We start from the raw sequence: 56654 nt of genomic DNA, 5'->3' as shown, positions 1-56654 counted from the left end.
GGAGGCGGTCTGGTGGCGCTGCCACCGGCGGATCATCGCCGATCATCTGCTGGCGCGCGGTGTCGCCGTGGGCCATCTGATGCCGGACGGCCGGGTGGCGGAGGCGACGCTGACGCCGGGCGCGGAGCCCAGGGACGGCACGGTCGAGTACCCCGTGGCCGGCTGACTACTTCGCCGGCTTCGGCTTGACCTCGTCGGCCGCGGTCACCGGGGCGGTGCGGAAGCGCTCGAGCGCCGCGGCGACCCTCTCGGCGAGGTAGGCGTGACCGGCATCGGAGGGATGCTTGCGCCCGGCGCCGACATCGATCAGCTGCCGGTAGTTCGCCTCGGTGATCCACTCCTCCTGCACGGGGGAGATGTAGCGCCAGCCGCGCGTCGCCGCGAGATCGGCGAGGTCGCGGTCGATGCGCGCCGTCGACGCACCGACCGGCAGCTCGTGCGGCGCAGGTCCGAGGATGACGATGGGCACGTCCGGATACCGGGCGACCACGGCATCCCACACCGCGTTCACCGCGGCGGGGTATGCGGCCGCGTCCGACAGACGGTCGTTGATCGATCCCTGCAGGATGATCAGATCGGGGTCGATCCACGACTCCAGCTCGGCGACCCGGGTGAGGAAGTCCGGCCCATCGAGCCCTGGGCGCTGGTAACCGCTGCCGCGCACCCCGCGCACCACCGTGTCGCCGGGGATGAGCCGGGCGAGACGATACGCGTAGCCGTTCGTCGGGACGGTCGCCGCCGACCCGTAGGTCCACGAGTCGCCGAAGACGAGCACCTCGGGATCGTCGGGGAGCGTCAGAGCCACCGGCGAGACGCCGTTCTCGGCCGCGGCGACCGGAGCGGTCTCCGCGGGCGGCAGCCAGGGACGAGTGATGCCGAGGGTGACGGCGAGCGCGACCGCGAGGGCGCCTCCGAGCGCGAGGGCCGTGCGACGCCGTCGGGTCGGCGAGTGCAGGGTCATGAGAAGAGCGTAAGCGACGGATGCCGGCTACTTGGACGTCCCCTGGGTGACGGAGCCCTGCAGCTGACGCTGGAAGAAGATGTACACCAGCAGTACAGGGGCGATCGTGATGATCACGGCGGCGAACAGCGCGCCGAAGTCCACGGCGTATCCCGCGGCGGACGCGAACGCCGCCATGCCCTGCGAGAGGACGTACTTCGCCTGATCGGTGTTCAGCGCGACGGGCAGCAGGAACTGGTTCCAGAGGCCGAGGAAGTTCAGGATCGCCACCGCGGCGAGTCCGGGCTTCGCCATCGGCAGCATCACCTGGAAGAAGGTGCGCCATTCGCTGGCTCCGTCGACGTACGCCGCCTCCTGGATCTCGTACGGCAGGGACTTGAAGAACGAGAACAGGAAGAAGACCGTGAACGGCAGCGCGAAGGCCACGTAGGTGAGGATCAGCCCCGGCAGCGTGTTCAGCAGGCCCATGCCCTGCAGGATGAAGAACAGCGGCACGATGGCGAGGAACACCGGGAAGGTGAGTCCCGCCAGCATCAGGTAGTAGATCACGCGGCTGCCCGGTACCGAGAAGCGGGCGAGCACGTAGGCGCACATGGCGCCCAGCAGCATCACCAGGATGAGAGCGGCACCCACGACGATGACCGTGTTCAGGAACATCTGCCCGAAGTTGTACTTGCCCCAGGCGGAGGCGTAGTTGTCGAGGTTCCACTGCGCGGGCAGCCCGAACGGGGACGCGAAGATCTCCCTCGTGGACTTGAACGAGCTCAGCAGGGTCCACAGCATGGGCAGGATCACCACGATCGCCCAGATGGTCAGCACGACGTGCGACACCGCGCCGACGACGCGATCCCCCGGGGTCGACCTGGCCTTGCGGTCGACGCCGCCCTCGCGGCGCGCGCGTCGGGGGTCGACGGCGATCAGGGTCCGGGTCTGCTGGCTCATGCTCGGCCTCCGTCGTCCTTGCCGCCGGTGAGACGGTTCACGAGGAACACCGCCGCGGCGAAGATGAGTGTGATCACGGCCAGCACCACGCCCATGGCGCTGGCGAGGCCGAACTGGCCCTTCTCGAAGGCCGTGCGGAACAGGTACTGGCTCATCACGAGGGTGCTGTTGCCCGGCCCGCCGGTCGCGTTCAGCGCCACCATGTAGACGTAGGCGTCCAGCGCCATGATGCCGAGGTAGATGTAGGCGGTCTGCACGTTGTCGCGGATGAGCGGCAGCGTGATCGACACGGTCGTGCGGAACCGGCCCGCGCCGTCGATGCGCGCCGCCTCGTAGATCTCGGCGGGCACGCCCTTGATCGCCGCGATGAACAGCACCATGTAGAAGCCGATCATGCCCCACGCCATGACGAAGATGGAGGCACCCATCGCGGTGCGCTCATCGCCCAGCCAGGCGAAGTCGTTCATGTCGATCCCGGCCGCCCCGAGCAGGCCGTTCAGCAGGCCGCTGGGGGTGTAGATCATGCTCCACAGGATGCCGATGACGATCGCGGGGATGACGTACGGGAAGAACGACACCACCCGGTAGAAGCTGGACGCGCGCAGCCCGCGCACCTGACCGCTGCTCGGGCCGCCGATGGTGATCATGCTCGCGAAGACGAGCGCGATCGTGAGCGTGATCAGCGGCAGCACGATGGCGAGCAGGATGTTGTTGCCCATCGCCTGCATGAAGGTCGCGTCGGCGAAGAGCTTCACGAAGTTCTTCGCCCCGATGAAGTCCATCTCGGGCGTGAAGCCCGTCCAGTTGGTCATCGAGTAGTACACGGCCTGCACGAACGGCGAGATCACGAAGATCAGGAACACCGCGACCGGCAGGCCGAGGAACACCAGCAGGAAGGAGATGTAGTCGAAGGTCAGCGGGCGCCGCCCGAGGCGGGGCGGCTTGCGCCGCCCCGCCCGGGCCGCCGTCACGGCGACGGTGTCCAGCGCCGCGTCGACACCGGGAGCAGTGGTCACTTGATCTCGATCTTCTTGATGGAGTCGTCCTCCCGCACCTTGTCGACCAGGGCCTGCAGCTGCGTGGTGAGCGTGGCGACGTCCATCTTTCCGTCCAGGAACGAGTTCCAGATCGGCAGCTGGTCGCTGTTCATGCCGTACAGGTTCGTCGACTTGATGGTGAACACGTTGCCGTCGGCGGCGGCGATGATCTCGGACTGCGAGACCAGCGCGGTGGAGCCGAAGCCGTCGGCGGGGACGGTGTCCTTGACGACCGTCGGCGCGAGCTTGCTCTTGGCGAAGTCGGTCGCCGCCTCCTTCGACAGCATGGTGCGCAGCAGCTCCTTGCCGCCCTCGGGGTTCTTCGCCTTCGACGGCACGATGAACGGCTCGCCCGCCTCGACGCGCGCCGTGCCCGCGGGCGTGGTCTGGTTTCCGTCCAGAGGCAGCTCCGAGATGCCCTTCATCTTGAAGCCGTCGGCCGTCTGATCCTTCATCTCGTTCTCGATCCACGAGCCGGACGGGTACAGCAGCGCCTCCTGTGCGTTGCTCCACTGCGCCTGCGCCTCGGTGAACTGCGTGCCCGAACCGCCGGGCTTGACGTAGCCGGCCTGGATCAGCTCGTAGAAGATGTTCAGGATGTCCTGCAGCACGGGGTGCGACCACGCGTCCTCGGCGAGGTTCTCCAGCGGCAGGCGCACGTCGTCGCCGGCCTGCACGACGGCCGAGTCGATGACCATCGTCTGGTAATAGGTCGCCGCCTCCTTGCCCCACAGGAACAGGTACTTGCCCTGCTCCTTCGCCTTGGCGCCGAGGTCCTTCAGGTCCTGCCAGCTCGTGGGCACCGACCAGCCGTTCTCCTCGAAGAGGCTCGAGGAGTACCAGATGCCGTAGACCGTGAGCACGTAGTTGAGGGCGACGAACTTGCCGTCGAACGTGCCCGGATCCTTCACGCCGGAGAACACCGTGTCGGCGATCTTCTCGCCGTCGGTGTTGTTCGCCTCGAGCACATCGTCGAGCTCTTCGAGCTGATCGAGGATGGTGTTCCATCCGATCGAGTTGGCGCCCGAGTTGTCGATCAGGTCCGGAGGGTTGCCGCCGACGAACCGTGGCTGCAGCTCGGTGGCGATCTTCGTCGAGGGCGAGACCTTGACGGTCACGCCGTCCAGGCCCTTGCTCTTCTCCATCAGCTTCGCGGAGTTCTCGACATAGTCGATGCCGTAGCCGCCGTTGAAGATCACCGCATCGACCATCGAGTTGGCTGCCACGCCGAACGGGTTGTCGGCTGTGACTTCACCGGCCGGGCCCTTCTCGCCCCCGCCGCCGCCGGGAGCGGCGCACGAGGCGAGGGTGGCGCCGAACGGCAGCAGCAGCGCTGCGGCTGCCGCACCGCGAAGCAGGTTGCGACGGCTGATGGATGCGTCTTTGATGTCCATCTCATTACCTTCCGTTGTGGATGTGAATCGGTGTTGGGGTCGGGTTCTTCGGCGGGCTCAGGGCCCGGTGGTGTCGGGCCGGTGCGCGCGCGGCGCGCGGCGGTGCGGGGCCACGGCCATGGCGCTGGCGGCCAGACGGGTGGCGGCCACCCCGAAGGTCTGCTGTGCGGCGAGCACGTAGAGCAGGTCGAGCACGAGCAGCTGGGAGTGCTTGACCGACAGGTCGTCGGGGCGCAGGTAGGCGGTGGGCTCCGCCGTGGCGAGCGAGATGTCGGCGAGTGCGGCGAGGGGCGAATCGATGTCATGCGTGATCGCCACGGTGAACGCTCCTGCCGACTGAGCCTGGGAGAGCATCTGCACCGTCTCCTCGGTGCGCCCGGTGCTGGAGATGCCGATCGCGACCGACGACTGATCCTGCAGCACCGCGCTGGTGAGTCCGTCGTGCACGTCCGACCAGCAGTGCGCGTTGACGCCGATGCGGTAGAGCCGCCCCTGGAACTCGCGAGCCATGACCCCGCTGCCGCCGACGCCGTAGATGTCGACGTGACGCGCCGCGGTGATCGCGTCGGCGGCGCGCAGCACCGCGTCGAGGTCGAGGCCCCTCGCCGTGCTCTGCAGGCTCTTGACGTGCAGGTTCAGCAGCGTCTGCAGGATCTTGCCTGGCTCGTCGGAGGCGCTCAGCTCGCGACCCATGTCGGCATGCCAGCTCTCCTCGGCATCGCCGCGGCCGATCTCGGAGGCCACTCCGACCCGGAACTGGGTGTATCCGTCGAAGCCGAGTGCGCGGCAGAAGCGGGTGACGGTGGCAGCGGACGTACCGGCGCGATCGGCGAGTTCGGTGATGGTCAGCTCCACGGGAGCCGCCGGGTGATCGGCGACCACGTCGGCGATCCTGCTCATGGCCGCGGGCATGGTGCGCCGGCGATCTGCGATGCGCCGTGCGATCGTCAGGCCGTTTCCGATGTCGCGGGTCCGTGGCACCATTGCCTCCAGGTTCGTCGGGGGCGGGAGCGCGAGCTCTCGTCCGGGATCCCCGTTGCACTGAAAACTATTCTCATGCGACGAAAACGTCAAACACCGCCACGTCACGAATGAATCACGATGGTCGCCAGCGCGTGTGCGCGCCCGGGTTTCCGGCCGGGGATGCGGCGAGCCGTAGACTTGATCCCCTATGAACCCTGAAGCCCTCTCCGCCGCTGTCCTCGCCGTCCTCGACCCGATCGCGGCCTCGCTGCGATCGGATGAGGGCCTCGGCGTCGACGCCGCGGACATCGTGCTCGAGCGTCCGCGCAATCGCGACCACGGAGACTGGTCGACGAACATCGCGATGCGCGTGGCCAAGCGGCTGGGGTCGAACCCGCGCGAGCTGGCGCAGCGGATCGCCGACGGCCTGACGAGGACCGACGGCATCCAGGCTGTGGAGGTCGCCGGACCCGGCTTCATCAACATCCGCCTCGAGGCGGGCGCAGCAGGCGCCCTCGCGAAGACCATCGTCGAGGCGGGGGACGCGTACGGCACCAACGACTCCCAGGACGGGGTCTCGGTGAACGTCGAGTTCGTCTCCGCCAACCCCGTCGGGCCGCTGCACATCGGTCACACCCGCTGGGCAGCCCTGGGCGACTCGATCGTGCGTCTGCTGCTCGCCAGCGGAGCCGACGCCGTGCGCGAGTACTACATCAACGACGCCGGGGTGCAGATGGAGCGCTTCGCGCTGTCGATCCTCGCGTCGGCCAAGGGCGAGCCGACGCCCGAGGGCGGCTACCCCGGCGAGTACATCGCCGAGCTCGCGAAGCGCGTGCTCGCCGCGCACCCCGGCCTGCTCGAGATGCCCGAGGCCGAGCAGCTCGTGATCGCCCGTGACCAGGCGTACGAGTATCAGCTCGCCGAGATCCGGGCATCCCTCGACGCCTTCAACGTGCCCTTCGACGTCTGGTTCTCCGAGCGCACCCTGCACGCCCAGGGCCCCGAGGGGTCGAGCCTCGTCGATCAGGCGGTCGACCGTCTGCGCGACCAGGGTCATGTCTTCGATGAGGACGGTGCCGTCTGGGTGCGCACCACCGACTTCGGCGACGACAAGGATCGGGTCATCCGCCGCTCGAACGGCGAATACACGTACTTCGCCGCCGACGCCGCCTACTACCTCAACAAGAGCGATCGCGGATTCCAGAACAAGATCTACCTGCTCGGCGCCGATCACCATGGCTACGTGCATCGTCTCAAGGCGATCGCGGGGGCGGCCGGCGAGGATCCGGAGAAGAACATCCAGGTGCTCATCGGCCAGCTCGTGTCGGTGCGCGGTGCCCGCCTGTCCAAGCGCGCGGGCAACATCATCGAGATGGATGACCTGCGGGCATGGATCGGCACCGACGCGCTGCGCTACGCGCTCGAGCGATCGCCGGCCGACTCGCCGCTCGATCTCGATCCCGAGCTGCTGCAGAAGCGCACCAACGACAACCCGGTGTTCTACGTGCAGTACGCGCACGCGCGCACGCACAACGTGGCTCGCAATGCCGCGGACTCCGGCGTGGATCGCTCGGAGTTCGCTCCCGAACTGCTCACCCACGAGACCGAGAGCGCTCTGCTCGGGGCGCTGCAGGAGTTCCCCCGCCTGGTGGCGTTCGCAGCCGAGGTGCGCGAGCCGCACCGCATCGCGCGCTACCTCGAGGAGCTCGCGGGTCTCTACCACCGCTGGTACGACAACTGCCGGGTCATCCCCAAGGGCGACGACCCGATACAGACGGTGCACCGCACCCGGCTGTGGCTGAACGACGCCACCGGTCAGGTGCTGCGCAACGGTCTCGACCTGCTCGGAGTCTCGGCCCCCGAGAGGATGTGACAGCATGACGAACACGACCGCCGTCAGGCGTCGGCCGCGCTGGCCCTGGGTCGTGCTCGTCATCGTGCTCGTGCTGGGGGCTCTCGTCGCCGTCGGCGAGCTCGTGGCGCGGGCGGCGGTGCCGAACACGATCCGCTCGCTCGTGATCTCCCACCTCGACCTGCCGGCTGATCAGCAGCTCGACGTGCAGGTGCCCGGCGTCATCCTGCCCCAGCTGATCTCGGGCACGCTGGACGAGGTGAAGCTCGCTTCGGACGAGGTGACGATCGGCGGCATCACCGGCTCCGCTCGGGTCACCGCGAGCGAGGTGCCCGTTTCGGGCGGTGCGCTGGGGGTCGCGCAGGGCACCGTCTCGGTCGACCAGGACGAGTTCGCATCGCTGCTCGACGCGTCGCAGCTGCCCGTCTCGGGCATCGAGCTGGCGGCGCCGAACGCGACGATCGAGGCCGACCTCGAGCTCTTCGGCAGCCGGATCCCGGTCGGGCTCACGGTCACCCCCGCGGCCGATGACGGCGACCTGCTGCTGACTCCGGTCTCGCTCATGTTCAACGGCGCGGCGGTGGACCTGGACGCCGTCTCGGGTCTGGCCGGAGCGGCGGGAGCCGCGATCACCGAGCCGCAGCGCATCTGCATCGCCGATCGTCTTCCTGCCGGCATCACCCTCACCGGCCTGCGCATCGAGGGCAGCCGGGCCGTGGCTGACATCGCCGCCGACGGCCGGATCACGGTCGACTCCACGCTCCTCGATCCCGGCACCTGCCCCCGCCCCTGACCCTTCGGGTCCCTGACCGTCTTTAGGGCCCTGAGCCTCTTTGGGTCCCTGAGCCTCTTTGGGTCCCTGACCCTCTTTGGGTCCCTGAGCCTGCCGAAGGGCCGCCCGCTTGGGATCCCTGACCCTCTTTGGATCCCTGAGCCTGCCGAAGGGCCGCCCTTTATGGGTCCCTGAGCCTGCCGAAGCGCCGCCCGCTTGGGATCCCTGACCCTCTTTGGGTCCCTGAGCCTGTCGAAGGGCCGCCCGCTTGGGATCCTGACTGGATCCTGCTGAAGGGCCGCCCTTTATGGGTCCCTGAGCCTGCCGAAGGGCGGGCGGCCTCGCCCTGGGGAGCCCAGCTGTTCTGCCGCGCCCACGACTCGCCCAGAGGTGCTGACGCCGCCGGTTATCCACAAGCAATCACAGACGACCCTGCAACAGCGCGAACATGGACTCATGCCTTGGATGTACATCCTCGAGTGCGCTGACGGCGCCTTCTACACCGGCAGCACGAACGGCGATGTCGCCGCGCGTGTCTGGGCGCACAACTTCGATGATGTGCATTCCGCTGCCTTCACTCGAAAGAGACGTCCTGTCAGGCTGGTGTACGCCGAGGACTACCCGACGGTCGACGCGGCGTTCGCTCGGGAGAAGCAGGTGCAGGGCTGGAGTCGACGCAAGAAGCTGGCGCTCATCGAAGGCCGGGTGGACGAGCTTCCTGCGCTGTCGCGGCCTGCGGCAGACGGCGACGCACCTGATCGGTGAGTGGCGGCCCTTCGACAGGCTCTGGGACCCAAGGTGGCGGCCCTTCGGCAGGCTCAGGGACCCAAGATGGTCAGGGTCCGAGGGTATGGCTCAGGGGGGAGAGGCCCTTCGACAGGCTCAGGGACCCAAGAAGTCTGGCCCTTCGGCAGGCTCAAGGGCCCAACGGGCTCAAGGACCCAGACGTGCAGCGGCTCAGTCGGGCGCAGCGGCCTGCTGCGCCGCACGCAGATGCGCGGTGGCGGCGCGCACATCGTCCTCCGCCTGACGCAGCGCGAACTCGGGCAGTGTCTCGGCGCCGAATCGCTCAGCCACCCGATCCCCCTGCTCGCGGTGCGAGATCGTGATCAGGGCACTCGCCAGCAGGATGACCTGCGTCGAGAGATTCAGCCACAGCAGCAGGGCGAGCAGCGACGCGAACGAGGCGAGCAGCGGGTTGGCCTTCGCGCCGCCGACGAACAGTCCCGACAGCTCCTGCAGAACCAGCAGGCCCACCCCGCCCAGTGCTGCGCCGCCCCAGAGCGCCGAGCGCGATGCGCGCACGCCGGACAGCATCCGGTACACCGCGGCGATCAGCACGGTGTCCAGAGCGAACACGATCACCAGCGACAGCACGCGCACCGTCCAGAACACGGCGGGGGCGTCGCTCGCGACGCCGACGATGCCGGCGAACCAGCCGACCACCAGCTCGCCGGCGAAGGTGAGCGCGGCGGCGGCGACAAAGGTGGCTCCGATGATCAGCGCGAGCAGCGCGCTGCGCAGCAGGACGAGGTAGAGGACGACGTCGGCGGTGTCCGTTCCGGCGATCGTGCGCACGGCGTTGCGCATGGAGCCGATCGCTCCGAGCGCGGAGCCGATGAGCCCGATCAGCGAGATCACGCCGGCGACCGACAGCCCGCCCGGGGCGTCGATCATGTCGAGCTCGACGATGCCCTTCTCATCTCCGGTGGCGATGAGCCCCGGCACCGCCGAGTCCACGGCCGAGACGACAGCTCTCCACGCGACGGCATCCTGGGAGAGCCACAGGGCGGCGGCGGAGAACCCCAGCAGCACGGCGGCGAACACGCTGAACAGCGCCCGGTACGTCACGGCGTCGGCGAGCATCGGACCGCGTCTGCCCGTGTACAGCAGCGCGGCCCGGACGACGCGCAGCCGCAGCAGCCGGCGGATCACCGTCGCGGACGTCCGCGCGATCCACCCCTTCTGCGCGGGGGGTGATGCGGGGTCGGGATTCGTCGGCCTCTCCATCCTCCCCACACTATTGAGTGCGTCGGAATGTGAACGGGGGTTGACTCGGCGGTGTCCTAGAATCAGGGTCGACCTCGTCTCCACGGCGAACCCGTCAGAACCGTGACCCGATTGGCGCTGCGTGCATTCCCCCGATTCCTCTCCCGCCCCCGGATGGCTGGTCGTTCCCGACGACGCCAACGACCTGGTCGAGGGGGTGTGGCCGCTCTCCGCGGAACGCGATGACGACGGCGAGCTGCGCATCGCGGGCGTGGGCGTCGGCGAGCTCGTGCGCGACCACGGCACGCCGCTGCAGGTGATCGACGAGACCGAGGTGCGCCGCCGGGCCGCGGCGCTGCGCTCCGCCTTCGATCGTGCCGCAGCCGAGCACGGCACGACCGCGCGCATCTACTACGCGGGCAAGGCGCTGCTGAACACGTCGATCGTGCGCTGGGTGCTCGAGGAGGGCCTGAACGTCGACGTCTGCACCGGCGGCGAGCTCGAGGTCGCGCTGGCCGGGGGAGCGGATGCCGGCCGGCTGGGCTTCCACGGCAACAACAAGTCGGTCGCCGAACTCGAGCGGGCGGTGGATGCCGGTGTCGGCACGATCATCATCGACAGCGTCATCGAGATCGAGCGCCTCGCCGCGATCGTCTCGCGCACCGGGGCGTCGCAGCGCGTCATGCTGCGCGTGAACAGCGGTGTGCACGCGGAGACGCACGATTTCCTCGCGACCGCGCACGAGGATCAGAAGTTCGGCTTCCCGCTCGGCCAGGCTCCCGCGGCCGTCGCGCGGATCCGCGAGGTCGACGGGCTGGTGTTCGCCGGCCTGCACTGCCACATCGGCTCTCAGATCTTCGGCGTCGCCGGCTTCCGGGAGTCCGCCTCGCGCCTGCTCGATCTGCACCAGGAGCTGCTCGCGGGCGGCGACATCCCCCAGCTCAACCTCGGCGGCGGGTTCGGCATCGCCTACACGAGGGTCGACGATCCCACGCCCATCGCCGACCTCGCCGAGGGCATCGTCGCGGCCGTCGCCGAGGGCTGCGCGGCACGCGGCATCCCGGTGCCCGCGCTCTCGTTCGAGCCCGGCAGGGCGATCGTCGGCAACGCCGGCGTGACGCTGTACGAGATCGGGACCACCAAGGACGTCGCCCTGGAGACGACCACGCGGCGCTACGTCAGCGTCGACGGCGGCATGAGCGACAACGCGCGCCCGGCCCTGTACGGCGCCCAGTACTCCGCGCGTCTCGCGTCGCGGATCGGCACGGGTGCGCCGATGCTCGTGCGCGTGGTGGGCAAGCACTGCGAATCGGGCGACATCGTGGTCGACCATGAGTATCTGCCGGGCGATGCAGGACCCGGCGACCTGATCGCCGTCGCCGCGACCGGAGCGTACTGCGCGCCCCTGTCGAGCAACTACAACCACGTGCCCAGGCCGCCCATCGTCGCGGTGGCTGACGGACGATCGCGCGTCATCGTGCGCGGCGAGTCGATCGCCGACCTGCTCGCGCGCGACGCCGGCATCCCGCAGTGAGCCATGGCCGTCCGAGGCCAGACCCGACATCCTGACCCGACCGTGCTGAGGAGCGCAGATGACTGACTACCGACGACTTCGCGTGGCGCTGCTGGGAGCGGGAGCCGTGGGCTCTCAGGTGGCATCGCTGCTGCTGCGCCACGGCGACGAGCTCGCCGACCGCGCGGGGGCCCGGCTGGAGCTCGCGGGCATCGCCGTGCGCGACGTGGACGCCCCGCGCGACGTCGACCTGCCCCGCGAGCTGTTCACCACCGACGCGGAGACGCTGATCACCGGATCCGACATCGTCATCGAGCTGATGGGCGGGATCGAGCCGGCGCGCTCGCACATCCTGCTGGGCCTGGGCTCCGGCGCAGACGTCGTCACCGCCAACAAGGCGCTGCTCGCCACGCACGGCCCGGAGATCTACGAGGCCGCCGAGCGGGTCGGCGCCTCGGTGTACTACGAGGCCGCCGCAGCCGGCGCGATCCCGATCATCCGACCGCTGCGCGACTCGCTCGCCGGCGACCGCGTCGTGCGCATCATGGGCATCGTCAACGGCACGACCAACTACATCCTCGACCGCATGGACAGCGAGGGCGCCGATTTCGACGACGTGCTCGCCGATGCCCAGCGGCTCGGCTACGCCGAAGCGGATCCCACCGCCGATGTGGAGGGATACGACGCCGCGCAGAAGGCGGCGATCCTGGCGTCCCTCGCCTTCCACACCACCGTCCCGCTCGACGCCGTGCATCGCGAGGGCATCACGGGTGTGACCGCCGACATGATCGAGGAGGCCCGTGAGGCCGGATTCGTGATCAAGCTGCTGGCGGTGTGCGAGCGCCTCGTAGACGGCGGACCGGAGTCGATCTCGGTGCGGGTGTACCCGGCGCTCGTGCCGCGCGATCACCCGCTCGGCGCGGTGCACGGCGCGAACAACGCCGTCTTCGTCGAGGCCGAGGCCGCGGGCTCGCTGATGTTCTACGGTGCAGGTGCGGGAGGCGTGCAGACCGCGTCCGCGGTTCTCGGCGATGTCGTGTCGGCGGCCCGTCGCCACATCGCCGGCGGCACCGGGGTCGGCGAATCGACGCGCGCGAACCTGCCGGTCGTCTCGATCGGACATGTGCTGACCCGCTACCAGATCACCCTCGAGGTGTCGGATGAGGCGGGCGTGCTCGCCACCATCGCCGGTCTGCTCAGCGACGGCGGCGTCTCGGTGGCCACGCTCGTGCAGACCGTGATCCCGGCCGCCGACGACAACGACCGCGAGAGCGCCCGGCTGATCATCGGCACGCACCGCGCCACGGACAGCGCGCTCAGCGCGGCCGTCGACCGGCTCGCCGCGAGCGACGTCGTCGAGCGTGTGGTGTCGGTGCTGCGCGTCGAGGGGGAGTGAGCGTGGGGGTCACCCTCGTGCCGGCCGAGCCGGTCACCTCGCAGGCGCCGCACGTCGACGGAGCGACCCGCACCGTCATGGTCACCGTCCCCGCGACCAGCGCCAACCTCGGTCCTGGATTCGACACCCTCGGGCTCGCCCTCAGCGTGTACGACACGCTCACCGCATCGTCCTTCGACGACGACCGCCTCGTGATCGACGTCACCGGGTCGGGCGCGGAGGAGATCCCGACCGATGCGAGCAACCTCGTCGTCCGCTCCATCGCGCACGTGTACGCCGATGTCGGGCGCCGGATGCCCGGGCTGCATCTTCACGCCGAGAACGGCGTGCCGCACGGGCGCGGCCTCGGCTCATCCGGCGCGGCGGTGACCGCGGGGATCCTGATCGCGAAGGGCCTGCTGGCCGGCGACGTCGAGCTCGACGACGAGGCGCTGCTGCGTCTGGCCACGGAGCTCGAGGGCCACCCGGACAACGTCGCCCCCGCCCTGTTCGGCGGCCTGACCATCGCGTGGACGGGCGAGCGCGGCCCCCAGCACAAGAAGCTGCTCGTGCACCGGGGTGTCGCTCCGCTCGTGTTCGTGCCCGGTTTCACGATGTCGACCTCGCTCGCCCGGTCGCTGCAGCCGCCACAGGTCTCGCGTGAGGACGCCGTGTTCAACGTGTCGCGCTCGGCTCTGCTGATCGCGGCTCTCACGCAGAGTCCCGAGCTGCTGCTCGACGCGACCGGCGACCGCCTGCACCAGGACTATCGTGGCCCGGCGATGCCGGAGACGCTGCGTCTGGTCCAGGCGCTGCGCGCGGAGGGCTTCGCGGCTGTCGTCTCGGGCGCCGGACCCAGCGTCCTCGTGCTGGCGGACGGGCCCGGAGCGCGCCAGCGCGCGGTCGAACTCGCCGATGTCGTGACGGACACTCCGTGGCAGGCGCACATGCTCGCGGTCGACGTTCAGGGTGGTACAGTGAGGGAACGAGCGGAGGGCACCACGTAACTTCGTGATTCTCGCCCTTTCGCACTTCTGCGAAGTCCGCACGCGATCCCCAGGAACATCCAGGTACTGGCTGGCAGGCGCTCTGCGTCGGCGCGTGTGATGTCCGCGGCATCTGCTGCGTGCAACATCGGACTGCTCGTCTTCCCACGACATATGAGGGAGTACTCGTGGAGAACCTCTCCGAGACCCAGAACGACACCACGACCACCGAGTCGATGACGGCCGAGAGTCCGGCACCGGTGCGCAAGCGCGCGCCGCGCCGCGCGACGACCGCGTCCGCCGCGGCGGCAGCCGAGGCGAGCACAGCCGCCCCTGCGACCGACGCGGCTCCTGCGGCCGACGCCGCTCCCGCGGCGGAGCAGCCGAAGGCGAAGGCACCGCGCCGCACGCGCGCCAAGAAGGCCGACGCCGAGACGCTCGACCTGCCCGTGGCTGAGACCCCGGCCGAGCCTGCAGTCGCAGCACCGGCCGCGGATGCACCGGCCGCCGACGCGCCGGAAGCGGACGCCGCTTCGGCGCAGGGGAACGACGGCGCCGAGGCGCCCGCGAAGCCTGCCCGCAAGCGCCCCACGCGCGCGAAGAAGAGCGACGCTCCCACCGCGGCGACGCCGGACGAGGGCGCCCCCGAGGCGTCCCAGCCCGCCGACCAGAGCGCTGGCGCAGGCGATGACCAGGCTGCGGATGCCCCGGCTGAGGCCGTCAAGCGCCCCGCGCGCGGACGCCGCGGCGCGAAGGCCGCAGAGCCCGAGACCGCTCCCGCCGACGCGTCCGCCGATTCGGCTCCGAGCGAGCAGACCCCCGCCGCCGATCAGAGCAGCGGTGACGGCGACGGCGACGGCGACGGTTCCAGCCGCAGTCGCAGCCGCAGTCGCAGCCGCAGCAGGGGACGCGGTGACAAGAACGGCGGCGACAAGACCGCCAACGGCCAGAACAACGGCGGTCAGAACGGCGGCGCTCAGAGCAGCGGCGGCCAGAGCGACTCCGACGAGGAGAGCGGCTCTGCTCGCGGACGGCAGCGTGGCAGCAAGCGCCGCGGTGGCGGCAACACCACCGCCGACGAGTTCGACACCGAGATCGGCGAGGACGACGTGCTCATCCCCGTCGCCGGAATCCTCGACGTGCTCGACAACTACGCCTTCGTGCGCACCACCGGCTACCTCGCCGGCTCGAGCGACGTGTACGTCTCGCTCGGCCAGGTGAAGAAGTACAACCTGCGCAAGGGCGATGCGGTCGTCGGCGCGATCAAGCAGCCCCGCGAGGGCGAGCAGCAGGGACGCCAGAAGTACAACGCGCTGGTGAAGGTCGACTCGATCAACGGGCTCTCGCCCGACGACGCCGCGAACCGCGTCGAGTTCGGCAAGCTCACCCCGCTGTACCCGCAGGAGCGCCTGCGCCTGGAGACCGCCCCCGAGAAGCTGACGCAGCGGATCATCGACCTGGTCGCCCCGATCGGCAAGGGCCAGCGCGGTCTGATCGTCGCGCCGCCGAAGGCCGGCAAGACCATCGTGCTGCAGCAGATCGCCAACGCGATCGCGCAGAACAACCCCGAGGTGCACCTCATGGTCGTGCTCGTCGACGAGCGCCCCGAAGAGGTCACCGACATGCAGCGCACCGTCAAGGGCGAGGTCATCGCCTCGACCTTCGACCGGCCGGCGGAAGACCACACCACGGTCGCCGAGCTCGCCATCGAGCGTGCGAAGCGCCTCGTCGAGCTCGGTCGCGACGTGGTCGTGCTGCTCGACTCGATCACCCGCCTCGGTCGTGCCTACAACATCTCCACGCCCGCCTCCGGCCGCGTGCTCACCGGCGGTGTCGACGCCGCGGCGCTGTACCCGCCCAAGCGCTTCTTCGGTGCCGCGCGCAACATCGAGAACGGCGGCTCGCTCACCATCCTCGCGACCGCCCTCGTGGAGACCGGTTCCAAGATGGACGAGGTCATCTTCGAGGAGTTCAAGGGCACCGGCAACAGCGAGCTGCGCCTGTCGCGCCAGCTGGCCGACAAGCGCATCTTCCCGGCCGTCGACGTCAACGCGTCGAGCACGCGTCGTGAGGAGATGCTGCTCTCGGCCGACGAGGTCAAGATCACGTGGAAGCTGCGTCGCGCCCTCGCCGGCCTCGACCCGCAGCAGGCGCTCGAGGTCGTGCTCGGCAAGCTCAAGGAGACCGGCTCCAACGTGGAGTTCCTCTTCCAGATGCAGAAGTCCGTGCCCACGCCGAACGCGAACGGCGGCTCGCACGCCCACGAGAACAGCATCCGCTGATCCACCGCTGAGCGGAGCAGAGGCGTGTTCGAATCGGTCCAGGCCCTCATCGAGGAGCATCGCCGGGTGCAGGAGGAGCTCTCCGACCCGGCGGTGCACGCCGACGCCGCCCGCGCCAAGCGGGTCAATCGGCGCTACGCCGAGCTGAACCGCATCGTCGCCGCGCACGAGGCGTGGACGACGGCATCCGACGACCTCGAGGCGGCTCGCGAGCTGGCCAGGGAGGACGACGCGTTCGCCGCCGAGATCCCCGTGCTCGAGGAGGGGTTCCGCGTCGCGCAGGAGAAGCTGCGGCGCCTGCTCATCCCGCGCGATCCCGACGACGCACGCGATGTGATCATGGAGATCAAGGCGGGGGAGGGCGGCGCCGAATCGGCGCTGTTCGCCGCCGACCTGCTGCGCATGTACGTGCAGTACGCGGCGTCCAAGGGCTGGAAGACCGAGCTCCTCGAGCGCAACGAGTCGGATCTCGGCGGCTACAAGGATGTGCAGGTCGCGATCAAGGGCTCGTCCTCTGACCCGTCGCAGGGCGTCTGGGCGCACCTGAAGTACGAGGGCGGCGTGCACCGCGTGCAGCGCGTGCCCGCCACCGAGTCGCAGGGGCGCATCCACACGTCGACCACCGGCGTGCTCGTCTTCCCCGAGGTCGACGAGCCGGAGGAGATCCAGATCGACGCGAACGATCTGAAGATCGATGTCTACCGCTCGTCGGGACCGGGCGGGCAGTCGGTGAACACCACCGACTCGGCGGTGCGCATCACGCACGTGCCGACGGGGATCGTCGTGTCGATGCAGAACGAGAAGTCGCAGCTGCAGAACCGCGAGGCGGCCATGCGCGTGCTGCGGGCCCGTCTGCTCGCCAAGCAGCAGGAGGAGCTGGATGCCGCGGCATCCGACGCCCGCCGCTCGCAGATCCGCGGCATGGACCGCTCCGAGCGCATCCGCACCTACAACTTCCCCGAGAACCGCATCGCGGATCATCGCACGGGCTATAAGGCGTACAACCTCGACCAGGTGATGGACGGCGCGCTCGAGCCGATCATCGAATCGGCGATCCACGCCGACGAGGAAGCCAGGCTCGCCGCCCTCGGCGGCGAGTGAGCCGCGGACTCAGATCACGTAGTCCGACGCGGTCAGCAGCGCCCGCGAGTCGTCCGATCCCGTGCGCCGCCGAGGCTTCGCCGGTACGCCGACGAGGATGCTGTCGGCAGGCGCATCCTTCGTGACCACGGCGTTCGCGCCGATGACGGACCGCGCGCCGACGCGCACCGGGCCGAGGATCTTCGCCCCTGCGCCCACGGACACGCCGTCCTCGAGGGTGGGGTGTCGCTTGCCGTGATCGCGGGTCCTGCCACCGAGCGTGACGCCGTGGTAGAGCATCACATCGTCGCCGATCTCGGCCGTTTCGCCGATCACGACGCCCGTGCCGTGGTCGATGAAGAAGCGCCGGCCGATCTTCGCACCGGGGTGGATCTCGATGCCCGTGAGGCAGCGTGTGATCTGCGAGCCCATCCTCGCGACGAAACGGAGTCCGCGTCGCCACAGTGCGTGCCACACGCGATGGCCCCACACGGCGTGCAGACCCGGGTAGAGCAGAGCCACCTCGACCCCGCTGCGGGCAGCGGGGTCGCGGTGGCGGGCGGCCGCGATGTCCTCGCGGATCCGGGAGAGCATGCTCACAGGACGGGTCAGTCCTCGCGCAGGTCTTCGAACAGGGCGGTGGAGAGGTAGCGCTCACCGGTGTCGCAGCCGATGACGACGATCTGCTTGCCCTTGCTCTCGGGGCGCGCGGCGATCTTCAGCGCCTGAGCGACGGCGGCCCCGGCGGAGATGCCGACGAGGATGCCCTCCTTGGCGGCGAGCGCGCGGGAGGTCTCGAGCGACTCCTCGAAGCCGGCGGTGATGATCTCGTCGATCACGTCGCGATCGAGGATCGCGGGCACGAAGTTGGGCCCGATGCCCTGGATCTTCGCGGGGCCGGTGCGTCCTTCCGAGAGGAGGGGGGAGTCGGTCGGCTCGACGGCGACGACGTGGACCTCGGGCTTGACCGCCTTCAGCGCCTGGCCGACGCCGGTGATGGTGCCGCCGGTGCCGACACCGGCCACGAAGATGTCGACCTGCCCGTCCGTGTCGCGCAGGATCTCCTGCGCCGTGGTCTCGCGGTGGATCTGGGGGTTGGCGGAGTTCTCGAACTGGCGGGCCCAGACGGCACCCGGCGTGGACTCGATGATCTCCTGCAGCTTCTCGATCGCGCCCTTCATGCCCAGCGTCGGATCGGTCAGCACGAGCTCGGCGCCGAACGCCTTCAGCAGCACGCGGCGCTCCTTCGACATGGACGCGGGCATGGTGAGGATCACCTTGTAGCCGCGCGCGGCGCCGACCATGGCCAGCGCGATGCCGGTGTTGCCGCTGGTCGCCTCGACGATCGTGCCGCCGGGCTTCAGCTCGCCCGACGCCTCTGCGGCGTCGACGATCGCGATGCCGATGCGGTCCTTCACGCTCGAGGCCGGGTTGAACGACTCGAGCTTGACGAGAACGGTGGCGTCGAGGCCCTCCGTCAGGTGGTTCAGCCGCACCAGGGGGGTGTTGCCGAAAGTGCTGGTGATGTCGTTGTGGATGCCGGTCATGGCAGACCTTTCGTGAGCGGAGTTCTCGTGAGCGGAGTCAGCGACATCAGCCTACGTTGCGTACTCCGGGTGATGACGGAATGTGACCGGATGCCCGCACCGCATACGCTGGGAGAATGCCCATCCCGATCTCGGCGCAGCTGCGCGCCATCGCGCAGCGACTCGCCGACGCGGGCGTGCCTGACCCGCTCGTCGACGCTGAGCTGCTCATCGGTCACGTGCTCGGACTCGGCCGCGGTGAGCTGCAGGCCGCGGCTGTGCGCGGGGATCAGATCGCCGAAGCGGAAGCCGAGCGGCTGGCCCTGCTCGTCGACCGACGCGCCGCACGCGAGCCCGTGCAGCATCTGACCGGTCGGGCCGCCTTCCGCCACCTCGAGCTGGCGGTGGGCCCCGGTGTCTTCGTGCCGCGCCCCGAGACCGAGACCGTCGTGCAGTTCGCGATCGATGCGCTCCTGGAGAGCGCGTCCGCGCAGCCGGTGGCCGTCGACCTCGGCACGGGCAGCGGCGCGATCGCCCTGGCGATGGCCACCGAGGTGCCGCACGCGAGAGTGCACGCCGTGGAGCGGTCCGCCGACGCATACGCCTGGGCGCAGCGCAACGCGCGTGGCGTCGGGAACCTGACCCTCGTGCACGGGGATCTGGCGACGGCATTCGACGAGCTGCGCGGCGTCGCCGACGTGGTCATCTCGAACCCGCCGTACGTGCCCGACGATGCGATCCCGCGCGACCCCGAGGTGCGCCTGCACGACCCGGCTCAGGCGCTGTACGGCGGAGCGGACGGACTCGACGTCGTGCGCGTGATCAGCTCACGGGCCCAGGATCTGCTGCACGCGGGTGGACTGCTCGTGCTCGAGCACGGCGAGCTGCAGGGCGCCGCGATCCGCGACATCCTCACATCCGACGGGTGGCGCGCAGCGGCGACGCACCAGGACCTCACGCGTCGCGACCGCGCGACGACGGCGCTGCGGGCCTGAACGCGGTCGCGACGGGCGCGCTCTCGCGCCCGTGGGCACGGAGGCGACCGACGTAGACTAGGAGCGCCATGTCAACTGTCTTCGATTGCCGCGACGACTCCCAGATCCTCGCCGGCATGCGCCACGCCCGCCAGGCGATCGCCCGTGGCGAGCTCGTCGTCCTGCCCACCGACACCGTGTACGGCATCGCGGCCGACGCCTTCTCTCCCGCCGCCGTTCAGCGCCTGCTCGACGCCAAGGGCCGCGGGCGCGACATGCCGCCGCCGGTGCTCGTCGCCGGACAGGACATGCTCGCCGCCCTCGTCGAGACGGTTCCCGCACCGGTACAGCGGCTCGTCGACGCGTTCTGGCCCGGCGGCCTCACGATCGTGCTGCCCGCTCAGCCGTCGCTGACCTGGGACCTGGGCGAGACCAAGGGCACGGTGGCCGTGCGGATGCCCGACCGTCGCATCGCTCTCGAGCTGCTGGCAGAGACGGGGCCCCTCGCCGTGTCCAGCGCGAACCTCAGCGGGCGCGACGCCGCGATCATCGCGTCGGACGCCGAGGCGATGCTCGGCGACAGCGTCGCGGTCTACCTGGAGGAGGGCTACAGCGAGACCGGCGTGCCCTCGACCATCGTCGATGCCACCTCCCTCGTCGCGACTGCCGACGGGGACACCCCGGCGGTGCGCATCCTGCGCGCGGGCGCCGTGACCAGGGAGCAGCTGGCCGAGGTGCTCGGGGATCTCCTCGAGCCGGAGGAGCAGCCGGGCGAGGTCGGGGAGCGCCCCGTCGACGAGAGCCCGGTCGACGAAGAGTGAAGCAGTACCTGTTCACGATCATCCTCACGGCGGCGGTCACCTTCGCGCTGTCGTGGGCGGTGTGGCGGCTGAGCCTGAGGTTCAAGCTGTACCCCGGCATCCGTGAACGCGATGTGCACAAGACCCCGACCCCACGACTCGGCGGCGTCGCCATGTTCATCGGCATCGCCAGCGCGGTCCTCATCTCCGCAGCCAACCCGTTCTTCGAGCGGATGTGGTCACCGCCGAACACCCTGTGGGCCATCCTCGCGGCGGCGCTTCTGATCGCCGTGGTCGGGGTGATCGACGACCTGATCGATCTGGACTGGATGATCAAGCTCGCCGCGCAGTTCCTCGCGGCCGGGATCATCTCGGTCGGGGGAGGTCTGCAGATCCTCTCGCTGCCGGTCGGCGACATGATCCTCGTCTCGAGCTGGGTGAGCATCTCGATCACGATGTTCGCGATCGTCGTGGTGATGAACGCGGTCAACTTCATCGACGGGCTCGACGGTCTCGTCGCGGGCGTCTGCCTCATCGCCAACGGCGTGTTCTTCGTCTACGCCTACATCCTCACCCGCGACTCGGGCGCGACGAGCTACTTCAACCTCGCCACCTTCCTCGCCGCGGTGCTCATCGGCGCGTGCCTCGGCTTCCTGCCGCTGAACTGGAGCCCGGCGAAGCTGTTCATGGGCGACTCCGGCGCCCTCGTGCTGGGGCTGCTGATGGCGACATCGACGATCGCGCTCACCACGCAGGGTGATGTGAACGCGTTCGATCCGGAGCGCTTCGGCCGATCGCAGCTGCTCGGCGCGTTCATCCCGATCGTCCTGCCGCTGGTGATCGTCATGCTCCCGCTCCTCGACTTCGGCCTCGCGGTGTCCCGCCGGATGCGCGCGGGCCGGTCGCCGTTCTCGCCCGACCGCAAGCACCTCCATCACCGGATGCTGGATCTCGGCCACCGCCACCGCGACGCCGTGCTGATCTTCTACGCATGGAGTGCGATCATCTCGCTGACGGTCCTGCTGATGTACATCGCAGGTCGACAGGACTGGCCGGGCGGATACCTCGCCGCGGTCGCGTTCGGCGTGGTCGGCATCGTCGCGTGCCTGATCATCACGCGCACCCCGCTCAGCGTCCGGCGACGAGCCGCGGAACGCCGAGCCGCAGCCGCCGTCTCCCACCCCACCCGACCCGACACCGAGCCCATGGAGCCCCGATGACCCCGAGCCCCGTCTCCAGCACACCCATCCTGCGGCGAACGCTGACGTGGTCGGCCGGTGCCGCACTGGTGCTCGCCATCGCCGCCGCGGGTATCGGCTACGCCGTCGACGGCACGAGCGGGCTGTGGAGCGGCCTGAGCGGGGTTCTGCTCGCATTCGTGTTCCTCGCCATCACGGCGGGCAGCATCCTGTTCGCGAACCGCTGGTTCGGCGATCCGATCTACGTGCAGCTCTTCTTCGCGATCGTGCTGGGCGGCTGGCTGCTCAAGCTGGGTCTGTTCCTCGTGATCATGATCGTCATCAGCGGTCAGGCCTGGATCTCGCCGCTCGTGTTCTTCCTCGCGATCGTCGCCGGTGTCGTCCTCTCGCTCGTGGTCGATGCCGTCGTGCTCGTCCGCATGCGCCTTCCGCACGTGAGCGACATCGATCTTCCGACCGTCAACCCCGAGGACGAGGCCGACGCCGACGGTCGGAATGCGCACGGCGCGACCGAGAACGACGGCTGAATCTGGTAGTGTTTATCCGTGCCCGCCGCTCGTCTCGCGAGCGCTTGCGCTGATGCACACCGTCCCTCGTCGCCCCGGTTCTCGCCGGTGACCCGAAGCTGGAGCCCGCGCTGTTGAATCCCGTTGCGACCCTGACCCTTCGTCCGATCGCCGGTGACGGTGAATTCCACGGCCCCTCGATGGACGAGTTCTTCCCGGAGATCCTGTTCAACGCGTTCGGTGTCGTGCCGATGCATCGCATCCACCTCATCCAGCTGCTCTCCGTGATCGCCGTCGTGCTGTTCATGTGGCTCGGCACCCGTCGCATGACCGTCGTGCCGGGCCGCTTCCAGAGCGTCGTCGAGATGGGGATCGGCTTCGTCCGCAACGGCATCGGCCACGACCTCCTCGGCCGCAAGGACGGCGAGCGGTTCGCTCCGCTGCTCGTGGCGATGTTCTTCATGATCCTGTTCATGAACATCACCGGCATCATCCCGTTCCTGAACATGCCGGGCACCGCGATCATCGCCGTGCCGCTCACGCTGGCCGTGATCAGCTACGTGACCTTCATCTACGCCGGCATGAAGAAGAGCCCGCTCGGGTTCTGGAAGAACTCGCTCTTCCCGGCGGGCGTGCCGTGGCCGGTCTACATCATCGTGACTCCGCTCGAGTTCATCTCGACCTTCATCATCCGCCCGGTGACCCTCACCCTGCGTCTGATGATGAACCTCGTCGTCGGTCACATGATCCTCGTGCTGTGCTTCGCGGCCACGCACTTCTTCTTCTTCACCGCAGGTGGCGGCTGGGCGGCGCTCGGCGTCGGCACCCTGGCCTTCGGCGGCGCCTTCACTCTCTTCGAGATCCTGGTCGTCGTCCTGCAGTCCTACGTCTTCACCGTCCTCACCGCGATCTACATCCAGCTCGCGGTCGCAGAAGAGCACTGAGCGGGTCGGCAACTGCCGTCCCACCCAACGAAAGGAAAAACCCGTGGACGCTACTACGGTTCTCGCTGAAATCAACGGTCACATCGGTGCGGTCGGCTACGGCCTCGCCGCCATCGGACCGGCCATCGGCGTGGGCATCGTCGTCGGCAAGACCATCGAGGGTGTCGCCCGTCAGCCCGAGCTCGCCGGTCGCCTGCAGGTCCTCATGTGGATCGGTATCGCCTTCACCGAGGCGCTCGCGTTCGTCGGCATCGCCGTCGCATTCATCCCCTTCCCGTAATCCGCACCGACTTCTGAAGGAGACAGGATGCTGAACGCTCTTGTCACGAACCTCGCGGCGGAGACCGAGGCGCCTAACCCGCTCATCCCCGCGTGGTACGACATCATCTGGTCGGGCCTGTGGTTCCTCATCATCCTCATCGTGGTGTGGAAGGTCGCCCTTCCTCGCCTGACCGCGATCCTCGACGAGCGCTCAGCCGCCATCGAAGGCAACATCGCCAAAGCCGATGAGGCGCAGAAGCAGGCCGAGGCCGCGCTGGAGGAGTACACCCGCCAGCTCGCCGAGGCACGCGCCGAGGCCGGTGAGATCCGCGAAGCCGCCCGCGAGGACGGCAAGAAGATCGTGACCGAGGCCAAGGAGACCGCTGCCGCCGAGGCCGGTCGCATCACCGCAGCCGCTCACTCGCAGATCGAGGCCGAGCGCCAGGCGGCGTTCGTCTCGCTGCGCAGCGAGGTCGGCACGCTCGCGATCGACCTCGCAGGCAACGTCGTGGGGGAGACCCTCAGCGACGACGCTCGCGCGACGGCCGTCGTGGACCGCTTCCTCGCCGACCTCGAGAAGGCCAAGTAATGGGCAGCGCGACCACTCAGGCACTCGCGGCATCGACGGACGCTCTTGCCGCAGCGTCGGGCCTGAACCTCGACAGTGCAGCCGAGCTCTTCGCTGCGGCTCGCACGATCGGGGAGTCGGCTCAGCTGAGCGGCGCGCTCGCCGATCCTGCAGCTCCCGCTGAGGCGCGCAGCGCGCTCGTCTCGGCTGTCTTCGCCGGTGTCTCGGCTCCGGTGCGCGCGCTGCTCACCACGGTCGCAGCTCAGCGCTGGTCGTCGGAGTCCGATCTCGTCGACGGTGTCGAAGAGCTCGCGATCCGGGCAGCCGCCGCCGCGTCTGCCGGTGACGACGTCGCGACGGAGCTGTTCGGCTTCTCGCGCGTCGTCGCGGCGAACCCCGAGCTCGAGCTCGCGCTCGGCGGTCGGCTCGGCGGCGACGCCGCGAAGCGCGCACTCGTCGAGCGCGTGCTCGGCGGCGCCGTATCACCGGCGACCATGCTGATCGCCTCGTCCCTGGTGCCGCGTCCGCGTGAGCGCCGCGTTCGCCAGGTGCTCAGCCGCGCGGTTCGCATCGTCGCAGCTCAGGCAGGCCGTTCGGTGGCGACGGTGTACACCGCCGCTCCGCTCGCGGCTGCACAGGAAGCGCGTCTGCGTGACGCGCTCGCCCGTCGCTACGGCGGCGAGATCTCCATCAACCAGGTGATCGACGAATCCGTCGTCGGGGGCCTGCGCGTGCAGATCGCCGATGACGTCATCGACGGCAGCATCTCCGCTCGCCTCGCCGACCTTCGCCAGAAGCTCGCGAGCTGAACTACTCGACGCGGGGAACCGCGCACACCCAGACACACAAAGGGAAGACAATGGCAGAACTATCGATCAGCCCCGACGTCATCCGTGACGCGCTGAAGGACTTCGCCGCAGCCTACGAGCCCACCGGCGCCGCGGCGACCGAGGTCGGCACCGTCATCGACGCAGCCGATGGCATCGCGCACGTCGAAGGACTGCCGGGCGTCATGGCCAACGAGCTCGTCACCTTCGGCGACGGCACGAAGGGCCTGGCACTGAACCTCGACGAGAAGGAGATCGGTGTGGTCGTCCTCGGCGACTTCACCGGCATCGAGGCGGGCCAGGAGGTGACCCGCACCGGAGAGGTTCTCTCCGTTCCGGTCGGCGACGGCTACCTGGGTCGTGTCGTCGACCCGCTCGGCAACCCGATCGACGGACTCGGCTCCATCGCGACCGAGGGCTCTCGTGCACTCGAGCTGCAGGCGCCCGGCGTCATGCAGCGCAAGTCCGTGCACGAGCCGATGCAGACCGGCGTCAAGGCGATCGACGCGATGATCCCGGTCGGCCGCGGCCAGCGTCAGCTGATCATCGGCGACCGCCAGACCGGCAAGACCGCTCTCGCGATCGACACGATCATCAACCAGAAGGCCAACTGGGAGTCGGGCGACGTCAACAAGCAGGTGCGCTGCATCTACGTCGCGATCGGTCAGAAGGGCTCGACCATCGCCGGTGTGCGCGGCGCCCTCGAGGAGGCCGGCGCGATGGAGTACACCACCATCGTCGCGGCCCCTGCGTCTGACCCGGCCGGCTTCAAGTACCTCGCCCCCTACACCGGCTCGGCCATCGGCCAGCACTGGATGTACGGCGGCAAGCACGTCCTGATCATCTTCGATGACCTGTCGAAGCAGGCTGAGGCCTACCGCGCCGTGTCGCTCCTGCTGCGCCGCCCGCCGGGGCGCGAGGCGTACCCGGGTGACGTCTTCTACCTGCACTCGCGTCTGCTCGAGCGCTGCGCGAAGCTCTCCGACGAGCTCGGTGCCGGTTCGATGACGGGTCTGCCGATCATCGAGACCAAGGCGAACGACGTCTCGGCGTACATCCCGACCAACGTGATCTCGATCACGGACGGCCAGATCTTCCTGCAGTCCGACCTGTTCAACGCCAACCAGCGTCCCGCGGTCGACGTGGGCATCTCGGTCTCGCGAGTCGGCGGTGACGCCCAGGTGAAGTCGATCAAGAAGGTCTCCGGAACGCTGAAGCTGGAGCTCGCGCAGTACCGCTCCCTCGAGGCGTTCGCGATGTTCGCGTCCGATCTCGATGCGGCGTCGCGTCGTCAGCTCGCCCGTGGTGCGCGCCTGACCGAGCTGCTCAAGCAGCCGCAGTACTCGCCGTACCCCGTCGAGGAGCAGGTCGTCTCGATCTGGGCCGGAACGAACGGCAAGCTCGACTCGATCGAGGTCGAGGATGTGCTCCGCTTCGAGCGCGACCTTCTCGACTACCTGCGTCGCAACACGTCGATCCTCGACACCCTGCGTGACACCAACGTCCTCGATGACGCCACGGTGGCAGAGCTCGACAAGCAGACCGACGCCTTCATCCTGGAGTTCCAGGGCGGCAAGGGCCAGTCGATCAGCAGCCCGGGCAACGAGCAGGTGTCGGCCGAGGACGCCGGTGACGTCAGCCAGGAGAAGATCGTCAAGGGTCGTCGCGCGTAACCGCGTGAGGTACTGATTCATGGGCGCTCAACTCAGGGTCTACAAGCAGAAGATCTCTTCTGCTCAGACGACCAAGAAGATCACGAAGGCGATGGAACTCATCGCGGCTTCGCGCATCCAGAAGGCGATGGCACGCGTCAAGGCGTCCAGCCCCTTCGCGCGGGCCGTGACGAGGGCCGTGTCCGCCGTCGCGACGCACTCCAGCGTCGACCACCCGCTCACCCGCGAGGCTGAGACGATCCGCCGCACGGCGGTCGTCATCTTCTCGAGTGACCGGGGGCTCGCCGGCGCGTTCAACTCCCAGGTGATCCGCGAGGGTCTCGAGCAGGGCGAGCGTCTGCGTGAGCTCGGCCGTGAGCCGGTGTACTACCTGATCGGCCGCAAGGCGGTCGGGTACTTCCAGTTCCGTCGCATCGAGTCCGCCGCGGAATGGATCGGCGACACCGACACGCCGTCGTTCCACACGGCCGAGGAGATCGCGCACACGCTGCAGGAGGCCTTCCTGCGCGGTGGCGCGTCCGAGGGCGTCGACGAGATCGTGCTGGTGTACAACCGCTTCGTCAGCATGATGACGCAGGAGCCCACCGCCCTTCGTCTGCTGCCGCTCGAGATCGAAGAGGCCGAGGACACGGCGACCGCAGCCGTGTACCCGCTCTACGAGTTCGAGCCCGACGCCGAGACGGTGCTGGACGCCATCCTGCCGGTGTACATCCAGAGCCGCGTGTTCAACGCGCTTCTGCAGTCGTCGGCAGCGAAGCAGGCCGCGACGCAGAAGGCGATGAAGTCGGCCAGCGACAACGCCGACAAGCTGATCACCGACTACACCCGCCTGCGCAACAACGCTCGCCAGGCCGAGATCACCCAGCAGATCGCAGAGATCGTCGGCGGCGCCGACGCCCTGTCGTCCAGCTGACACACATCAGGAGAAGAGACGAGAAATGACCACCACCGCCATGGCTGAGCAGCCGGCGACCGCGGTCGTCGGACGCGTCGCACGCGTCAACGGTCCGGTTGTCGACATCGAGTTCCCGCACGACTCGATTCCCGACATCTACAACGCCCTCAAGACCACCATCACGATCGGCGAGGACTCCACCGAGATCACGCTCGAGGTCGCACAGCACCTCGGCGACGACCTCGTCCGCGCGATCGCTCTGAAGCCCACGGACGGCATCGTCCGCGGGCAGGAGGTCCGCGACACCGGTGAGGCCATCTCGGTCCCCGTCGGCGACGTGACCAAGGGCAAGGTCTTCAACGTGATCGGCGAGGTCCTCAACGCCGAGCCCGGCGAGACCATCGAGGTCACCGAGCGCTGGCCGATCCACCGCAAGGCGCCGAACTTCGACCAGCTCGAGTCGAAGACCACCATGTTCGAGACCGGCATCAAGTCGATCGACCTCCTCACCCCCTACGTGCAGGGTGGAAAGATCGGTCTGTTCGGTGGCGCGGGTGTCGGCAAGACCGTGCTCATCCAGGAGATGATCCAGCGCGTGGCGCAGGACCACGGTGGTGTGTCGGTGTTCGCCGGTGTCGGCGAGCGCACCCGTGAGGGCAACGACCTCATCCACGAGATGGAGGAGGCCGGCGTCTTCGACAAGACCGCGCTCGTCTTCGGCCAGATGGACGAGCCGCCGGGGACCCGTCTGCGCGTCGCGCTGTCGGCTCTGACGATGGCGGAGTACTTCCGTGACGTGCAGAAGCAGGACGTGCTGCTCTTCATCGACAACATCTTCCGCTTCACCCAGGCAGGCTCCGAGGTTTCCACGCTGCTGGGCCGCATGCCCTCCGCCGTGGGCTACCAGCCGAACCTCGCCGACGAGATGGGCCTCCTCCAGGAGCGCATCACCTCGACGCGTGGTCACTCGATCACCTCGCTGCAGGCGATCTACGTGCCGGCCGACGACTACACCGACCCGGCTCCCGCGACGACGTTCGCGCACCTGGACGCCACGACCGAGCTCTCGCGAGAGATCGCGTCGAAGGGTCTGTACCCGGCCATCGACCCGCTGACCTCGACGTCGCGCATCATGGACCCGCGCTACCTGGGCGAGGACCACTACCGTGTGGCGACGACGGTCAAGCAGATCCTGCAGAAGAACAAGGAGCTGCAGGAGATCATCGCGATCCTCGGTGTCGACGAGCTCTCCGAAGAGGACAAGATCGTCGTGTCGCGCGCACGTCGCATCCAGCAGTTCCTCTCGCAGAACACCTACATGGCGAAGAAGTTCACCGGTGTCGAGGGATCGACCGTCCCGCTCAAGGAGACCATCGAGTCCTTCGATGCGATCACCCGCGGTGACTTCGACCACGTCGCTGAGCAGGCGTTCTTCAACGTCGGCGGCATCTCCGACGTCGAAGAGGCATGGGCGAAGATCCAGAAGGAGAACGCCTGACCATGGCGCTGCACGTGAGTCTCGTCTCCGCTGACGCGGAGGTCTGGACGGGAGAGGCGTCGCTCGTCGTCGCCAAGACCGTCGAGGGCGAGATCGGCATCATGTCCGGTCACGAGCCGGTGCTGGCCATCCTCGCCCAGGGCGAGGTCCGCATCACTCAGATCGACGGCAGCAAGGTGCTCGCGAACGCGCAGGACGGCTTCCTTTCGATGGAGGGCGACACGCTCACCATCGTGGCCGGCAACGCCGCACTGATCGCCTGACAGCAAGACCACCGGCGTCCGCTCCGGATCGTGCCCTGCACGACCCGGAGCGGACGCTTCGTCTGTGGAGACCATGAAGATCCTCCTGCCCCCGTCCGAGACCAAACGCCAGGGTGGCGTCGGCGGCCCGATGCGCCTCGCCGACCTCGCGCTGCCGGCTCTGACCGCCCAGCGCACCGAGGTCATCGACGCTCTGGTCGCTCTCTGCGCCGACGAGTCCACCGCGCGTCGCGTATTGAAGCTCAGCGAGCGTCAGGCCGGTGACATCGTGCACAACCGGATGCTGCAGACGGCCCCCACGATGGCCGCCGTCGACCGCTACACGGGCGTGCTCTACGACGCTCTCGACGCCGCGTCCCTCGACCCGTCGGCGCGCCGGTGGCTCGGAGCGCACGTGCTGATCCACTCGGCGCCGTTCGGCCCGGTCGGCGCGCTCGACGAGATCCCGGTGTACCGCCTGGCCGCCGGCACCTCGCTGCCCGGCATCCCCCCGCTGCGCCGACACTGGGCCGCGGCGACGTCCGCCGCTCTGGCGGACGCCGACTTCGTGCTCGACCTGCGCAGCGAGTCCTACGTGGCGCTCGGGCCGGTGGCCGGCGTCGTGCCCTCGGCGTACGTGCGCGTGGTCACCGACATAGGCCGCGCCCTGAACCACTTCAACAAGAAGTCCAAGGGCCTGCTCGTGCGCGCCCTCGCCACGACGCGCCCGAGGCCCCGCTCCGTCCGCGCGCTGCTGGGTTGGGCGCAGGAGAACGACATCCCGCTGCGCGAGAGCCCGGATGCCGGGGTTCTGGAGCTCGTGGTCGACGGCTGAGGCCTGAGACGGCGCCGTGTCTCATTGCCCGTGATCGCGCCGCTTCGCTAGCATGGCCGGAGCACGAGATCCGCACGGGGAAGCGACACCGCTTCCTCTCGACGAGAGAAGTGGTTCACTCATGGGATATGGCGACTACGGCGACTACGGCGCCATCGCTGCGATCGTCGGCCTGCTGACGGTGCTGCTGCTGATCGTCGGGCCGATCATGTACGTCATCTCGTCGATCTTCATGATGAAGATCTTCGACAAGGCCGGTGTCGTCGGCAAATGGCGCGCCTGGGTACCGGTCTACCGGGAGATGATCTTCTTCAAGCTCGGCGACATGAGCCCGTGGCTCGTGCTGTACGCGCTGGGCGCGACGATCCTGCTGTCGTGGACCGGTATCGGCGGCATCTTCGGTCTGGTCTTCACCGCGCTGTTCGCGATGGCCGGCTGGCGCGTCGGGCTCAAGCTGCAGAAGGAGGCGGCCTGGGTCATCCTCTTCGTGCTGCTCAACATCGTCTGGATGGGCATCGCCGCGTTCGACCGCTCGCGCTGGAACCCGAACATCGCCCCCGCTCCGTGGGCCGGCAACGGCTTCCTCGGTGACAACACCGTGTGGGACGGCATCCCCGTGCAGCCCGGCCAGAACGCCGCCCCCGCCGGCTACGGCGCACCGCAGGGCTACGCCCCGCCGGCACAGCCCGGCTACGCGCCTCCGGCCCAGCCCGGTTACGGACAGCCGGCACAGCCCGGTTACGGCGCTCCGCTCAACCCTGCAGCACCGGTTCCGCCGGCGCCGGGCGCACCGGTTCCGCCTCCGGCCGCGCCGCCGGCACCTCCTGCTCCGCCGTCCGCGCCTCCGGCCGCACCGCCCGCTCCTCCCGCGCCGCCGGCAGCGCCTGAGGACCCGACGCAGCCGCGACCCTGAGCTGAACACGAGGAAGCCCCCGACGAGGTCGGGGGCTTCCTCGTGTCTTCATGCCGAAACAGGGTGGTCGGCGCGCCCGGCCGGTCCGAGCAGCGCCGACGCCCCGATAGTGTGGATGCATGGTCACCTCGCAGCGTCGCGTCGGCGCATCCGGACTCGTCGTCTCCGCAGCCGGTCTCGGCTGCAACAACTTCGGGCGTGCGGGAACAGTGACCGAGACGCTCGACGGCACTCGGGTCGTGATCGACGCGGCACTCGCGAACGGCGTGTTCTTCTTCGACACCGCTGACATGTACGGCGCCGACGCGGGCCGCAGCGAGGAGCTGATGGGCGAGGTGCTCGAGGGCCGCCGCGACCGCGTGGTGCTGGCGACCAAGTTCGGTCACGAGCGGGACATGGGGTACGACTTCCCCGGGGGTCGCGGATCGCGCCGCTACGTGCGTCACGCCGTCGAGCATTCCCTGCGCCGTCTGCGCACCGACTGGATCGACCTCTACCAGCTGCACCTGCCCGACCCGCAGACCCCGATCGCCGAGACCATCGATGCGCTCGACGAGCTCGTCGACGAGGGGAAGATCCGCTACTACGGGCACTCCAACTTCACCGGGTGGCAGATCGCCGAGGCCGAGCTGACCGCCCGCGCCCGCTCCACGGGGCGATTCATCTCCGCTCAGAATCACTATTCGCTGCTGGCGCGTGCGTCCGAGCGTGAAGTGCTGCCCGCGGTCGAGCGCTACGGCCTCGGCTTCTTCCCGTTCTTCCCGCTGAAGAACGGACTGCTCACCGGCAAGTTCACCCGCGAGGGCGGTCCCACCGGCAGCCGCATCATGCAGACGCGTCAGCACATCTGGTCCGACGCGCCCTGGGATGCACTCGAGCAGTACCAGGCGTTCTGCGATCAGCGCGATATCACGATGCTCCAGGCGACCTTCGGCTGGCTGCTGGCGCAGCCCGGCGTCTCCAGCGTGATCGCCGGCGCCACCACGCCCGAGCAGGTCGAGGCGAACGCCGCAGCCGCAGACGCGTGGACTCCCACGGCAGCGGACCTCGCGGAGATCGACGCCCTGTTCCCGCTGATCGACGACCCTGCCGACCGGATGTGACGGCACGACTACGATGAAGACGAATCCCGCGGCTGTTCAGTCGCCCAGCCGCCCGATGGAGAGCCCACGTGCCTGAGACCACGACGCAGACCTTCCGCGTCAGCGATGACCTCGAGCTCACCTGGGCGGGTGTGACCGATCGCGGCCGACGCCGGGAGAACAACCAGGACTCGTTCCTCGCCAAGTACCCGCTGTTCATCGTCGCCGACGGCATGGGCGGACACGCGGGCGGCGAGATCGCCAGCCAGGCGACCGTCGACCGGCTCTCCGACATGGTCGACGCCGGACAGATCGACGACGAGCGGATCGTGGCTGCGCTGCAGCTGGCCGTGGACGACATCCACCAGCATCCCGAGACGACCGACGAGGGGACGGGGACGACGCTGACCGGCGTGTACCTCGATCGCCATGACGACGGCTGGCGCTGGATCTCGCTCAACATCGGCGACTCACGGGTCTATCTGGAGCGGGACGGTCGCCTGATCCAGGTCACGACCGACCACTCCGTGGTGCAGGAGCTCATCGCATCCGGCAAGATCAGCCCGGAAGAGGCGGACGCCCACCCCTACAGCAACGTGATCACCCGCGCGGTGGGGGCGAACGAGCTCGTCTCACCCGACTACGTCGCCATCGACGTCGTCGACGGCGACCGGTTCATCATCTGCTCCGACGGTCTCACCAAAGAGCTCACCGACTACGGCATCCTGCACTTCCTTCGCGAGAACGCCGAGCCCGCTGACGCGGTGAACGCGATGGTCGATGCGGCGCTGGAGAACGGCGGACGCGACAACGTCACGCTGATCGTGCTCAACGTGCGCTTCACCGGCGGCCGGGGCGGCGCCGCCGACGACGTGGCCACCGCGGAGCGGCCCGCTGTCGGCGGCGATTCATCCTCCACAGAACCCGCGATCGAGGGGTGAGCCGGCCGGCCTGTGGACAGGCCGGATCCGCGGGTCACGATGGGCTGAGATGGGTGGATGGATGCCACCACCATCGTCCTGCCCGCATCTGCCGCGCAGCCGACGCGACCGCCGCTGCCGCTGCTCGCCGCGATCGTCCCCGTCGTCGCGGGAGTGGTGCTGTGGCTGATCACGGACTCCCTGTTCGCGCTGTGCTTCGCGGCCCTCGGCCCGCTGATGCTGCTCGCGTCGTTCTTCGACGGCATGCGATCGCGGCGCCGAGCACGTCGCCGGGCGGAGGGGGAGACCGACGCCGCGTGGCAGCGCGCCGAGGACGAGCTCGTGCGCCTGCACGGCCAGGAGCACCGGATGCTCTGGCATCGTTCACCCGATGCGGCGGGCTGTCTGCTCGACCCGCCGTTGCGAGGCCGCACGCCGCTGAGCGCCGCCACCGACCTGGTGATCGGGCGGGGCCGCACGCGCAGTCGGGTCCGCGCTTCGGGCGGTGACGACGATCGATCCCGTGCCTTCCGCGAGCGCGCCGAGAACCTCGACGATGCTCCGATCGTCGTCGAGCTCGGCGGCGGCGTGTGCGTGCGGGCGGCTCGTCCGGTCGCGAGCGCCGTCGTCAGGGCTCTCGTCGCACAGCTGTGTCTGAGGTTCGGGCCGTCGGAGCTGAGCCTGCACGGCCGCGGTGTCGCGGAGTGGGGCCTGGAGCAGTTTCCGCACGCCGACCGTCGCGGCGCCCGCTTCCGGCTGCGGATCGGCGACGGGGCCGATCCCGCCGACGCCGTGATCTGCGTGCGGACGCCGGGGGAGGAGCCAGCGGAGGGCGTCACGACCGTGCTGGAGTGCGTGGCACCGGCACGGGCGGTCGCGCGCACCCCGGAGGGGCTGCGAGACATCTCCCTGGAGGCGGTGTCGACCCGGCAGATCGTCTGCATCGCCGCGGCGGTGGCCAGCAGATCGGAGGACACCGCGCAGGTTCCGGACGCCGTCGCGCTCAGTGAGCTCCAGACGGCGGAGGGCGGTGACGGCCGACTCGCCGCACGCTTCGGGCGAGGGGAGCAGGGCGATGTGCTCGTCGATCTGGTCGACGACGGTCCGCACGCGATCGTCACGGGCATGACGGGCACGGGAAAGAGCGAGCTTCTGACCAGCTGGGTGGTGGCGATCGCCGCCGCGCATGCGCCGGAGGAGGTGACGTTCGTGCTGATCGACTTCAAGGGAGGCACGGCGTTCGACCCGCTGCGCTCGCTGCCCCATGTCGTCGCGGTCGTCACCGACCTCGATGCGGCCGGTGCGCGACGTGGGGTCGGCAGTCTCAGCGCCGAGCTGCGGCGCCGGGAGGCGGCTCTGGCCGCAGCGGGCGCGCGCGACGTCACCGGTTCCCCCTCGCTCGCTCGGCTCGTGATCGTCGTCGACGAGTTCGCCGCCCTCGTGCAGGAGCACCCCGACCTGGCGCAGATCTTCACCGATATCGCCGCGCGCGGACGGGCGCTGGGGATGCATCTCGTTCTCGGCACGCAGCGTGCGGGCGGTGTGATCCGGGATGCCCTGGCGGCGAACTGCCCGCTGCGGCTGAGCCTGCGCGTGGCGGAGGCGGCCGACAGTCGCCTGGTGATCGGCTCGGAGGTCGCGGCGGCGCTCCCGGGAGGATCGGCGTCGCGCGGCCTGGTGTACGTGCGTCGGCCCGAGGACGTCGAGCCGCATGCCGTGCGCGTCGCGCTGACCTCCCCGCACGATGTGGCGGCGGTGACGCGCCGGTGGGAGGGGGCGCAGACCCCGGCCAGTCCGTGGCTGCCCCCGCTGCCCCGCGTGATCGACCTGCCCTCCGGCAGCGGCGCACCCGAGGCCGGTGTGATCGTGCTCGGCCGAGCCGATGAGCCGGATCAGCAGAGGCAGCCCTGGGTGCATCTCGCGCGCGGCGACGGGCTCGGCGTGATCGGCGGCCCGGGGGCGGGCAAGAGCACGCTGATCCGCATTGTGCATGCTCAGATCCCGGATGCGGTCGTCATCCCGAACGACGTCGAGGAGGCGTGGGATGCTGTGGCGGAGCTCGCGACCGGTCGGCACGGGATGGTCCTCTGCGATGATCTCGACGTGCTGCTCGCGCAGTACCCGGCTGAGCACGCGCAGCTCTTCCTGAGCCGGTGGGAGCGCATCGTCCGCTCCCCGGCCGGCGTCGTGATCACCTCGTCACGGGCGACGGGTCCGGTCGGGCGGCTGCTCGACGGGCTCTCGCACCGCGCGCTGCTGAGGCTGAGCAGCAGGGTGGAGCACATCTCCGCCGGCGGCGAGTCCGCGGCGTTCGACCCGCACCGGCCGCCCGGCCGCGGCGTGGTGGACGGTCGCGACGTGCAGATCTGCTGGACCGATCCGGTCGCGCCGGGCAGCGGGCGTCGGGGGAGCGCGGATGCGCGCGGCATCGCACGCTGGCGGCCCGTGCGCACTCCCGCGGGCGTGGTGACGACAGCGGTCGACGAGACCCGCACGACGCTCGCCGCCGCGGTCCCGGGATGCCGGGTGACGACCCTCGCCGAGAACGGGCCGACCCCCGCCGAGGACGCGCCGGTCGTGATCGTCGGCGACCCGGAGCAGTGGCGTGCTCAGTGGTCGCTGCTGCAGGGCATCCGCAGCGCGGGCGAGCTCGTCGTCGCGGCGGAATGCGCGACGGAACTGCGCCAGCTCGCGGGGGTGCGCGACACCCCGCCGTACGCGCGGCTGCACGAGGGCCGGGCGTGGGTGGTGCCAGCCGGAGGGCGACCGCGACGAGTGCGGCTGACCTGAGCCAGCGGCTGGATCAGATACCGGAACCCGGACGGATCATGCCGACCGGCTGACCGCCGCCGAGCACATCGAGGGGGAGGGCCGATGCGAGCGCCGCGACGTCGGCCTCGCCGAGCGCGCCGGCCCTGGCGAGCAGCGTGGCGGCGACGATCGCCGAGGCGCGGCTGCTGCCGTCGAGTGTCTTGATCGCCACGGTCGTGTTGTCCGGGGCGACCATGACCATCACACCCTCGGCGCCGTGCTTGGCGAACACGCCGAGCGTCTCGATGGCGATGGTGTCGGGTTCGCCGGGCCCCGCGATCGTCCACGGGTTCTCCCGAACGGCGCGCACGAGCGCACCGGCGACACGGTGCAGGGCGAACGGAGAGCGCTCCGAGGCCGAGCCGATCCGATGGATCGCGCGTGCGAGGCCCAGCAGGGTGATGGCGTGCACCGGCGCGCCGCAACCGTCGATCGACGTATGCGCGATCTTCTCTCCGGCGAGGCGCTCCACCACATCCCGGATGTGCACCTGCAGCGGGTGCGCGGTGTCGAGGTATCCCTCGGTCGGCCAGCCGGTCGCGACGCAGGCGCGGAGCATGAGGGCGTGCTTGCCCGAGCAGTTCATCCGCACGCGTGCCTGATCGGCGTGATCGCGGATCATGTCGCGGCGCGCCGTCGAGTCGGACGGCCACGCGGCAGGGCAGCCCAGGTCGTCCTCATTGAGGCCGCCTGCGGCGAGCATCTCGCGCACGACCTCGACATGCCGATCAGTGCCGCTGTGGCTGGCCGTGCCGAGCGCGAGCTGCTCGCCCTCCAGGCTCGCGCCGGCTGTCACACTGGCGATCGCCTGCAGCGGCTTCAGGCTGGAGCGCGGCAGGATCAGCGCTTCGGCGTTGCCGTGCTGAGCGATGACCTCCCCGTCGGGGGAGAGCACGACGGCGGCGCCCGCATGGCGGGACTCCACGAAGCCGTTGCGCTCCACGATCGCGAGTTCGACGGCGTCAGCGATGGTGAGAGTCTCGAGCACCAGACAAGCCTAATGCGCTGCACGGTGGCAGACTGGCGCGATGGCCCCCCTCGGCGAACACCACTACGCGCTCACGACCACCTGGACCGGGAACCGCGGCACCGGCACGAGCGGCTATCGCGACTACGCACGTGACGTCACGATCGGCATCCAGGGCAAACCCGACCTGCAGGCATCGGCCGACAAGCCGTTCCGCGGCGACCCGTCGCGCTGGAATCCGGAGGATCTGCTTCTGGCGGCCCTGTCGGAATGCCACCTGCTGTCGTACCTGCACGCGTGCGTCACCGCCGGGGTCGTCGTGACCGAGTACCGCGACGAGGCCACCGGGGTGATGCGCGAGGACGGACGAGGCGGCGGCGCGTTCGCCGAGGTGACGCTGCGTCCTCACGTGCGCGTCGCCGACGAGTCGATGCTCGACGCCGCACGCGAGGCGCACCGCATCGCCCACGAATGGTGCTTCATCGCGAACTCCGTGAACTTCCCGGTGCACCACGACGCCACCGTCGAGGTGGCATCAGAGCGCGGCTGAGCTCAGCGGCGCTCGTGCGGAAGCGCCTGCTTGATCTTCTCGATGGGTGTCTGCGCCGGCGGCTCGTTGTACACGCCGGCGAGCTCCTGTCCGCTCAGCGCGTGGATGGCGGCCATGATCTCGTCGGTGGCGAGGCGGCGAGCTCTGCCACTCGTCGCGGGACCGTGCCTGGACACGTCGATCGGGGTGCCGAAGCGCACCGTGACGCGCTCGCTGAGCGAGGGCATCTTCGCCCCCCTCGGCATCATCCTGTCCGTGCCGATCAGGCCCACCGGGACGACCGGAGCCCCCGTCTGCAGGGCGAGGAAGGCGACACCCGTGCGGCCCTTGTACAGTCGGCCGTCCGTCGAGCGGGTCCCCTCGGGGTACAGCGCGACGGCCAGACCGTCGTCGAGCAGCTGCCGCTGCTGGTCCAGCGCGTCGAGAGCGGCCTGGCCGGCACCCCGGCGCACGGGGATCGCTCCGACCGAGGTGAAGAAGTCGCGCGAGATGGCGCCCTTGATCCCGGTGCCCTCGAAGTAGCTCGACTTCGCGAGGAAGTGCACCGGCCGCGGAGCCGCGATCGGGATCGCCATCGAGTCGATGAACGACAGGTGATTGCTGGCGAGGATCACCGCACCGGTGAGCGGCACGTTCTCGCGACCCTCGATGCGAGGCCGATAGACCACCCGCGCCACGGACGCCGCGACCATCCGCCCGACCTTGTACTTGAACCCGGCGTGGCGAGGCGACGGGTGCCCCGGCGTCTCCGGCTCGGGGTCCGCGGGGGTGACCGACTGCTCAGAACTCACCGGAAGAGCTTATCTTCCGGTGCATGCCTGCCGCGGAATGACGCGGCGTCCGGTTCTGCACTCAGCGGCGGCAAAGCCGGGTGCGTCAGGATGGGACCTTCACCGTTCTGCGAACCCGAAGGTCCCATCTTGCGTCTGCGCCCCCTCGCCCTTGCCTCCACCGTGGCCGTCACCGCGCTCCTGCTCGCCGGATGCTCCGGCGCTCAGGACACGTCGGATGCGTCCGACTCGAAGGGCAGCGCCGACGCGTGCGAGCAGGTCGCCGCTCCCGGTGCGCTCACCGACAGTGTCGACGTGAGCGGTGACTTCGGTGAGCCGGCCAAGATCACCGTCGCGAAGGATCAGAAGGTCGACGAGGTGCAGCGCACCGTCGTCACCGAGGGCACGGGCGAGAAGGTCGAGGAGGGCGACTACATCGCCTACGCGATGAGCGCCTTCGACTCCAAGACGGGGGAGCACCTCGGCGATCTCGGGTACGCCGAGGGGGAGCTGCTGCCGCAGGACGCGCTGGCGAATCAGGCGCTCGCGGAGGCGATCGGCTGCGCCCCGATCGGCACGCGCGTCGCATTCGCGCTGCCCGCCTCCGACGGCGCGGACTCGCAGCTGTACATCATCGACGTGCTCGACAAGGTGCCCACCGCGGCGTGGGGCGAGAAGCAGGAGCCGGTCGATGGGATGCCTGTCGTCACGCTCGCCAAGGACGGCGAACCCGCCGTCGAGGTGCCGTCCGCAGACGCTCCCGCCGAGCTCGAGATCTCGGTGCTGAAGCAGGGTGACGGGCCCGCCGTCGCCGACGGCGACACCACGCTGCTGCAGTACTACGGCGTCGACTGGGAGAGCGGCGAGAGCTTCGACTCGTCCTGGTCGAAGGGGGCTCCGTACGCAGCCCCGGGAAACACCTACGTGCCCGGCTTCGTGCAGGCGCTCGCCGGTCAGAAGGTGGGCTCGCAGGTTCTCGTGGTCATCCCGCCGGAGCTCGCCTACGGCGAGGACCCCGAGGGCCACGAGCTCGGCGGCAAGACCCTCGTCTTCGTCATCGACATCCTCGCGACGCAGCACGCACCAGCCGCGCAGTGATGCGCTGAACGAGAGGGCGGCGATCCGACGGGGTCGCCGCCCTCTCGCATAGGCTGGCGGCATGCGTCGCGTCATCGTCCTCGGCTCCACAGGCTCCATCGGCACCCAGGCGCTGGACGTGATCCGCGCCAATCCGCGTCGCTTCGAGCTGGTGGGGATCGCCGCGGGCAGCAACGCCGAGCTGGTCGCCGAGCAGGCCGCGCAGTTCCACCTCGAGCACACCGCTCTCGGCGCCGTCGAGGCGGAGCAGCTGGTGCGTGACGTCGACGCCGATGTGGTGCTCAACGCCATCACCGGCTCGATCGGGCTCGGCTCGACGCTCGCCGCCCTCGGGGCGGGGCGCACGCTGGCATTGGCGAACAAGGAGTCCTTGATCGTCGGCGGCGAGCTGGTGCGTGCGGCGGCGGCTCCCGGCCAGATCGTTCCGGTCGACTCGGAGCATTCCGCGTTGGCCCAGGCGCTGCGCGCCGGCACACGCGCCGAAGTCAGAAGGCTCGTCGTCACCGCATCCGGCGGGCCGTTCCGTGGCCGCTCTCGTGCCGAGCTGGCCGACGTCACCCCGGCGCAGGCGCTCGCGCACCCCACCTGGGACATGGGCCGGATGGTCACCACCAACTCGGCCACGCTGGTCAACAAGGGCCTGGAGGTCATCGAGGCGCACCTGCTGTTCGACGTGCCCTACGACGACATCGAGGTGGTCGTGCACCCGCAGTCGGTCGTGCACTCGATGGTCGAGTTCGTCGACGGCTCCACCATCGCCCAGGCGTCACCGCCGGACATGCGGCTGCCCATCTCGCTCGGCCTGGACTGGCCGCACCGGGTCGGCGGCGTGGGCCGACCGCTCGACTGGCGCACGGCGACCAGCTGGACCTTCGAGCCGCTCGACGACGAGGCGTTCCCCGCCGTCGCGCTCGCCAAGGCGGTCGGTCGTGCCGGCAGCACGTTCCCCGCGGTGTACAACGCCGCGAACGAGCAGGCCGTGCATGCCTTCCACGACGGCCGGCTGACGTTCCTCGGCATCGTCGACACCGTGCAGCGCGTCGTCGACGCGCACGACGCCCCGGAGGAGCTGACGCTCGAGGCGCTCGCCGAGGCCGAGACCTGGGCACGTGCGAAGGCGGATGCGCTGATCGCGGCCTCCTGACCGGCCCTGCGGGTGCCAGGCCCGCGCGACCGGTGCCCGCGCCTCAGTCGGTGTAGGGGACGGGCCAGTGCGATTCGGGAGCAGGCCATCCGGCGGCGATGAGCGCCCGGCGGGCCAGCTCACGGGCCGAGTACGGCGTGCGCACTCCGCGGATGTCGCGGTAGTCCTGGTGCCCCGGCCCCGCCCAAAGGATGGCATCCCCTTCGCCGACCAGCCCGACCGCGGTCACGATCGCGTCCTCCGGCGGCGACACCTCGTGGATCTTGGCGTCCGGCCGTGCGCGACGGGCCCCCTCGACGAGGGTGGCGCGGATCGACGCCGGGTCCTCGAACCGGGGGTGGTGGTCGGTGATCACGAGGATGTCGCTGCCCTCCACGGCGGTGCGGGCCATGTCGAAGCGCTTGGTGGCATCGCGGTCGCCATCGGCGCCGAACAGCATCAGCACCTTCCCCGGGGTGACCCGACGAACCGCGGCCAGGGTCTTCTCGAAGGCGTCGGGGGAGTGTCCGAAGTCGACGTAGACGGCGGGGCCGGTCTCGCCCGAGATGAACTGGGTGCGTCCGGGCAGGTGCGCGACGATGTGACCGTCGCGGTCGAGAGCATCGGCGATGCGGTCCCACTCGTACCCGCCCTCGAGCAGCATGACGATCGCGAGCCCCGCGTTGGCCGCCATGTGCGGTCCGATCACGGGAACGACGCTCGACAGAGTGCGCCCCGCAGGACCGGTGAGCGTGAATGCGGTGCCGCTGGGGCGCTCGTCATCGATCGAGACGACCCAGTCCGCACGCGCGGCGGCCTCGGGGTCGGCGGCGATCGCCGGCGTGCCGACGGTGACGACCGGCACGGTGGCGCGCTCGACGACGATGGCGCCGGACGACGAGTCCACGCTCACGACGGCGCGGCGCGACCGCTCCGGGGTGAACAGCGGGAGCTTGGCCTCGAAGTACTCCTCCATGTCGGCGTAGTCGTCGAGATGGTCGTGCGAGAGATTGGTGAACCCGGCGACGTCGAACATGATGCCGTCCACGCGGTGCCGTGACAGGGCCTGCGCGCTGACCTCGACCGCGACCGCCTCGACCTTCCGCTCGCGCATCAGGGCGAGCAGGGCATGCATCTCGGATGCCTCCGGTGTGGTCAGACGCGAGACGATCACCTCACCGGCGATGTGCCGCTCTGCCGTCGACGACAGACCCGACACGACCCCGATCTGATCGAGCAGGCCCTGCAGCAGGTGCGACACGCTCGTCTTGCCGTTGGTGCCCGTGGTGCCGAACAGCAGCGGCAGCGGGTCGCCCGCGCCGGTGCCGTACACCCACGCGCTCAGGGCGCCGAGCACCCCGCGCGGGTCGTCCACCACGATGATCGGCAGACCCGCAGATCCGGCGATCCCGGCCCCTGCCTCGTCTGTGATGATCGCGACCGCGCCCTTCTCCGCCGCGGTCTGCACGAACTCGGCGCCGTGCCGGTTGACGCCCTGGATGGCGACGAACGCCTCTCCTGCGCGCAGGTCGGCGGTCGCGAGCGTGATGCCGCTCAGCTGCACGTCGGCGATGTCACCGCGGACGTCTCGGGCGAAGCGTTCGGCCAGCTCTGCCAGGGCACGACGGGGTGGGTCGGCCGGACGGAGCACAGGGGGCAGCGATGTCGTGGTCATATCCCGTCCATGATCTCACGCGGCCCAGCCGCTCCCGGTGCGGACGGGGATCCAGGGGATTCCTCAGAGCTGCCACTACCGTGGACGGGTGGAGATCCTGCTGTACCTGGGCGGCGTCGTGTTCATGCTGATCGGCCTCGGCCTCTCGATCGGACTGCACGAGGTCGGGCATCTGCTGCCCGCGAAGCTGTTCGGCGTGCGCGTCGGGCAGTACATGATCGGCTTCGGACCGCGGCTGTGGTCGAAGCGGATCGGCGAGACGGAGTACGGATTCAAGGCGCTGCCGCTCGGCGGCTTCATCTCGATGTCGGGCATGTACCCGCCGTCGACGAAGAGCGCGCCGGCTCGTGGTCTGTTCGCCTCTCTCGTGCAGGATGCCCGCAGCGCCAACGACGAGACGATCGCCGACGGCGACGAGGATCGGGTGTTCTATCGCCTGCCGGTCTGGAAGCGCGTGATCATCATGCTGGGCGGCCCGGCGATGAACTTCGTGCTCGCCATCGCGATCTTCACGATCATGGCATCCGGAATCGGCATCCAGCAGGCGAGCACGACCGTCGCCTCCGTGACCGAATGCGTTCTGCCCGCCGGCACGACGCAGCAGAGCTGCGCGAGTGACGACCCGGCCGCGCCCGCCGCCGAGGCGGGTGTGCGGGCCGGCGACGTGCTCATCAGCGTCGGCGGCGAACGGGTGCGGACGTTCGCCGAGGCCTCCGCGATCATCCAGCGCTCGCCGGGCGAGCAGCTGGACGTCGTCGTCGAGCGCGCCGGCGAGCGGGTGGATCTGACGCTCACACCGGTCGCTGCGGAGCGCGGGCAGGTGGATGCCGAGGGGCGCCCGGTGCTCGACGATCAGGGTGAGCCGATCACCCGAACGGTGGGATACGCGGGGATCTTCGCGCAGAGCGAGTACGTGCCGCAGCCGCTCGCCACGGGTCCGGAGCTGGCGATCCAGCAGACCGGCGCTGTCGCGTCACTCGTGGTCAACCTGCCCGCGAAGCTGTGGAACGTCGGAGCCTCGCTGGTGACCGGCGCCGAGCGCGACCCGAACGGGCCCCTCAGCGTGGTCGGCGTGGGTCGTCTGGCCGGCGAGGTGGCGGCGACCGACGCTCCCGTGCTGAACCGCCTGGTCGTGCTGATGAATCTGCTCGCGGCGCTGAACATCGCGCTGTTCGTGTTCAACCTGATCCCGCTGCTGCCGCTCGACGGCGGGCACGTCGTCGTCGCCCTCTGGGAGGGCGTGAAGCGGGCGTGGGCGAGGATCACGCGGCGCCCCGCTCCGAAGCCCGTCGATGCGACCCGGCTGGTTCCGGTGACCGTCGTCGTGGCGGTGCTGCTGATCGGCATGGGCGCTCTGCTGATCGTCGCCGACCTCGTCAAGCCGATGAGCCTGCTGGGCTGACACCGAGCCGGGCTGTGCCGGGCCGACGTCAGGCGAGGGCGTGGGCGATGAGCCGCTCGAGCGTCTCCAGGCCGTCGCGCGACAGGATCGACTCGAGGTGCCCCTGCACCGACGCGAAACGCTCGCCGCGCAGCGCGTAGACGTCGCCGCTGCGGGCATCCGCCGACACCTCGGCATCCGGCACAGCCGTCGTACCGGGCGCGACCCGCGCGGTGAAGGTGTTGTAGAAGCCGACCGACGCCTCCCGCCCGAAGACCGGAACCGTCTTCTGCACGCCCTGATGCGGCGCGGCAAGCGGAACCAGGTCGATGCCGAGCCGGTCGGCGAGGATCTGGTGGCTCAAGCACACCGCGAGCAGCGGTGCACGCGCGTCGCGGCGACGGGAGACGACCTGCTGCATCCGCGCGATGCGCGGCGACGCGGCGTCGCGCGGATCGCCCGGCCCGGGACCCGCGACGACGAGGTCTGCGGCGTCGATGGCGCTGTCGGCCACGGCGTCCCAGGCGGCGATCTCGACGTCGAGGCCCAGATGGCGCAGCTGGTGAGCGAGCATGGTGGTGAAGCGGTCCTCCGCGTCGACGACCAGCGCGCTGCGGCCCGCGAAGCGGCCGCTCGGGTGGGTGTCCTGCGGCTGCATCCAGAAGTCCGCGAGGCGGGTGTTGCGGGATGCCAGGAGAGCGGCGATCTCGGGGTCGTCGGCCAGCCGAGCCTCGCCCGGCGCGTCGTCGTCTCTCGCCTCGGCGGCGGTGTCCCGCTCGATGGCGCCGATGGCGCCCAGCACGCCGGCTGCCTTGCCGTGCGTCTCGCTGACCTCGCCGTGCGGGTCGGAGTGGCGCACCAGGGTCGCACCGACGGGCACGCGCAGCCGACCGTCGCCGAGGTAGACGGTGCGGATGAGGATCGGCGCGTCCAGGTCGTGTCCGCCCTCGGCGTTCGGGGTGAACAGCGCGGCGACGCCCGAGTAGTAGCCGCGTGGGGACCGCTCGTGCCTGCGGATCACCGCGCACGCGTTCTGCATGGGCGATCCGGTGACAGTGGGGGCGAACATCGTCTCGCGCAGGATGTCGCGCGGATCCAGTCGGCTGCGCCCCCGCAGCATGTACTCGGTGTGGGTGAGCCTCGACATCTCCTTCAGATGCGGTCCGGTGATGCGGCCGCCGTCCGAACAGACCTGGCTCATCATCTTCAGCTCTTCGTCGACGACCATGAACAGCTCCTCGGTCTCCTTGGTGGAGGAGAGGAACTCGGTCAGCGACTCGCGGGTCGCGCCGCCCGCCGGGTGGCGGAAGGTGCCCGAGATGGGATTCATCGTCACGACGCCGTGGCGCGCGACGACGTGTGCTTCGGGGCTGGCGCCGACGGCGATGTGCCCGGGGGTGATGACGGCGAACGTCCAGTACGCGCCGCGCTCGTGCGCGAGCAGCGCGCGGAACCAGGTGAGCGCGGCGGTGCGGTCGTCGGCGTCGAACGTCGCGCGGTAGTCGCGACGGATCACGAAGTTCGCGCCCTCGCCGCGACCGATCTCGTCGACGATGACGCGCTCGACGATCTCAGCGTACTCCTCGTCGGAGATGTCGAACCCGCCGTCGCTCAGCGGGATCGGGGCCTGGGGCAGAGCGTTCATCAGCTCGTCCGGGGCGAGCGTCAGATGCTCGGTGACGAGCAGGCAGCGCAGGGGAGTGCCATCGTCGTGCGCCTCGAATCCGCGCTCGCGCACCTGGTGATACGGCACCATGGCGAACACCTCGCGGGCGCCGTCTGGACCGGCGAGCGGGATGTCGGCCAGACGGGCCACATCGACGATGTCTCCGGTGAGCAGGTCGATGCCGCCCTCACGGGCGATCAGCACGAACGACGCATCGTTGTCGGCCGTGAGCTCTGCCAGTCGGGTGAGCGGAACTGCGGTCATCGGTGTCTCCTCGGTCGGGGATCCGGTGCGGGCAAGAAAAAGACCGCCCCGGGAGGCGGTCTGATCTCGTGGGTACGCGAATCACCGCCTAGAAGGCGGGCCACCAGGTGCGGGTCGCGGACATACCGTGAAATTAGCACATCGCAAGGTGCGTGATCCGGCTCGTGACGGACCGGGCAGCCCTTCGTCGGCTCAGAAGGGTGGGGGTGCACACGACGATCGGACACGGAGCAGCCGACATCCAGCCGACGCCGATCGACCGGCGGTAGCCTTGACGGGTGCCTGCAGTGAATCTTGGGATGCCGCGCGTCCCCGAAGTCCTCGCCCCACGTCGCAAGTCCCGTCAGATCCGGGTCGGCAAGGTGCTCGTCGGCGGTGACGCTCCCGTCAGTGTCCAGTCGATGACGACGACGAAGACCACCGACATCAACGGCACGTTGCAGCAGATCGCCGAGCTCACGGCGTCGGGCTGCGAGATCGTCCGCGTGGCGGTGCCCTCGCAGGATGACGCGGATGTGCTGCACATCATCGCGAAGAAGAGCCAGATCCCGGTGATCGCCGACATCCACTTCCAGCCGAAGTACGTCTTCCAGGCGATCGACGCCGGCTGCGGAGCTGTCCGCGTCAATCCCGGCAACATCCGCAAGTTCGACGACCAGGTGGGTGCGATCGCCGCTGCGGCGAAGGCTGCGGGCGTGTCGCTGCGCATCGGCGTGAACGCCGGCTCGCTCGATCCGCGCCTGCTGCAGAAGTACGGCAAGGCGACGCCCGAGGCTCTCGTGGAGAGCGCCGTCTGGGAGGCATCGCTGTTCGAGGAGCACGACTTCCACGACTTCAAGATCTCGGTCAAGCACAACGACCCCGTCGTCATGGTGAAGGCCTACCGTCAGCTCGCCGAACGAGGTGACTGGCCGCTGCACCTCGGGGTCACCGAGGCAGGTCCTGCCTTCCAGGGCACCATCAAGAGCGCCACGGCGTTCGGCATCCTGCTGGGCGAGGGCATCGGCGACACGATCCGCGTCTCGCTGTCGGCGCCGCCGGCCGAAGAGGTCAAGGTCGGGCACCAGATCCTGCAGTCGCTGAACCTGCGAGAGCGCAAGCTCGAGATCGTCTCCTGCCCCTCGTGCGGTCGCGCCCAGGTCGACGTGTACACCCTCGCGGACGACGTCACCGAAGGCCTGAAGGACATGACGGTGCCGCTGCGCGTCGCCGTGATGGGCTGTGTCGTGAATGGTCCGGGCGAGGCGCGCGAGGCCGATCTCGGTGTCGCATCGGGCAACGGCAAGGGTCAGATCTTCGTCAAGGGAGAGGTCATCAAGACCGTGCCCGAGGCCGACATCGTCGCCACCCTCATCGAAGAGGCGAATCGCATCGCCGCCGAGATGGGCTCCGATGCCCCGCTCGGCACCGCCCAGGTCATCACCGGCTGACCCGACAGGAAGTCCATGCAGTCGACGCGTGTCTCGTTCCCCGATGGCGCACTGAGCGGCGAGGGCGAGGTGCTGCTCGTCGATCAGGCCGCCTCGATCGTCGTGGTCGACGCGACCCCGTTCCATCCGGTCGATCACACCTGGCCCGACCAGCCGGGCGACTCCGGCAGCATCACCGTCGGTGACGTGCAGCTGCGCGTCGCCGAGGCCGTCATGGCCGCCATCAGCGACGAAGGGGCGCTGGCCGTCGGGTCCGACATTCCCGTCAAGCGCGGCGGCGAGGGCTGGACGTGGATGGTCGGCCATCGGACCGAGGGCGCGATTCCCGCGGGCATCGCTATCGGCGCTCGGGTCACCCTGACCGTGGATGCCGATCACCGGCACGCTCTGAGCAGAGGGCACACCGCGTGCCATCTGGCATCCCTCGCCCTCGACGCGGCGCTCGCCGACCTGTGGCGCAAGCAGATCGGCACCGACCCGCTCGGCAGTCCCGACTTCGAGGGCAGGGCCAACCAGTCCAGCCGCATCCACGCCGACGGGAGCGTCGACGAGTACCGCCTGGGCAAGAGCCTGCGCAAGGCCGGCTTCGATTCCGAGGGATTCGCCGCCACGCTCGACCAGCGTGAGACGCGGATCAACGAGATCCTCGCGGGTTGGGTCGCCTCGGCAGGGGAGAGCCGCATCGAGGTCGAGGGCCCGAGCATCATCGATCGCCGCACCTGGCGCTGCACCCTGCCCGAGGGTGAGGTCGGCTTCCTCTGCGGGGGAACGCACGTGCGCTCACTGGCGGAGTTCGCGTCGATCTCGGTGTCGCTCGATCTCCGCGATCCGCAGCTGCTCGTCATGACGACGACGGCGGTTCCCGCCCCCTGAACCGGGCGGTCTGCGACCACGCGCAGAACGCGCCGAGGGCGGGCGCGCGAATCCTCCTCCCCGGGTGGGCCCAGATGGCCGCATCGGGCGCGCGGAGGCGGCCGAACGGGACCAGCCGGCCCCTGCGCACGCGGCACAGCCGGCCCCTGCGCACGCGGCACCGCCGGCTCCTGCGTACGCGGCTCCGCCGGTCTTGACGGTCAGCTCGTGCGCACAGCTCAGGCGGCGAACTCCACCGCGCCATCCGTGACGTCGGCAGCCACCAGACGCAGTCGCACCGACGAGCCGGGCGCCGTCCCGGCCGGCACGGGTGCGGTCGCCGTCACCGCCGGATGAGCGATCTGCACGGCCGCGCGATCCTCGCCGCGCAGCTCGATGACGGTCGCCTCAATCGTCTGACCGATGAGCGGCTGCAGCAGCGCGGCCTCGACCCGGTTGATCGTCTCGGCGCCCAGCGTCGACGCCCGCTGCGCCGACTGCTGCATCAGGCCCGGCAGCTCGGCAAGCGATTCGCGTGCCCACTCCGGTGCGGGGCGGCCTTCCGACACCGCGAGGCAGATCGCCAGCGACCACCGGTCGACCAGCCGACGCAGCGGAGCCGTGGCATGGGCGTAGGGCGCGCCGATCGCGGCCTGCGAGAGATCGCCTGCGGGCAGCTCGCCGTCGAACGTGACGTAACCCGCCCCGCGGAACAGCGATGCCGCGGCCTCGAGCACCGGCAGAGTGAGCGGATCGGCCTTGTCGAGTGCGCGCAGGTACTCGCCGTACCGACCGGAGATCCACGGCCGACCGAGGGCCTGAGTCTGTCGCCGGAAGCGCTCGAACGCGGCGTCGTCGGGCTGGGGCATGGTGCGCAGCACGCCGACCTTCGCATCGATCATCAGCTCGGCCGCGGCCATGCCGGTCATGAGAGACAGCTGCGCGTTCCAGTCCTCGATCTGCAGCGGATGGCGGCGCTCGATGTCGTAGTGGCCATCTGCGCGCAGCACGACCTCCTCATCGGGGAGGTTCAGGCTCGCGCCGCCGCGCTCGGCCTCGCGCGCACGGCGCAGCTCGCCGATCTCGCGCAGCAGCGCCAGATGCTCGTCCTCACCTCGGTCTGCGGATGCCTGTGCCGAGACGTACTCCAGCTGCGCGCGCGAGCGGATCAGCGCGCGCTCGAGTCGGAAATCCGTCCTCGAGCCCTCGGCGTCGAGCGAGAACGTCCAGACGAGCGCCGGGCGCTCGGCATCCGGAAGCAGCGACGCGCGATCCTCCGACAGCACCCGGGGGTGCAGCGGGATGCTCCCGTCGGCGAGGTAGAGGGTCTGTCCGCGCAGGCGGGCCTGGGCGTCGACAGCGCCTTCGGGCGTCACGAAGCCGGGCACGTCGGCGATCGCGTACCGCACCCGATACCCCGACCCTGCGCGGGCGAGATGGAACGCCTGATCGAGATCCTTCGAGCCGAGCGGGTCGAGAGTGACGAACGGCACGTCGCGCAGATCCAGGCCCGGCGTCGCCGCGCTCGCAGCCTGCGCCTCCGCGATCGCCTCGGGCGGGAACTCGACGGGCGCCTCGATCCCCTCACGCAGTGCGGCCAGCACCTCGGCGAGCTGGCTCTGCGCGGCGGAGGACGAGACGTGGGATCGACGCTGAGGCATGCTCCCACCCTACGCACGGCCCCGCGCAACCTCGGGTAACAGCGGCCTCGCACCGGCGCACGCGCATTAGCGTGAGGGCATGACGAACGCTGACAAAGCCCGCACCCTCATCGAACTCTACGAAGCGCCGGAGATCCTGCGCGTGGTCAATATCTGGGACGTCGTCTCGGCGAAGGCGATCGCCGCGCTGCCCGAGACCACGGCCCTCGCGACCGCGGGCCACTCGATCGCGGCGACCTTCGGCTACGCCGACGGGCAGATCCCGCGCGACATCATGATCGACTTCGTCGGTCGCATCGCCGCGGGCGTCGACCTCCCGGTCACTGCAGACCTGGACGACGGCTACGGCGACGCCGGTGAGACCACCCGGCTCGCGATCGGCGTCGGTGTCGTCGGCGCCAACATCGAGGACCGCCTGGCGCCGTTCGAAGAATCCGTGGCCAAGGTCGAGGCGATCGTCAAGGCAGCCGAGGCGGAGGGCGTGCCGTTCGCGCTCAATGCACGCACCGACGCCATCGTCCGCGGCGGCGACAAGCCGCTCGCCGACAAGCTGTCGGATGCCGTGGTGCGGGGCCGCGCATTCATCGAGGCCGGCGCCACCGCCGTCTTCGTGCCCGGTGTGCTCGACGCCGACGCCACCCGCACCCTCGTCGACGGGATCGGGCGCAACAAGGTCAGCGTCATCGGACTGCCGGGCGCGCTCACCGCAGCCGAGTACGAGGCGCTGGGCGTCTCCCGCATCTCGTACGGGCCGACCACGCAGCGGGTCGCGCTCACCGCTCTGCAGGACCTCGCCACCGACCTGTACGCGAACGGCGTGATCCCCGAGGGCACCCGCGCCCTGAACTGAGTGACCGCCGGGACGGGTGACCGCGGGTCACTACACTTGACCCGTGGTCACTCGTCTCTCGAACTTCTTCCTCCGCACGCTCCGTGAAGACCCGGCCGGCGCCGAAGTCGCCAGCCACCGTCTGCTGATCCGGGCCGGCTACATCCGCCCGCAGGCGGCGGGCATCTTCGCGTGGCTGCCCCTGGGCCTGAGGGTGAAGGCGAAGATCGAGACGGTGATCCGCGAGGAGATGGCTGCGGCCGGCGCCCAGGAGGTGCACTTCCCCGCGCTCATGCCGCGCGAGGCGTACGAGGCCACCGGTCGGTGGGACGAGTACGGCGATCTGCTGTTCCGTCTGCAGGACCGCAAGGGCGGCGACTATCTGCTCGCCCCCACTCACGAAGAGGCGTTCACCCTGCTCGTGAAAGACCTGTACTCCTCGTACAAGGACCTCCCCCTGACGATCTATCAGATCCAGGACAAGTACCGTGACGAGGCCCGGCCGCGCGCCGGCCTGCTGCGCGGTCGCGAGTTCACGATGAAGGACGCCTACTCGTTCGACGCGTCCGATGAGGGGCTCGACGCCAGCTACATGGCCCAACGCGATGCGTACGAGCGCATCTTCCAGCGACTCGGCCTCGAGTACGCGATCGTGCAGGCGGACGCCGGCGCGATGGGCGGCTCGCGCAGCGAGGAGTTCCTGCACCCGACACCGGTGGGCGAGGACACCTTCGTGCGCAGCGAAGGCGGCTACGCGGCCAACGTCGAGGCCTACACCACCACCGCTCCGGAGGCCGTCGGCTGGGAGGGTGTGCAGCCGGCGACGGTCTTCGACTCTCCGGACACCCCCACCATCGACACGCTCGTCGCGCACTGCAATGCGGCGCTCGACGGCGAGTACACCGCGGCCGACACGCTGAAGAATGTCGTGCTCGCCCTCACGCACCTCGACGGCTCACGGGAACTGGTGATCGTCGGCATCCCCGGCGACCGCGACGTCGATCTCAAGCGCGCCGAGGTGGCGTTCGCGCCGGCCGAGGTCGAGGCGGCGACGGATGCCGACTTCGAGCGGCATCCGCTGCTCGTGCGCGGCTACATCGGCCCGTGGTCCGAGACCGGGCCGGTGCTCGGTGAGGAGTCCGCGACGGGCATCCGGTACCTCGTCGACCCCCGGGTGGCCGACGGCACCCGATGGATCACCGGCGCCAACATCGACCAGAAGCACGCGCACACGGTCGTCGCCGGGCGCGACTTCACCGCCGACGGCACCGTGGAGATCGCGAACGTCCGCGACGGCGACCCCGCACCCGACGGCTCCGGTCCGGTGTCGCTTGCCCGCGGGATGGAGATCGGGCACGTCTTCCAGCTCGGGCGGAAGTACGCCGAGGCGCTCGGGCTGAAGGTGCTCGACCAGAACGGCAAGCTCGTCACGGTGACGATGGGCTCGTACGGCATCGGCGTCACGCGCATCCTGGCGATCATCGCCGAGCTGAACAACGATGAGCGGGGCCTGATCTGGCCGGCGTCCGTCGCCCCGTTCGACGTCCAGGTCGTCGCGGCCGGACGCGACCAGGTGGCGTTCGACGTCGCGGAGCGCATCTCGAACCAGCTCGAGACGGCCCACCTCGACGTGCTGTACGACGATCGCGTGAAGGTGTCGCCCGGAGTGAAGTTCGGCGATGCCGAGCTCGTCGGAGTGCCCAAGATCGTGATCGTCGGTCGAGGCGCCGCGGAGGGCCAGGTGGAGCTCTGGGACCGCGCCACCGGGGAGCGGGAGTCGCTCTCGGCCGACGAGGTCGTCTCGCGACTCACCCGCTGAGCTGTCGCGGCCGCCCGTGGGCGGCTGTGACAGGGTGGAGGCATGACGGATGCCACGCTGAACGACGATCTGCGCCACGAGCTCACCGCGCTTCTCGACAAGGCAGGCATCCGTGCGGAGCGAGGGCTCATCACGCGCCTGCTGCAGACCTCGCTGTCGCTCGGCGTCGAGAACACCGACCGTCTCGATCTGAAGATCGCCTCGGCGGCGCTGCAGGAGATGCATCAGGCGTTCCTGCTGTTCCAGCCCTTCCACCACGTGCCGAAGGTGACGGTCTTCGGATCGGCGCGCACCGCCGAGGACGACCCGCTCTACCTGCAGGCGCGAGATGTCGCGTCGGCACTGGCCGATGACGGGTGGATGGTGGTGACGGGGGCCGGGCCGGGGATCATGCAGGCGGCGGCCGAGGGAGCGGGGTCGAAGATGTCGCTCGGCGTGTCGATCCGGCTGCCGTTCGAGGAGCGCGCGAACACGATCGTCGCGGAGAGCACGCAGGTCGTCTCGATGAAGTACTTCTTCACCCGCAAGCTGATGCTCATCAAGGAGTCACGCGGCTTCATCTGTCTGCCGGGCGGGTTCGGCACGATGGATGAGATGTTCGAGCTGCTCACCCTGCAGCAGACCGGCAAGGCGGAGCCGACGCCGATCGTGCTGCTGGATGCCCCGAAGGGCACCTTCTGGAGCGGGTTGCGGCGCTTCGTCGACGAGTACCTCACCCCGGCAGGGGTGATCTCGCCGCACGACCTCGACCGCGTGCTGATCACCGATTCGGTGGAGGAGGCGGCGGCCAGCGTCACCGGCTTCTGGAGCAACTACGACTCGCTTCGCTGGGTCGACGACGTGCTGGTGCTGCGGCTGGTGCACGCGCCGACGGATGCCGAGATCGAGAGCCTCAACGAGCGGTTCGGGCACATGTGCGCCTCCGGCCGCATCGAGCGCACCGGGCCGCTCGATGTCGAGCGCGCAGCCGGGGACGTCGTCGAGCTGCCTCGCCTGGCGTTGAACCTCGAGCAGCGCAGCGTCGGTCAGCTCTACGCCCTCATCCGAGCGATCAACGACCTGCCCTCCGCGGGCGGATCCTCCGCGGGCTGATCCTCAGCCGGTCGCCGTTCGCTGTTCGCGCTCGACGATGGCCGCGGCGAACGCCGCCCGATCGACCGGGTGCGCGAGGATGCTCTCCGCCGTCCGGTGCCCTGACGCGTACGCACCACCCACGGTGGCCGGCTCCTCGCCCCAGGTCGCCTCGCCGGCGAACCGGAGGCCGCCGTGGAACGGCCCCGCGAGCGCGTCGTGGTCGCCGTGGGTGGCGCCGATCGGCAGGTGCGAGTACGAGCCGCGGGAGTGCGGGTCGTCTCCCCAGCGGGTGACCCACGACGCGATGGGATCGCGCACGGCGCCGCCGTACAGCCCGCGCAGCGCGCGCACGATGTCTGCCACGACCTCGGCATCCGGCAGGCTCTGCATGCGGCGGCCGAGCGGGCCGGCCGCGAAGGTGAGCAGAGTCGGGATGCCGCTGATCGCGGAGACGTCGTACCAGGAATGCCACCGTTCACCGCTCTCGCCGAGTGCGCGGATCACGTACGTCTCGTCGCCCCAGAAGCGCTCCGGGAACTGCACGAAGACCTTGTTGAACACCCCCATCCCCAGACGTGCGATGCTCTCGCCCGCCCGTTGCGGAAGCGGCGGGTCGAAGCGGATCGTGTCCGCCTGCAGCACTCCGAGCGGCACGGTGATCACCACGTCGTCGGCGGCGAACCCGCCGGCATCCCCGCGCACGAGCCATCCCTCAGCCGTCCGCTCGACGCCGTGCACGGTGTGCGCGAGACGCACGTCGACACCGGCGGCGACGCGGTGCGGCAGCTCGTCGTAGCCGCGCGGGAAGATGACCTCGTCGCCGTCGATCGCGTCCTCGTCGAGGCCGTGCGCGTCGAGGTCGCCGATCCACGCCCCGCACTGCTCCTCGACGCGATGGCGGAAGAACTCCCTGATCTCGTCGACCCGTCCCGCGGCGAGTCCGCATGCAGCCAGCGCCCGTTCGGTGACGTCCAGGTAGCTCTCGCCGGGGGAGGAGCGCGCGATCACGTCGACCAGCTGCCGGTCCACCGCTTCCACATCGGCCACCCACTGCGCGGCCTCCACGGCTGTCATCCGCTCGCCCGAGCCGTCGAAGTGCTCCATCGGCCGCCCGCCGACCTGAAAGCTGCCCACCGTGAACTCCCTTGTCGGGATCCCCAGCGCCTGCACGAGCTGGAACAGCGCTGAATCACGGATGCCGTGGATCCAGGAGGCGCCGAGGTCGACGGGGAATCCCGCGCCGCGGTCGGTCGACATCCGACCGCCGATCCGGTCGCGTGCCTCGAGCACGACCACCGTGCGGCCGGCATCCGCGAGCATCCGCGCGCACGTGAGACCAGCCATCCCGGCACCGACGACGACCGTGTCGAATCGCTCCATGGCTCTCAGTATCGCGTGCCTCGGCCCCGTGCCGCGAACGACCGGCTCATCGTCGAGCCAGGGCGGATCGGGTATTCTTATCTGATGTCCGCGGAGCGTCTGTCCGCGGTGAGAGCTGAATAGAGGAGACCGCTGATGGATATCGAACTCGCACTGCTGCGCGGAATCGAGAAGGAGAAGGCGATTCCCTTCGACGAACTCGTGTCGATCATCGAGCAGGCCATCCTCACCGCCTACGGCAAGCACATCTCGGAAGACGGAGCCGTACCGGCCGGCGTGCGCGTGGAACTCGACCGCAAGACCGGCCACGTCGCCGTGCTGCAGCCCGTCACCGACGAGGAGGACGCGATCATCGGCGAGGAGGAGGTCGTGACCGAGAACTTCGGCCGCATCGCCGCCTACGCGGCCAAGCAGGTGATCAGCCAGCGTCTGCGCGACATCGCCGACGACGCCGTGCTCGGAGAGTTCCGCGGCAAGGAGGGTGACATCGTCGCCGGCGTCATCCAGCAGGGCCCCAACCCCCGCATGATCCACGTCGACCTCGGCACCGTCGAGGCGATCCTCCCGCCCGAAGAGCAGGTTCCGGGGGAGGACTACTCCCACGGACGTCGCCTGCGCGTGTACGTGACCAGCGTCGCCAAGGGCGCCAAGGGCCCGCAGATCACCGTCTCTCGCACCCACCCGGGTCTCGTGCGCAAGCTGTTCGCGCTCGAGGTTCCCGAGATCGCCGGCGGCCTCGTCGAGATCGTGTCGCTGGCCCGCGAGGCCGGGCACCGCACGAAGATCGCCGTCAAGGCGAACGACCCGTCGGTGAACGCCAAGGGATCGTGCATCGGCGAGATGGGTCGCCGCGTCCGTGCGGTGACCGAGGAGCTCGCGGGGGAGAAGATCGACATCGTCGACCACCACCCCGATCTCGCCACCTTCGTCGCGCACGCGCTGTCGCCCGCGAAGGTGACCTCGTCGTTCGTCCTGGACGCGAGCACCAAGGCCGTGCGCGCCCTGGTGCCCGACTACCAGCTGTCGCTCGCCATCGGCAAGGAGGGCCAGAACGCCCGTCTCGCGGCCAAGCTCACCGGTGCGAAGATCGACATCCAGCCCGACAGCGTCATGGAGTGAGCGGCGTCGACCTGCTCGCCCGCGGTGCGGCGGGCATCGCTCGATGCGCCGAGGTGTAAGATGGACACTGTACGAACGTGCGTAGGTTGTCGCGGTCGTGCCTCTCGATCCGCCCTGATCAGGGTGGTCGTGCAGAACGACCGGCTCGTCGTCGACGAGCGGGCCGCTCTGCCGGGTAGGGGCGCGTGGCTGCATCCGTCGCTCGAGTGCCTCGACACCGCTCTGCGGCGACGGGCCTTCGCACGAGCACTCCGCGTGCCGCCGTCCATCGGATTCCCCGAGGCGGAGGACGCGCAGACCATCCAACGGCACTTCCACCGGAACAAAGGCTGAACGGCTATGGAAACAAAGTGAACGGCTCGAAATGAGACCCGTCCGCGACTAGTGGTCTGCCCTGCCTGGGCGGACCGACCCAGACAGGAGAATTGTGGCTGCCAAACCACGTGTGCACGAGATCGCCGCTGAACTCGGCGTCGACAGCAAGTTCGCGCTCGCGAAGCTCAAGGAGCTCGGCGAGTTCGTGAAGAGTCCGTCTTCGACGGTGGAGCCCCCTGTGGCGCGCAAGCTGCGCGCCGCGATCGAGGCCGACCCCAACGCGAAGCCGGCAGAGAAGACCGAGGCGAAGCCTGCGGCCAAGTCCGCCGCTTCCCCGAAGGCGCCGACCCCCGGCCCGAAGCCCGGACCCGCCAAGAAGGCGGCCCCGGCCGAGGCCCCCGCTGAGGCGCCCGCCGCACCCGCCACCGAGTCCGCTGCTCCGGCAGCGACCTCGGGCGCACCCACGCCCGGACCGGCGAAGCCCGCGGCTCCCAAGCCCGGCGGCAGCGCTCCCGCGGCCGGCGACAGCGCCCCGAAGCCGGGCGGTGCACCCAAGCCGGGTGCCCCGCGCCCCGGCAACAACCCGTTCTCGTCCGCGCAGGGCATGGGACAGCGTCCGGCGGGCCCCCGTCCGGGCAACAACCCGTTCGCCTCGCAGCAGGGCATGGGCCAGCGACCGACTCCGGGCAACATCCCGCGTCCGCAGGCTCCCCGACCCGATTCTCCCCGCGTGGGCGCTCCGCGCCCCGGCCGTCCCGGCGGCGCAGGTGCGCGCGGTGGTCAGAGCGGTCGTCCCGGCGCACCGTTCCAGCAGCGTCCCGGCGGTCCCGGCCGTCCCGGCGGCGCCGGTGGCGGTCCCGGTGCCGGCGGCGGCTTCCAGCGCCCCGGCGGCGGCTTCGCCGGTCGTCCCGGCGGTGGTGGCGGCCGTGGCCGTGGCCCCGGCGGAGGCACCGCCGGTGCCTTCGGCAAGGGCGGCGGCAAGAGCAAGCAGCGCAAGTCGCGTCGGGCGAAGCGCCAAGAGTTCGAGATGCGGTCGGCGCCGGTCGTCGGCGGCGTCAACG

52 protein-coding genes (2 of these 52 cut by a window edge) are annotated in these 56654 nt (G+C 69.7%); 38 read left to right on the top strand and 14 right to left on the bottom strand.

The annotated features are described in order from the left end of the window. Positions 1 to 166 carry the 3' portion of a DUF488 domain-containing protein gene (locus H9633_RS01110; protein WP_071641385.1) on the top strand. Its footprint begins 365 nt before the window's first position, so 166 of the gene's 531 nt are visible here — the last part of the coding sequence; its start codon lies beyond the left edge, outside the window; the stop codon is at positions 164 to 166. Here the strand turns inward: H9633_RS01110 and H9633_RS01105 are convergent, their stop codons facing one another. From H9633_RS01105 to H9633_RS01085, 5 genes are read right to left on the bottom strand one after another with little or no spacing between them, the layout of a single operon-like run. Then, positions 167 to 961 (bottom strand): SGNH/GDSL hydrolase family protein, encoded by a 795-nt coding sequence (locus H9633_RS01105; protein ID WP_191711789.1) that lies wholly within the window; start codon positions 959 to 961, stop codon positions 167 to 169. It lies immediately after the preceding gene. A 27-nt stretch (positions 962 to 988) separates the two neighbouring features. Further along, positions 989 to 1903 carry a carbohydrate ABC transporter permease gene (locus H9633_RS01100; protein WP_083428609.1) on the bottom strand — a complete coding sequence of 305 codons (915 nt, stop codon included), beginning with the start codon at positions 1901 to 1903 and terminating at the stop codon, positions 989 to 991. Further along, on the bottom strand, positions 1900 to 2889 hold the full coding sequence (locus H9633_RS01095; RefSeq protein ID WP_071641520.1) for a carbohydrate ABC transporter permease: 990 nt from the start codon (positions 2887 to 2889) through the stop codon (positions 1900 to 1902). The genes H9633_RS01100 and H9633_RS01095 overlap by 4 nt, the downstream gene beginning before the upstream one ends. A gap of 26 nt (positions 2890 to 2915) precedes the next feature. Continuing rightward, the gene (ngcE, locus tag H9633_RS01090) at positions 2916 to 4334 is read right to left on the bottom strand and encodes an N-acetylglucosamine/diacetylchitobiose ABC transporter substrate-binding protein (RefSeq protein ID WP_191711788.1); all 1419 of its coding nucleotides are present in this window, start codon (positions 4332 to 4334) and stop codon (positions 2916 to 2918) included. Between the two features lie 57 nt (positions 4335 to 4391). Then, a complete protein-coding gene (locus H9633_RS01085; protein WP_191711787.1) occupies positions 4392 to 5318 on the bottom strand; it encodes a MurR/RpiR family transcriptional regulator in 927 nt (308 codons plus the stop codon). A gap of 187 nt (positions 5319 to 5505) precedes the next feature. Between H9633_RS01085 and H9633_RS01080 the strand changes: the two genes are divergently transcribed. The 3 genes from H9633_RS01080 to H9633_RS01070 all read left to right on the top strand — a co-directional run bounded on the left by H9633_RS01080 (position 5506) and on the right by H9633_RS01070 (position 8686). Next, on the top strand, positions 5506 to 7170 hold the full coding sequence (locus tag H9633_RS01080; protein WP_191711786.1) for an arginine--tRNA ligase: 1665 nt from the start codon (positions 5506 to 5508) through the stop codon (positions 7168 to 7170). A 4-nt stretch (positions 7171 to 7174) separates the two neighbouring features. Next, a complete protein-coding gene (locus H9633_RS01075) occupies positions 7175 to 7942 on the top strand; it encodes an LmeA family phospholipid-binding protein (RefSeq protein WP_191711785.1) in 768 nt (255 codons plus the stop codon). 435 nt (positions 7943 to 8377) lie between these two features. Beyond that, positions 8378 to 8686, top strand: coding sequence for a GIY-YIG nuclease family protein (locus H9633_RS01070; RefSeq protein ID WP_071640608.1), 309 nt, complete (start codon positions 8378 to 8380; stop codon positions 8684 to 8686). 192 nt (positions 8687 to 8878) lie between these two features. Here the strand turns inward: H9633_RS01070 and H9633_RS01065 are convergent, their stop codons facing one another. Beyond that, positions 8879 to 9931 carry a YhjD/YihY/BrkB family envelope integrity protein gene (locus H9633_RS01065; protein ID WP_191711784.1) on the bottom strand — a complete coding sequence of 351 codons (1053 nt, stop codon included), beginning with the start codon at positions 9929 to 9931 and terminating at the stop codon, positions 8879 to 8881. Between the two features lie 121 nt (positions 9932 to 10052). Here H9633_RS01065 and lysA point away from each other — a divergent pair, with 121 nt between their 5' ends. The 5 genes from lysA (at position 10053) to prfA (ending at position 17167) form a co-directional block, all read left to right on the top strand. Beyond that, entirely contained in the window at positions 10053 to 11444 is a 1392-nt protein-coding gene (gene lysA / locus H9633_RS01060; protein WP_191711783.1) for a diaminopimelate decarboxylase, read from the top strand. Positions 11445 to 11502: 58 nt separating this feature from the next. Further along, complete coding sequence (locus H9633_RS01055; RefSeq protein ID WP_191711782.1) at positions 11503 to 12819, top strand: homoserine dehydrogenase; 1317 nt, start codon at positions 11503 to 11505, stop codon at positions 12817 to 12819. 77 nt (positions 12820 to 12896) lie between these two features. Continuing rightward, positions 12897 to 13805, top strand: a complete 909-nt coding sequence (gene thrB, locus H9633_RS01050; protein WP_191712890.1) for a homoserine kinase — start codon at positions 12897 to 12899, stop codon at positions 13803 to 13805. A 167-nt stretch (positions 13806 to 13972) separates the two neighbouring features. Continuing rightward, positions 13973 to 16066, top strand: a complete 2094-nt coding sequence (gene rho / locus H9633_RS01045) for a transcription termination factor Rho (RefSeq protein WP_318247162.1) — start codon at positions 13973 to 13975, stop codon at positions 16064 to 16066. Positions 16067 to 16090: 24 nt separating this feature from the next. Continuing rightward, positions 16091 to 17167 carry a peptide chain release factor 1 gene (prfA, locus tag H9633_RS01040; RefSeq protein ID WP_191711781.1) on the top strand — a complete coding sequence of 359 codons (1077 nt, stop codon included), beginning with the start codon at positions 16091 to 16093 and terminating at the stop codon, positions 17165 to 17167. 9 nt (positions 17168 to 17176) lie between these two features. Here prfA and epsC read toward each other — a convergent pair whose 3' ends face one another. Together epsC and cysK are read right to left on the bottom strand one after the other, a co-directional pair. Continuing rightward, a complete protein-coding gene (epsC, locus tag H9633_RS01035) occupies positions 17177 to 17740 on the bottom strand; it encodes a serine O-acetyltransferase EpsC (RefSeq protein ID WP_191712888.1) in 564 nt (187 codons plus the stop codon). Between the two features lie 14 nt (positions 17741 to 17754). Then, positions 17755 to 18693, bottom strand: coding sequence for a cysteine synthase A (cysK, locus tag H9633_RS01030; RefSeq protein WP_071642237.1), 939 nt, complete (start codon positions 18691 to 18693; stop codon positions 17755 to 17757). A gap of 116 nt (positions 18694 to 18809) precedes the next feature. Here cysK and prmC point away from each other — a divergent pair, with 116 nt between their 5' ends. The 17 genes from prmC to H9633_RS00945 all read left to right on the top strand — a co-directional run bounded on the left by prmC (position 18810) and on the right by H9633_RS00945 (position 35599). After that, positions 18810 to 19667, top strand: a complete 858-nt coding sequence (gene prmC / locus H9633_RS01025) for a peptide chain release factor N(5)-glutamine methyltransferase (RefSeq protein WP_191711780.1) — start codon at positions 18810 to 18812, stop codon at positions 19665 to 19667. A 68-nt stretch (positions 19668 to 19735) separates the two neighbouring features. Then, positions 19736 to 20467, top strand: coding sequence for an L-threonylcarbamoyladenylate synthase (locus H9633_RS01020; RefSeq protein ID WP_191711779.1), 732 nt, complete (start codon positions 19736 to 19738; stop codon positions 20465 to 20467). Continuing rightward, on the top strand, positions 20464 to 21666 hold the full coding sequence (locus tag H9633_RS01015; protein WP_071642240.1) for an MraY family glycosyltransferase: 1203 nt from the start codon (positions 20464 to 20466) through the stop codon (positions 21664 to 21666). Before H9633_RS01020 ends, H9633_RS01015 begins: the two co-directional genes overlap by 4 nt. Then, a complete protein-coding gene (locus H9633_RS01010; RefSeq protein ID WP_191711778.1) occupies positions 21663 to 22172 on the top strand; it encodes a hypothetical protein in 510 nt (169 codons plus the stop codon). Before H9633_RS01015 ends, H9633_RS01010 begins: the two co-directional genes overlap by 4 nt. Before the next feature lie 179 nt (positions 22173 to 22351). Continuing rightward, positions 22352 to 23095, top strand: a complete 744-nt coding sequence (atpB, locus tag H9633_RS01005; RefSeq protein WP_071642242.1) for a F0F1 ATP synthase subunit A — start codon at positions 22352 to 22354, stop codon at positions 23093 to 23095. A gap of 43 nt (positions 23096 to 23138) precedes the next feature. Further along, complete coding sequence (gene atpE / locus H9633_RS01000; RefSeq protein ID WP_071642243.1) at positions 23139 to 23375, top strand: ATP synthase F0 subunit C; 237 nt, start codon at positions 23139 to 23141, stop codon at positions 23373 to 23375. Between the two features lie 27 nt (positions 23376 to 23402). Further along, positions 23403 to 23945: a F0F1 ATP synthase subunit B gene (locus H9633_RS00995; RefSeq protein ID WP_071642244.1), complete on the top strand. Its 543-nt coding sequence runs from the start codon at positions 23403 to 23405 to the stop codon at positions 23943 to 23945. Then, positions 23945 to 24733 carry a F0F1 ATP synthase subunit delta gene (locus H9633_RS00990; RefSeq protein WP_191711777.1) on the top strand — a complete coding sequence of 263 codons (789 nt, stop codon included), beginning with the start codon at positions 23945 to 23947 and terminating at the stop codon, positions 24731 to 24733. Before H9633_RS00995 ends, H9633_RS00990 begins: the two co-directional genes overlap by 1 nt. A gap of 50 nt (positions 24734 to 24783) precedes the next feature. Then, entirely contained in the window at positions 24784 to 26424 is a 1641-nt protein-coding gene (gene atpA, locus H9633_RS00985) for a F0F1 ATP synthase subunit alpha (RefSeq protein WP_071642246.1), read from the top strand. A 19-nt stretch (positions 26425 to 26443) separates the two neighbouring features. Continuing rightward, a complete protein-coding gene (locus H9633_RS00980) occupies positions 26444 to 27337 on the top strand; it encodes a F0F1 ATP synthase subunit gamma (protein ID WP_071642247.1) in 894 nt (297 codons plus the stop codon). A gap of 25 nt (positions 27338 to 27362) precedes the next feature. Beyond that, entirely contained in the window at positions 27363 to 28817 is a 1455-nt protein-coding gene (gene atpD / locus H9633_RS00975) for a F0F1 ATP synthase subunit beta (protein ID WP_071642248.1), read from the top strand. Between the two features lie 2 nt (positions 28818 to 28819). Continuing rightward, positions 28820 to 29080: a F0F1 ATP synthase subunit epsilon gene (locus tag H9633_RS00970; protein WP_191711776.1), complete on the top strand. Its 261-nt coding sequence runs from the start codon at positions 28820 to 28822 to the stop codon at positions 29078 to 29080. Between the two features lie 73 nt (positions 29081 to 29153). Then, positions 29154 to 29894, top strand: coding sequence for a YaaA family protein (locus H9633_RS00965; protein WP_191712887.1), 741 nt, complete (start codon positions 29154 to 29156; stop codon positions 29892 to 29894). 121 nt (positions 29895 to 30015) lie between these two features. After that, positions 30016 to 30807 (top strand): hypothetical protein, encoded by a 792-nt coding sequence (locus H9633_RS12900; RefSeq protein ID WP_071642250.1) that lies wholly within the window; start codon positions 30016 to 30018, stop codon positions 30805 to 30807. Positions 30808 to 30926: 119 nt separating this feature from the next. Beyond that, positions 30927 to 31910 carry an aldo/keto reductase gene (locus H9633_RS00955; protein ID WP_191711775.1) on the top strand — a complete coding sequence of 328 codons (984 nt, stop codon included), beginning with the start codon at positions 30927 to 30929 and terminating at the stop codon, positions 31908 to 31910. 68 nt (positions 31911 to 31978) lie between these two features. After that, positions 31979 to 32830 (top strand): PP2C family protein-serine/threonine phosphatase, encoded by an 852-nt coding sequence (locus H9633_RS00950; RefSeq protein ID WP_071642252.1) that lies wholly within the window; start codon positions 31979 to 31981, stop codon positions 32828 to 32830. 57 nt (positions 32831 to 32887) lie between these two features. Beyond that, the gene (locus H9633_RS00945; protein WP_191711774.1) at positions 32888 to 35599 is read left to right on the top strand and encodes an FtsK/SpoIIIE domain-containing protein; all 2712 of its coding nucleotides are present in this window, start codon (positions 32888 to 32890) and stop codon (positions 35597 to 35599) included. Between the two features lie 13 nt (positions 35600 to 35612). Here the strand turns inward: H9633_RS00945 and H9633_RS00940 are convergent, their stop codons facing one another. Further along, the gene (locus H9633_RS00940; protein WP_071642254.1) at positions 35613 to 36608 is read right to left on the bottom strand and encodes an asparaginase; all 996 of its coding nucleotides are present in this window, start codon (positions 36606 to 36608) and stop codon (positions 35613 to 35615) included. A gap of 40 nt (positions 36609 to 36648) precedes the next feature. Here H9633_RS00940 and H9633_RS00935 point away from each other — a divergent pair, with 40 nt between their 5' ends. Next, positions 36649 to 37137, top strand: coding sequence for an OsmC family protein (locus H9633_RS00935; protein WP_071642255.1), 489 nt, complete (start codon positions 36649 to 36651; stop codon positions 37135 to 37137). A 2-nt stretch (positions 37138 to 37139) separates the two neighbouring features. On the opposite strand, the gene H9633_RS00930 is transcribed toward H9633_RS00935, so the two are convergent. Beyond that, a complete protein-coding gene (locus H9633_RS00930; protein WP_404802953.1) occupies positions 37140 to 37928 on the bottom strand; it encodes a lysophospholipid acyltransferase family protein in 789 nt (262 codons plus the stop codon). A 129-nt stretch (positions 37929 to 38057) separates the two neighbouring features. On the opposite strand from H9633_RS00930, the gene H9633_RS00925 reads away from it, so the two are divergent. After that, positions 38058 to 39005, top strand: coding sequence for an FKBP-type peptidyl-prolyl cis-trans isomerase (locus H9633_RS00925; protein ID WP_191711773.1), 948 nt, complete (start codon positions 38058 to 38060; stop codon positions 39003 to 39005). Positions 39006 to 39066: 61 nt separating this feature from the next. Further along, positions 39067 to 40149, top strand: coding sequence for a 1-deoxy-D-xylulose-5-phosphate reductoisomerase (locus H9633_RS00920; RefSeq protein ID WP_071642258.1), 1083 nt, complete (start codon positions 39067 to 39069; stop codon positions 40147 to 40149). A 43-nt stretch (positions 40150 to 40192) separates the two neighbouring features. On the opposite strand, the gene H9633_RS00915 is transcribed toward H9633_RS00920, so the two are convergent. After that, positions 40193 to 41803: a Mur ligase family protein gene (locus tag H9633_RS00915; protein WP_191711772.1), complete on the bottom strand. Its 1611-nt coding sequence runs from the start codon at positions 41801 to 41803 to the stop codon at positions 40193 to 40195. An 88-nt stretch (positions 41804 to 41891) separates the two neighbouring features. Between H9633_RS00915 and H9633_RS00910 the strand changes: the two genes are divergently transcribed. Then, a complete protein-coding gene (locus tag H9633_RS00910; RefSeq protein ID WP_191711771.1) occupies positions 41892 to 43205 on the top strand; it encodes a M50 family metallopeptidase in 1314 nt (437 codons plus the stop codon). Between the two features lie 28 nt (positions 43206 to 43233). On the opposite strand, the gene H9633_RS00905 is transcribed toward H9633_RS00910, so the two are convergent. Further along, the gene (locus tag H9633_RS00905; protein ID WP_191711770.1) at positions 43234 to 45114 is read right to left on the bottom strand and encodes a chorismate-binding protein; all 1881 of its coding nucleotides are present in this window, start codon (positions 45112 to 45114) and stop codon (positions 43234 to 43236) included. Between the two features lie 278 nt (positions 45115 to 45392). Here H9633_RS00905 and ispG point away from each other — a divergent pair, with 278 nt between their 5' ends. Next, the gene (ispG, locus tag H9633_RS00900; protein ID WP_177243807.1) at positions 45393 to 46544 is read left to right on the top strand and encodes a flavodoxin-dependent (E)-4-hydroxy-3-methylbut-2-enyl-diphosphate synthase; all 1152 of its coding nucleotides are present in this window, start codon (positions 45393 to 45395) and stop codon (positions 46542 to 46544) included. Between the two features lie 15 nt (positions 46545 to 46559). After that, positions 46560 to 47417 carry an alanyl-tRNA editing protein gene (locus H9633_RS00895; RefSeq protein ID WP_191711769.1) on the top strand — a complete coding sequence of 286 codons (858 nt, stop codon included), beginning with the start codon at positions 46560 to 46562 and terminating at the stop codon, positions 47415 to 47417. Between the two features lie 218 nt (positions 47418 to 47635). Here the strand turns inward: H9633_RS00895 and H9633_RS00890 are convergent, their stop codons facing one another. Further along, entirely contained in the window at positions 47636 to 49057 is a 1422-nt protein-coding gene (locus H9633_RS00890) for an RNB domain-containing ribonuclease (protein WP_191711768.1), read from the bottom strand. A gap of 79 nt (positions 49058 to 49136) precedes the next feature. Here H9633_RS00890 and H9633_RS00885 point away from each other — a divergent pair, with 79 nt between their 5' ends. From H9633_RS00885 to H9633_RS00875, 3 genes are read left to right on the top strand one after another with little or no spacing between them, the layout of a single operon-like run. Beyond that, a complete protein-coding gene (locus H9633_RS00885) occupies positions 49137 to 49907 on the top strand; it encodes an isocitrate lyase/PEP mutase family protein (protein ID WP_191711767.1) in 771 nt (256 codons plus the stop codon). Positions 49908 to 49950: 43 nt separating this feature from the next. After that, complete coding sequence (locus H9633_RS00880) at positions 49951 to 51705, top strand: proline--tRNA ligase (RefSeq protein WP_191711766.1); 1755 nt, start codon at positions 49951 to 49953, stop codon at positions 51703 to 51705. Positions 51706 to 51747: 42 nt separating this feature from the next. Next, the gene (locus H9633_RS00875; protein WP_071642278.1) at positions 51748 to 52797 is read left to right on the top strand and encodes an LOG family protein; all 1050 of its coding nucleotides are present in this window, start codon (positions 51748 to 51750) and stop codon (positions 52795 to 52797) included. A 3-nt stretch (positions 52798 to 52800) separates the two neighbouring features. On the opposite strand, the gene H9633_RS00870 is transcribed toward H9633_RS00875, so the two are convergent. Next, a complete protein-coding gene (locus H9633_RS00870) occupies positions 52801 to 54159 on the bottom strand; it encodes a flavin monoamine oxidase family protein (protein WP_191711765.1) in 1359 nt (452 codons plus the stop codon). 135 nt (positions 54160 to 54294) lie between these two features. Between H9633_RS00870 and nusA the strand changes: the two genes are divergently transcribed. The 3 genes from nusA to infB all read left to right on the top strand — a co-directional run. Continuing rightward, positions 54295 to 55278: a transcription termination factor NusA gene (nusA, locus tag H9633_RS00865; protein WP_071642282.1), complete on the top strand. Its 984-nt coding sequence runs from the start codon at positions 54295 to 54297 to the stop codon at positions 55276 to 55278. 60 nt (positions 55279 to 55338) lie between these two features. Further along, a complete protein-coding gene (locus H9633_RS00860; RefSeq protein ID WP_071642285.1) occupies positions 55339 to 55611 on the top strand; it encodes a YlxR family protein in 273 nt (90 codons plus the stop codon). A gap of 94 nt (positions 55612 to 55705) precedes the next feature. Beyond that, positions 55706 to 56654: the beginning of a translation initiation factor IF-2 gene (infB, locus tag H9633_RS00855; RefSeq protein WP_318247161.1), read on the top strand. The gene runs 1835 nt beyond the window's last position; 949 of the gene's 2784 nt are visible here — the first part of the coding sequence; the start codon lies at positions 55706 to 55708; its stop codon lies off the right edge, out of view.

The organism is Microbacterium commune, from assembly GCF_014836945.1.
Lineage (GTDB): Bacteria > Actinomycetota > Actinomycetes > Actinomycetales > Microbacteriaceae > Microbacterium > Microbacterium commune.
This window is presented reverse-complemented; position numbering and strand designations above follow the sequence as displayed.

Bases quoted from the DNA above. Each gene is read 5' to 3' on its own strand.
- H9633_RS01105 (WP_191711789.1), bottom strand. From the start codon at position 961: ATGACCCTGCACTCGCCGACCCGACGGCGTCGCACGGCCCTCGCGCTC.
- H9633_RS01100 (WP_083428609.1), bottom strand. From the start codon at position 1,903: ATGAGCCAGCAGACCCGGACCCTGATCGCCGTCGACCCCCGACGCGCG.
- ngcE (WP_191711788.1), bottom strand. From the start codon at position 4,334: ATGGACATCAAAGACGCATCCATCAGCCGTCGCAACCTGCTTCGCGGT.
- H9633_RS01085 (WP_191711787.1), bottom strand. From the start codon at position 5,318: ATGGTGCCACGGACCCGCGACATCGGAAACGGCCTGACGATCGCACGG.
- H9633_RS01080 (WP_191711786.1), top strand. From the start codon at position 5,506: ATGAACCCTGAAGCCCTCTCCGCCGCTGTCCTCGCCGTCCTCGACCCG.
- H9633_RS01075 (WP_191711785.1), top strand. From the start codon at position 7,175: ATGACGAACACGACCGCCGTCAGGCGTCGGCCGCGCTGGCCCTGGGTC.
- H9633_RS01070 (WP_071640608.1), top strand. From the start codon at position 8,378: ATGCCTTGGATGTACATCCTCGAGTGCGCTGACGGCGCCTTCTACACC.
- H9633_RS01065 (WP_191711784.1), bottom strand. From the start codon at position 9,931: ATGGAGAGGCCGACGAATCCCGACCCCGCATCACCCCCCGCGCAGAAG.
- H9633_RS01055 (WP_191711782.1), top strand. From the start codon at position 11,503: ATGACTGACTACCGACGACTTCGCGTGGCGCTGCTGGGAGCGGGAGCC.
- thrB (WP_191712890.1), top strand. From the start codon at position 12,897: ATGGTCACCGTCCCCGCGACCAGCGCCAACCTCGGTCCTGGATTCGAC.
- epsC (WP_191712888.1), bottom strand. From the start codon at position 17,740: ATGCTCTCCCGGATCCGCGAGGACATCGCGGCCGCCCGCCACCGCGAC.
- cysK (WP_071642237.1), bottom strand. From the start codon at position 18,693: ATGACCGGCATCCACAACGACATCACCAGCACTTTCGGCAACACCCCC.
- prmC (WP_191711780.1), top strand. From the start codon at position 18,810: ATGCCCATCCCGATCTCGGCGCAGCTGCGCGCCATCGCGCAGCGACTC.
- H9633_RS01020 (WP_191711779.1), top strand. From the start codon at position 19,736: ATGTCAACTGTCTTCGATTGCCGCGACGACTCCCAGATCCTCGCCGGC.
- H9633_RS01010 (WP_191711778.1), top strand. From the start codon at position 21,663: ATGACCCCGAGCCCCGTCTCCAGCACACCCATCCTGCGGCGAACGCTG.
- atpB (WP_071642242.1), top strand. From the start codon at position 22,352: ATGGACGAGTTCTTCCCGGAGATCCTGTTCAACGCGTTCGGTGTCGTG.
- H9633_RS00995 (WP_071642244.1), top strand. From the start codon at position 23,403: ATGCTGAACGCTCTTGTCACGAACCTCGCGGCGGAGACCGAGGCGCCT.
- H9633_RS00990 (WP_191711777.1), top strand. From the start codon at position 23,945: ATGGGCAGCGCGACCACTCAGGCACTCGCGGCATCGACGGACGCTCTT.
- atpA (WP_071642246.1), top strand. From the start codon at position 24,784: ATGGCAGAACTATCGATCAGCCCCGACGTCATCCGTGACGCGCTGAAG.
- H9633_RS00980 (WP_071642247.1), top strand. From the start codon at position 26,444: ATGGGCGCTCAACTCAGGGTCTACAAGCAGAAGATCTCTTCTGCTCAG.
- atpD (WP_071642248.1), top strand. From the start codon at position 27,363: ATGACCACCACCGCCATGGCTGAGCAGCCGGCGACCGCGGTCGTCGGA.
- H9633_RS00970 (WP_191711776.1), top strand. From the start codon at position 28,820: ATGGCGCTGCACGTGAGTCTCGTCTCCGCTGACGCGGAGGTCTGGACG.
- H9633_RS00965 (WP_191712887.1), top strand. From the start codon at position 29,154: ATGAAGATCCTCCTGCCCCCGTCCGAGACCAAACGCCAGGGTGGCGTC.
- H9633_RS12900 (WP_071642250.1), top strand. From the start codon at position 30,016: ATGGGATATGGCGACTACGGCGACTACGGCGCCATCGCTGCGATCGTC.
- H9633_RS00955 (WP_191711775.1), top strand. From the start codon at position 30,927: ATGGTCACCTCGCAGCGTCGCGTCGGCGCATCCGGACTCGTCGTCTCC.
- H9633_RS00945 (WP_191711774.1), top strand. From the start codon at position 32,888: ATGGATGCCACCACCATCGTCCTGCCCGCATCTGCCGCGCAGCCGACG.
- H9633_RS00935 (WP_071642255.1), top strand. From the start codon at position 36,649: ATGGCCCCCCTCGGCGAACACCACTACGCGCTCACGACCACCTGGACC.
- H9633_RS00920 (WP_071642258.1), top strand. From the start codon at position 39,067: ATGCGTCGCGTCATCGTCCTCGGCTCCACAGGCTCCATCGGCACCCAG.
- H9633_RS00915 (WP_191711772.1), bottom strand. From the start codon at position 41,803: ATGACCACGACATCGCTGCCCCCTGTGCTCCGTCCGGCCGACCCACCC.
- H9633_RS00905 (WP_191711770.1), bottom strand. From the start codon at position 45,114: ATGACCGCAGTTCCGCTCACCCGACTGGCAGAGCTCACGGCCGACAAC.
- H9633_RS00895 (WP_191711769.1), top strand. From the start codon at position 46,560: ATGCAGTCGACGCGTGTCTCGTTCCCCGATGGCGCACTGAGCGGCGAG.
- H9633_RS00890 (WP_191711768.1), bottom strand. From the start codon at position 49,057: ATGCCTCAGCGTCGATCCCACGTCTCGTCCTCCGCCGCGCAGAGCCAG.
- H9633_RS00885 (WP_191711767.1), top strand. From the start codon at position 49,137: ATGACGAACGCTGACAAAGCCCGCACCCTCATCGAACTCTACGAAGCG.
- H9633_RS00875 (WP_071642278.1), top strand. From the start codon at position 51,748: ATGACGGATGCCACGCTGAACGACGATCTGCGCCACGAGCTCACCGCG.
- H9633_RS00870 (WP_191711765.1), bottom strand. From the start codon at position 54,159: ATGGAGCGATTCGACACGGTCGTCGTCGGTGCCGGGATGGCTGGTCTC.
- nusA (WP_071642282.1), top strand. From the start codon at position 54,295: ATGGATATCGAACTCGCACTGCTGCGCGGAATCGAGAAGGAGAAGGCG.
- H9633_RS00860 (WP_071642285.1), top strand. From the start codon at position 55,339: ATGGACACTGTACGAACGTGCGTAGGTTGTCGCGGTCGTGCCTCTCGA.